This is a genomic window from Microbulbifer okhotskensis, from assembly GCF_023895975.1.
Lineage (GTDB): Bacteria > Pseudomonadota > Gammaproteobacteria > Pseudomonadales > Cellvibrionaceae > Microbulbifer > Microbulbifer okhotskensis.
In genome coordinates this window covers 57,097-113,033 of sequence record NZ_JALBWM010000001.1, presented here as the reverse complement: position 1 = coordinate 113,033, position 55,937 = coordinate 57,097, and the positions used below count along the sequence as shown (strand labels likewise).

Sequence of the window (55,937 nt, the reverse complement as noted above, 5' to 3'; positions counted from 1 at the left end):
GGTCATCTCTTTTTTGCTAATAGTAAAGAAATGACACAGAATTCTGAACACTACCTCGGGAGACGCTCTACAGTCTCAGCACCCGTTCAATCAGATAGAGCTGCGTGGAGATCTCTACTTGAAATATCTGGTGCCCAAGGTAAAGCCCTGTATAGATAACAATCTCGCTGTTAGCAATGTAGCTAATAACACCTTTATTGCTGGTGCCAGTATGGGTGGCCTTATACCTCTGTATGCAGTCACTGAATATCCGGAAGCATTCTTCACAGTTGCCGCCATATCCACTCACTGGCCGGGGATAAATCCCGATGACAAACTGCCAATATCCTGGGCTCTTTGCACCTTTCTACGGGAAAATCTACCTGAACCAGGAAATTATCGCTTCTATTATGATCATGATATAGAGATGCTCTATGCCTACTATCCACCACTTCAATAACTGTGCATAACATTTTGCGACAGAAGGGCTAGGCCTCAGCAGGTTGCAAACATGGGTAATTGAAGGACGTGCGCACAATGAGAAATCCTGGAATTCTCGCCTTGATCAAATATAGATATTTCTGCTCGGCAGCCAGCAAACTGGCCTCTTATACAATAGGTGCCGGCCCCTGAACCTTGACAAGTTTTCTGGCCGGCACACCCTACAATCTCCATTGTTTCTGTCGAAACGATCCACGAAAATATCCGGCAGCCTTCTTGCAACTACACTTCTCTATCAGCACTCTATTAACGCCTCACGCTGTAAAAGCATGGCGTCAAAGAGTATTTATGACATCTAATCCTTTCAAGCAAAAAATGAGATGCAAGAGTCGAACCGTCTTACTGATTCCTGGAATTTTTGACCGGGGAACCTCCCTTTTGAGAATGCAACACGAGCTTATTGCCGCCGGTTTTGACGTGCACTATATCCATTTGCGCTATAACTCAGGCTGGCATGGAATGGAACATCTATCGTCTCAATTATTTTCAAAAATTGAACATATTGTGGAAAAAGACACCACATGTACCATCGTGGGATTCAGCATGGGTGGCATTATTGCGCGGCATTATTTACAGGCATTGCGGGGTGTAGATCGAGTACATAAATTTATTTCCATATCATCCCCTCACCATGGCAGCTATTGGGCAAATTTTCTGCCATACAAAGGTGGGAAGCAACTGCGTATTGGTAGCGATTTTTTACGTAATCTGAATCAAGGGGTAAATAAACTGGAGAGCACCAGACCAGTTTTTATTTGGACCCGTTACGACGTCACAATTATGCCTCATAGTAGCGCCAAGTTATCCCTGGGGACTGGCTATGAAGTACCCGTAATACTCCACCGAATGATGCCGATGAGCAGTAAAGTAATATCTATCTTAAAAAAAGAACTTGAGTCTGGTTTGGAATAATCAGGCTATGGGAAAACAATTCTGGCCATTAATATCAACGCAAAAATATTGTGCGCAGGAAATTTAAAATATGGATGGCCCAAAGAAACAACCTTCAATTTCTGATTACAAAATTCACAATTATTATCGTAAATTCGAAAGTCTTATTGCGTTAACACTCACGTTTATCATTATAATAATCGTAATCGTGGCCACGGGCCGTCTTGGCTATTCCGTGTACAATCTACTTATTGTCAGGATGCAGGATCCATTAGAGCATAAAGTTTTCCAGGTCATTTTTGGCGAAATCATCACTCTCTTAATTGCCTTGGAGTTTAGTCACACTCTACAATATGTCGTTACGCGGCAACAAAGTATTATCCAAACTAAGGTCGTTGTACTTATCGCCATTCTGGCCTTATCCAGAAAATTTATTATTCTGGATTTAGACAAAATAAGTTCTGGCGAGCTTTTGGGGTTGTCGGCAGCCACATTAGCGTTAGGCCTAACTTACTTAGTCTTAAAGTTAAAAAATACCGAGTGAAAATACTAAGCAGTTCACCGATGGTGACCACGATATAAATTTATGGGGCGGAGTATATTTCCGCCCCACGGTCCTTATCTATCTCCACGCAAAGCATGATGTAACTTTACCGGCTCCATTTTACTCGTCTTCTTGCTACGCAAACGTAAGTTGAGGAATTCAACGGCCATAGAGAAAGCCATGGCAAAATAGATATATCCCTTGGGCACATGTACGTCAAAACCTTCAACCAACAGTGTCAATCCCACCATAATTAAGAATGCCAGTGCAAGCATTTTTACCGTGGGATGACGATCAACAAAGTCTCCGATAGGCTTGGCAGCAAATAACATAACAATCACCGCTAAAACAATAGCGACTGCCATTATTGATATTTCATCAACCAAACCCACGGCGGTTATTACTGAGTCGAGAGAGAATACAACATCCAATAAGGCAATTTGTAGTAATACCATCCAGAAACCAGCACTACCTAGTGAAGCCACGCGTTCTTCTTCACCTTCCAGACTATTGTGAATCTCATGGGTTGCCTTACCAATGAGAAATAGCCCTCCCACAACAAGAATAATATCCCGGCCGGAAATTCCCATCCCATAGAAACTGAATATTGGATCAATCAGACCCATTATCCATACAATTGAGAAAAGCAGAGCCAGCCGGGTTACCATCGCCAAGGCTAAACCAATAAAGCGAGCGGTCTCTCTCTGTTTGGGTGGTAATCTTCCCACTAAAATTGAAATGAAAATAATGTTATCGATACCCAGTACAATTTCTAGCGCCGCCAAGGTAGCCAGTGCTACCCAGGCCTCGGGGCTGGTTAGCCACTCGAACATTCAGAAAATCCTTATATAATTTATTATGCCTGACTTAGTACCTAAACAGTATCGGTACCTTTAATTGAGTTTCAATCCCAAACTTACCGACAGGAGAAAACCTCCCCTGCCGAGAGTTTGGCCCGGATTGAGAAAACCCCGAAAATTGATTCAGCAACTTATCAGAATATCCATTCTAATCTTCTTCAGCCAGCCAAGCCAGGGCCGTAGATTTTGTATCAAAAGTTCGGTAGTCGCCGCCTATAAACCAGCTACCGACTTTACCGGCCACTTTCATCCAGCGCTTATCGGAAAGCACGGCAATCTTATTAAACTGTCGACCATGCTCAAGCCCTAATTTGAAGTCATCCCAAGCTGCCCTGGGCTCCCAGCCTTGCAGTTCCTGCGCATCCATCAATACATCAATTTTGGGGTGGTCTACTTTCGCAATAGCGGAGGTCAACATTGGCACCATGGTCTCTTAGTCTTCATGGGTCAATTTACCGCTCGCCTTTAGAGTAAGAAAAAAGTGGTCCCCCTTTTGTTCAAGGCCAATAGAAACTCCGTGAGGTGTGATAGTCATAAGTTACCTGCCTATTTTGAGGGGATTATTTTAGATTGTCTCGCTTATAATCTAGTGCGCGATACCCTGTTACAGAAGGCGTTCACGCCCTTTACCAAGCGCTTGAAAGCTACTTACTGGTACACGATTGACTCTAATCCGTTAAGATCTCCACAGTGAGGGCACCGGCGGAGCACTCTGACGCTTTTGTGTGGCCCTGAAATAATCCACTACCACGCTGCAAACTCTGCCACTAATACATCGTCGCCTGATCTAACGATAATATGGGATCTATCAATAGAGAGATCATGGTTCCCAATTCAGCGAGCAATGATGCAATTTTGTTTACAACCCGCTTGGCAGACCACCGGGGAAGGGAGCACTTTGCAAGAGCATTCTAGTAAAAGCATCTTTGTGGAGCCAAATACCAGATGAAAAATAAGTAGTTTACGATCCGTCAGATCAATTGCATCGGAACTGATACCCTAATGTTATATCGAAACATCCATAGAAATAAATTCAATGTCATATTGCCGCCCAGTATTTATATTACATAGTTTTCCAAACTAAGGCCCTAATGAAGGCTCAAACATCGCGATAAAAAATTACCACTCGGTTAAAATAGCCTACATCAATATTAGTTCTTATCTGCATAATGGTACTGATCCACGATTTTGGTCGATTTACCCAAACTATTAGCCCTCCTGACTATTCACCGGCAAATAAAATAGCTTAAGTTTCTTCTAGATCATTCTCATACGCAAAATACTGATATTGATTTTTGTGTCCACTGGTTCCCCATGTAGTCACGCGATTAATCAGTAGAGGGTCTCGGTTTGCCACACTGCCAACAATAATCAAACGCAGCACCATTGTCTTCGCCACAGCTAGAGCACAGCCAATTGCTTTGTTCTGCTTCTGCATCGGCGAGAACTTGTCGGGCACGGTCAAAATCGCGGTCGCGTTCCAACCACAACTCGGGCCAGACTTGATTTGGTGCCAATTCTCCAGAGCCCCCCTGGGCGAACTCATTTTTAAAACGGGTTTTTATGCCCGCAACTTCAAGCCGACTTTTAGCCAGCTCCACCAATAATCGATTTTCATGGGAATAAATTAGCTTCATAATTAATCGGCACCATTGAGATGGTACTCAGATTACCTGCCTACCCACCTGTGGACAACTTTTAGCTGAGAACTTTCACGGTAATTTCGTCATCGAAGTGAGCACTTTTATCGATTTCCTGTAAGTACACAGTTTTCATACTCACAATACTTCTCTTCCTCAACAGTAAGTATTTCCAGGATCGATTCCACCGAGTCAATTGCGGACCGGCTGTTTAATAAAATTCTCCCAGATCGGTTGGCAATATATTCAAGGACCACTTTACCTTTAATATTTCGATGCTCAGCAATTATCTGGCCTTTTCGTACCTGATCACCGCGATTGACAAACAGCCTTATCCACTCTCTTGCACGGTTCTGTGAGGTATAAGTACGACCGCTATTCGTATAAATTTGCTCGGCACTGAGTAATCCCGCGATTTCTCCCCATAATGGGGACTCAGCCGCCTGAACAGCGCTCCACCCACTGGCACATAAAACTACGAAAAGCAGGGAAATCTTGCTCAACTCAGTACTCCCACACGCCGTTAACTTCGTGATCTGGGATCTCCGTTTCTGGAGGTGACGCCCCAGACTTTTCCCGAGGCGATAAATTAGGTATAGCTGACTAGATAATTCACGCCAAGGAATCCCATCGGCGCCGGGGACTGGCTACTGAAATAGCAGCAGATTCGCGTTGTGGTCTCAATCATTCTTTGCTGGGGAAAAAAGGCGAGGGGCCGGGAAAGCAGCCCCTGCGGTGTCAGGTTTAGCTCAAGTCGATCCAGGTGGACTTCAGTTCACAGTACTTATCCAGAGCGTGTAGGGACTTATCCCGGCCGTTGCCCGACTGTTTGAAGCCTCCAAAGGGTACGGTGATATCACCACCAAAGTAGTTGTTGATCCATACTGAGCCGGCATAAATATCGCGTGCCATACGGTGTGCCCGACCAAGGTTATTGGTCCAAATACCGGCGGCTAGGCCATAAATGGAGTCGTTGGCGATCGCGAGCGCTTCCGCTTCGCCGTCGAACTCAATCACTGACAGCACTGGACCAAAGATTTCTTCACGCGCGATGGTCATATCGCTGGTCACATTCCGAAATACCGTCGGCTCGTAGTAATAGCCACCTGCGACTTCCTCCACCGGGCTACCACCACACACCAATTGCGCGCCCTGTTCCAGACCTTTGGCAACATAGAACTCCACAGTGTCAAACTGACTGCGATCGATCAGGGCGCCCATTGCGGTATTCGGGTCCTGGGGATGACCGGGCTTGAAACGCGTCGCAGCTTTTCTGACTTTTTGGATAAAATCGCCGGCAATGGATTTTTCTACCAACAAGCGCGACCCCGCAGTACAAGTCTCTCCTTGGTTGTAGAAAATCGCTAGAGCCGCAGCTTCGGCAGCCTTATCCAGGTCGGCATCGGCAAATACGATATTGGGGCTTTTACCACCCAACTCCAGGAAGGTACGCTTCAGGTTGGACTGACCTGAGTATTCGGTCAGGGTCTTGCCCACTTCGGTAGAACCAGTAAACGTCAGGCAGTCGATATCCATATGCAGGCCCAGAGCCTTGCCCAAACTGCTACCCGGCCCCGGCAGAACATTCAATACCCCATCAGGAAGTCCCGCTTGTTTGGCCAGGCCAGCCAATTTAATCGCGGTCAATGGCGTGTTAGAAGCGGGTTTGAGAATAATGCTGTTACCGGTAGCCAGTGCCGGCCCCAACTTCCAGGCGGTGGTGGACAAAGGGAAATTCCAGGGAACAATAGCCGCCACCACCCCCAAGGGCATCCGTGTGACCAACCCCAACTCACCGGGGCCTGTGGGTGCCACTTCATCATAGATTTTGTCGATCGCTTCACCGCTCCAGCGGATAGTGGTGGCCGCGCCGGGCACATCCACCGCCATGGTATCACCAATGGGTTTACCCGCGTCCAGGCTTTCCAGTAGAGCTATTTCCACCTGGTTTTCTTCAATCAGCTCAGCAAAGCGCACCATGATTTTCTTGCGTTGCATGGGCGGCATTTTTGACCAAACACCGGCCTCAAATGTTTCCCGGGCTACTTGCACGGCTAAATCTGCATCCTTGGGACCACAACTGGCAATTTGTGCTAGCTGCTCGCCATTAGCGGGGTTGTGGGTGGCGCGGGTTTCACCGGAAAGGGCATCGACATAGCTGCCGTTAATAAAGGCGCGGCCCTCAATCTTCAGTGAGGCCGCCAGAGCCTGCCATTCCTGCAGGTTTTGGGGGATATTATTTTGCGCTGACATGGCACACCTCGTTTGGTTTGGGAATATAGTTTTCCCGGTTATATCGAAAATGTGATCACAAATCAAAGGTTAGCCCGTTGACATAATCGGGCCGATACAGAAAACGCCCGCAAAACACGGGGCGCCAGTTAAAGTTACTTGACCGATGCCACATCAGATTTAAGCTACGTGGGTTTCCACCTGCAGCCAGTCGCCCTGCAACTGCAGGGCAATTTTATCCCCGTGATGCAACTCCCCCACCCCTGCAGGAGTGCCGGTTATTACCACGTCACCGGGTTCCAACGTAAAATAGCTGCTGATATAAGCCACCAGGTCGAGAATCGGTGTGAGCATATGTTCGGTTTTTCCGCGCTGGCGCAAAACATCGTTCAGCGATAACGAGTAACTGAGATTGTCCCAATCCGGCAGCCAATCCAGTTTTACAAAGGGAGACAGGGGGCAGGATTTATCGAAGCCTTTAGCCTTCTCCCAGGGGTGCCCTGATTTTTTCAGCTTTGTTTGCAGGTCGCGCAGAGTCAGATCCAGGGAGAGCCCCAGCCCGACAATCGCTGCGGGCACCTCTGCGGCATTGGCACCGCTCAACCGGTGCCCTATCAACAACGCTAACTCCCCTTCAAAGTGACAGCTACCGCGCCCCACGGGAAGATGAATGGTCTCAGCCATTGAAACCGCAGCAGTGGCTGGTTTGATAAATAACAATGGTTCTTCTGGAATCGGGTTATTGAGCTCTGCCGCATGATCGGCATAATTTCGCCCGACACAGACTATTTTGCCCAAGTTGAAAGGAACCTCATTGCCACAAGTATATTGATGTTGGTACATAGATAAACACGATAGTTAGGATAGAAATTTCGAATAAAGCCTTGAAGGCAGCATGTGCTATGATCGCGCCTTCGCCAAACTCCCGGCACCTCCAGAGAAGTGATCCAAGCACTTTGCATCTGTTATTCGCACTCAGTGAAGAGATAGTTTATGGCTGCGCACAGTTCCGATCAAAAAAAGTCCCTGCAAAAAGACAAGATCCGCATTCTACTGCTGGAAGGCGTACACCAGTCCGCCGTCGACCTGCTAGCCTCCCGCGGTTACACCAATGTGGAGTACCTCAAGACCTCCCTGCCCGAAGATCAATTGATCGAAAAAATTGCCAATGCGCATTTTATCGGTATTCGCTCTCGTACCCAGTTAACCCGTAAAGTGCTGGAAAATGCCTCCAAGCTGATTGCTGTTGGCTGTTTCTGTATCGGCACTAATCAAGTGGATTTACAGGCGGCGACAGAACTGGGCATTGCCGTATTTAACGCACCTTATTCCAACACCCGCAGCGTAGCCGAGCTTATTATTGCCGAGACTATTTTTATGCTGCGCGGTATCCCGGAAAAAAATGCGGTGTGCCATCGCGGCGGCTGGCAAAAAACGGCCGCAGGCTCCTACGAGGCCCGAGGCAAGACCTTGGGTATCATCGGCTACGGCGCCATCGGCTCTCAAGTATCGGTTATGGCCGAAGCGATCGGCATGAGGGTTAGGTTCTACGATGTGGTCACCAAGTTGCCACTGGGCAATGCCACCCAAGTGAATTCCCTGCAGCAGTTGCTCTCGGAATCCGATGTGGTCTCACTGCATGTGCCGGAACTGCCTTCCACTAAGATGATGATGGGCGCCGAGCAAATTTCCCAGATGAAACCCGGCGGTATTCTGCTAAATGCCTCTCGCGGTACCGTGGTAGATATTGAAGCGCTGGCTGAAGCGCTAAAGAGCGATCATCTGGCCGGGGCGGCGATCGATGTATTCCCGCTAGAGCCCCGTGGTAACACCGATGAGTTTGTTAGCCCGCTGCGCGGTATCGACAATGCCCTGCTCACGCCCCATGTAGGCGGGTCCACCATGGAGGCCCAGGAAAATATCGGTACAGAAGTTTCAGAAAAGCTGGCGCACTATTCCGACAATGGCACCACCACCAGTTCGGTCAACTTCCCTGAAGTAGCACTTCCAGGTCACCTGGAGACGCATCGCCTACTACATATTCACAAGAACGTACCCGGCGTACTGAGTGCCATAAACCAGGTATTTTCCGAGAATGCCATCAATATCATGGCCCAGTTCCTGCAGACCAATGAGTCCGTCGGCTATGTGGTTATCGATGTGGACGCCGAGTACTCCGACCTGGCACTGGAAAAGCTTAAGAATATTCCCGGAACCCTGCGCTGCCGCGTACTGTTTTAACTTCCCCCCCCTTTTTGCGGGTACAAATCCGTACCCGCATTCTGTCTCCCCCACGGCGCGTCAGTCGGAAGCTTCAACTCGATAAAAAAGATTGATCCCAGCTGGCGGCCACTTCTACAATGACGCTCCTACTCTGTTGGTTCAGACTCAGGTGCTCACATCCGCGTGCCCACCACTGGGCCAAGGCCCCAGTTTCCCACAGCAGGTGTTCCCTTGCGCAGTAACGATTCCGCCTCAACCGGCCTTCTCGCCGGTATTGCCGCCTTCCTCATCTGGGGGCTGGCGCCACTGTATTTCAATCAACTGCAGGATATCCCCGCAGCGGAAATCCTCGCCCACCGCAGTATCTGGTCACTGATATTGGCCCTTGGAATTTTGTTGCTGGTAGGCAAGTTGCCGGACTTTGCTGCGACACTGCGCGATGGCAAAAAAATGCGCATGCTGGCCCTGACCACGGTTCTTATCGGCGGCAACTGGCTGGTCTTTATCTGGGCGATCAATAACGGGCACCTGCTGGATGGCAGTCTTGGCTACTACATCAATCCGCTATTCAATGTTGTTCTAGGCGTGCTGTTTCTGGGAGAGAAGCTGCGGCGCCTGCAATGGCTAGCCGTAGTGCTGGCCTCCACCGGTATTGCCTACGAGTTGTGGCAGTTTGGCCGTGTGCCCATCATTGCCCTATTCGTCGCCAGCTCCTTTGCCCTCTATGGCTTGGCACGCAAACAGGCCCCGGTGGAAAGCCTGACCGGCCTCGCTGTAGAAACACTATTTATGTTGCCTGTGGCCCTGCTCTACCTGTTTTGGAGCCAGAGCCCCACCAGCAATCTGCTGAACAACAGCCTGGAGTTTAACGGCCTGCTACTTTTAGCCGGTCCGATAAGCTTGGTGCCCCTGTTACTGTTCACCATCGCTGCCCGCCGGCTCAACCTCTCCACATTGGGGTTTCTGCAGTACATCGGCCCAACGCTCATGCTGGTGGTGGCCACCCAGGTTTTCGGTGAAACCTTTAGTGAGGAAAAGCTCACCACCTTTATCTTTGTGTGGCTGGGACTGGCTCTCTATTCGGCCGATGCACTGGCACAACGGAGAAAGCTCCACCTTCAAGGTAAGGCGGCTCTATAACGAGCCGCTAAAACCTGTGTAAGAATGGCCGCAACCAAATTTTCATCTGGGCGGCCGCCATGAACGACTCGTCGACAACCCATCCAGCTCAAATACGACTGCTGCTAAACGGGCAGCAGTCGCTTACCGTCCTGTTGGCCATTCTAGTTTGGACCTTGCCACTCAGCTTCACCTGGTAGCGCACCTATCCAGAACTCCTACTGCGTACCAACACCGCAGCTATATCCGCACTTTTGCGGCGTACGCGAGCAGGCGCAACTTTTTGAACGGCAACGCGGAGCCCTGGAGCACCAGGCCCTAAACGCACGTCTGCGCCTTCTTCGATCCCAGGTAATGCCACACTTCCTGTTTAATTTCCTTGCCAATGTGCGCGAGTTGGTGGAATCCGCCGACCCTCAGGCACCGATTTTTCTGGACAACCTGATCGCTTACCTACGCGCTGCGGTGCCGAAACTTGGTTCTGAAGAGAATACGGTAGGGCAAGAACTCACCCTGGCGCAGGCTTACTTGAACTTGATACAAATGCATATGCCGGATCACCTGGCGTTTTCCATCAGCGCAAACGCTGAGGTACGTAAACAGCCCTGCCTGCCCATCGCTTTACAGTCACTGGGGTAGAGCGACCCCTGTGAGACAGGGGGGCGGATGTCAAGTTGGAGGGCAGCGTCTGCACTGCTCCGGTCAGCGATACCGGTGTCCAAGGTAACTCCAGCAGACTTGGCACAAGACTGGCAACCTTGCGCGAGCGGCTGCGCCTCACTTATGGAGATAGTCACGGCTTGCGCCGGGTCAGCCAACAGCCAATGGGATTGCGCACCGAAATTGTATTCCCCACTAAGGAGCAGTCATGAGTGCCACGACCGCAACAGCCTTGGTAGCCGAAGATGAACCGCGGCTGCGCCAGTCCCTGATTCGCAAACCCAATGAGGTATGGCCAGTACGAACCATTGTTGCATAAGCTCTGAATGGCCGTGAGGCTGTAGAGTTATTCGAAGCAAAACAGCCCGACACCTGTTTTCTGGATGCACATATGCCGGGTAGATCCAGTGTCGAAGCAGCCCAAATGATTAGGCGACGGGCACTTTTGGTTTTTGTCACCACCTACGACAACTATGCCGTGGCAGCTTTTAGGCCGGGAGCCCTGGATTATCTAGTAAAACCCGTAGAAATTGAGCGACTCACCGATACGGTAGCGCGACTCCAGGAACGGCTCAACAGCTGTGAACCCACTAACCACCAACGAGAATTACTCAAACAATTGGCTGAGCAGCTCGACCCTGAATTCGTTGCCCAGTTACACCGTTCAGTTGTAGTTAACCAAAAGCCATCCGACATGGGGTGAGAGACGGGGATACTGCCCAAATCACCTTGCTGTACCGCAAGGCAGTACTGCCTGTCAGCCGGCGTTACAGCACCTTTTCCGACAGCTGTAAGTGTGCGCACTCACCCAATTGGGTAGATAACGCCCAGATACAGATATTCCGGATGGCGCAGGTTTTCCAACAATACTTCACGAAACAATAAAAGTTTTACAAGGTCATCACATCTCTTTACAAAAAATCTATTAGGCGACGATAAAGCTAACCTTATCCCTGCATGGGTTCGGAAATATTTTTCTTCAAATTATTGGACATCGTTAGCTCTTCAACAAGAATGTCCATGGGCCTTTATTAGTCTTCCTGAGGAAATACAATGAACCACCGTCTACTTTTTTTGCCGGTTTTAGTTATTACATTTTTTTCGACTGCTTTATTTGGTCAGGAAAAGACCAACGACGTCAGTTTTGAAACGTTGGTATCTTCCACAAAAGACTGGGAGGGGCACGTTCTACCAAAAATGAAACCTGGGCAACCAGAGCTAACCGTGGTTAGTGTCACTATTCCGGCGGGGAAACAGATGCCAGTACACAAGCATCCTGTATTAAATGGCGTCTATGTGGCAGAGGGCACTTTAACGATCGTACTTCCCGGGCAAAAGGAAACTCTCACCCTGGGTGAAGGAAAAGCATTTATTGAAGTCACAGACAAATGGCATTATGGGCGCAACGATGGGGAGACACCGGTAACAATTATTCTCTTTTACTCCGGCCTGGAGGGACAACCTACCACTATCTATAAAAACCCTGATGACGCACTCAATTGAAAGCGTTTTAGACCGCCATTTTCTCTAACGATTGAAATTAAGCGGAAGTACATATTTAGCCCACGATTTTCATCCTTTATTGGCACTCCTAAAGATAGCGGAATATCCTTGGTGAGTATTTTCCGCATTGACTGGAAACGATAAGACCATGCGCCCGAGACTTGATATTGTTGCCACAATCACCTTCGGAATTTTTTTGGCTATTTCAAGTGTGGCTGAGCAGCCAGAATCCTTGAAGCGTTACCCACCCTACGTGGAAGATGATGGCAAAATGCACATCTATTTTTGTGGGACCGGCACTCCCGACCCCGCATACCAATATTTACGCCACCCCGCCTGTATCGCAGTACGCAGCAGTGGAAAACTTTTCCTGGTCGATGCCGGTGAAGGGGCCACAGCAAGAATTGGTCAGCTCGGCCTTAATCTTGCACAACTAGACCCTATTTTTATAACTCACTGGCATTCCGATCACTTTGGTGGTCTGGCTATGGTGATCAATGAATCCTGGTTTGTGGGTGCGGATTCTCCCATTAATGTCTACGGTCCCTACGGTATCCATCGTATTCTGGATGGTATCAATAAAAGCTTCGGGCCGGATATTCTTTTCCGATCGGCCAATAGACAGGGCATTCTCGACCCGGTATTGGCCGTCGCAACCCCTCACTTGGTTAACATTGCCGGCGACCAAAATGAAGTGGTACAAAATGTTTGGCACCACAGGGACACCTACGTTTCCGTATTTGCTGTACACCACGAGCCGGTCTTTCCAGCATTTGGTTACGAGATACGCTTTGGGCCCTGTAAAGTCATCATTACCGGCGATACCCACGTTTTTGATGCCTTGGAGCCTATTGAACGAGAGGCTGATTTACTAATCTCCGAGGCTTTAAGCTACGCACAGTACATCAGTAAATTAAAACAAACCGGGGATAACCGACGCGCTCGCCTTCGTTATGAGAAGGCAAAGCAAATTATTCACTATCATTCCAATACACTGGACATTGCCAAAATGGCAACCAAAGCGGGGGTCAAATCTGTTGCCTTAACACACTTGATTCCACCCCCGGTCAGCGCAGAGGACAAAACTGGTTTTATTCAAGGAATGCACAAGTTCTATTCGGGCCCGATCCGGGTAATGGATGATCTGGATGAAATTGTACTTTCAGACAATGGGCAGGGTTCCTGCAAGGTCGAATACCCAACCAATAGAATCCCCACAAACGTCAAGGGAAAATCGGAGAAAAGTGATAAACCGCAAAAAGCAACCTCCGCTAAAGCAAAGTCCACTGGGGCTAGCAAAAGTACTCAGTTCGATAAAGGCGATCAACAATCGGATTAATTCTAAAGTACCCTGAAACACACAACATTTACAGATCGCAAAAGCCCTCACGTGTAATAATAGCGCAACTTACTTATCTCACTATTTCTCACTTAAAGCGATATTTTCCGCACTTCTTGCCTCAAGCCGTAGAGCACAATTCAGCTTTCCAATAGGTTTCTTCAAATTATCGGAAATTGGAGAAATCACCATGAACCCCACCACTCATGCGATTGAAATACCGCCAAGAGATTGGCCGCAGTTATTCAGAAAGCTGTTGAATGGCAGTACCACCACTTGGTTTATCGCCGCCGTGGCTGGTTAATTTATGATGGCTAAGTATTGGGCTACTATATCGGCGCCATATTTGACGATGGCTGACCTCGCTGGAGCCGTTTACCCATCGGTATAGTCGATGACAATACCGTCAGAAATCTAATTTAGGATTTGCTTGACTATTTGGGTCTTATTGAACCAGGGACCAGTTGGCTTCGATCCCAAAACCATCACAGGACCTTTTATGAGCTTTATGAGCTTTATGAGCTTCGCAATGCTCGCTGCCCCTTTAGCGGTAATGGAACTTTATTTCTATGCGCAACAAAATAACACCACAGGGACACGCCTGACGACCATATTCTGTTTATGGGGCTCTACCATGATTACTGCGGTTGGTAGCTTCGCCGCAGCAACCGTTATGGGGTTGTCGCGACTGGGGGCTATCTGACTTGAGGGGATAAGTTACTGTTATTCCTGATTCAACCACTCATCCATTGCCGCCAAGATCTGATGGCGATAGGGCTGGGTTTCGTTAATCATCTGGTGCCGAGCACCACGAATCAATACCCGGTGACAATTGGGAAAGCGGCTGCGGACAGCATAGAGGCCGTAACGCCAATCGACAGTCTTATCATCCGTTCCCTGTACCAGAAGAATCGGGCGCTGATTGTGCGCCGTATTGGGGAACTTCTGCAGCCAGTCCACCATAGCTCTAAGCCAGCTCATGGAAATGGATTGCGCCTGCAGCGGATCTCTCAATGCCTGCCTTCTGGAGAACTCAACATCGTGGGTATTGATAGTAAAAGCTCGGCCGGGCTCGCGGATAAACAGCCGGCCCACATAGTACTTCCAGCGATTAACCAAGGCCCAGTTGGAGGGGCGTATCAACGGTGCCAGCAAAAAAACCTTGTCCAGGGGTTGCCAGCGACTGTATTGCAAGTGCGCAAGCAGTGCCGCACCCCCAGTGCTCTGCCCCAGACCGTGCCAGGGTTCTGGTAACTTATCCCTTGCCACCTCCAAAATCCCATCAAAGGCCTGGCGGTACTGTAGAAAAGTATGGATCGCTACCCGCTCACCACTGGACAGCCCATGGCCGGGAAAATCGAAAATCACTACATTCAGGTTTCGCTCCAGGCCAAAGCGAATCGCCGGACCATAGATCCCCGTGTGATCAAAATAACCATGGCAAATAAATAGGGTGCCCCTTGGTTTTTCGACCATCCAATATTGCGATACCAGCTCGAATCCAGCGACTTTAAAAGTCCCGACACCCGTTTTTTTGGCACGGGGAAAATGCAAATCGTAAAAATTCCGATAGTCCTGCAGTTCTTTACACAGAGGCGCTTGATCCGCGTCAAAGTCCAGCTCAGGCAGTTTTTGACGCAATGCAGAGTAGTCCGGGCGCTTTATCACCGGGCTGCTATCGAATGTGCTGAGATCTTGCAAAGTATCCATTAGTGCAATGGTACTGCATTTTGGCGGGAGGGGTAGTGATGGAGTAGCTAGAAGAGCCGCCAGCGCAGGAAAAGGTGGACACTGGGCCCACCTGCCCTAAAGGCCAAAACCCCTTTTACTTGATTTGCGGCTCCAGCTCACCGGCAACGTAACGCTGACTCATGGCGTCGAGACTGATGGGACGAATCTTGCTGGCATTTCCAGCAGTACCGAAGGCTTCATAACGCGCAATGCAGATTTCCTTCATTGCCTGGGTAGCAGCTTTGTAGAACTTGCGCGGATCAAACTCAGACGGATTCTCAGCCAGGAAGCGACGAGTGGCGCCGGTAGAAGCCAAGCGTAGATCGGTATCGATATTCACCTTGCGCACACCGTGCTTGATACCTTCACAGATCTGCTCTACAGGAACACCGTAGGTCTCGGGGATCTCACCGCCAAACTCGTTGATAACCGCCAGCCATTCCTGAGGCACGGAAGAAGAGCCATGCATAACCAGGTGTGTACCGGGAATTCGCCTGTGGATTTCCTTGATGCGATCGATAGCGAGGATGTCACCAGTGGGCGGACGGGTAAACTTATAGGCACCGTGGCTGGTACCACAGGCGATTGCCAAGGCGTCCACTTTCGTTTTTTGCACAAAATCAGCGGCTTCTTCCGGATCGGTCAGCAGCTGCTCTTGGGACAGTTTTCCCTCAGCGCCTACGCCATCTTCCTCACCCGCCATACCGGTTTCCAGCGAACCCAGACAACCCAGCTCCCCTTCTACGGAGACACCACCGGCGTGTGCCATTTCCACAGCACGCTGGGTCACATTGACGTTGTACTCGTAAGAGGCCGGGGTCTTGCCATCTTCTTCCAAGGAACCGTCCATCATCACTGAGCTGAAGCCCAGCTGGATAGATTGCTGGCAAACGGCGGGGCTGGTGCCGTGATCCTGATGCATCACCACCGGAATTCCAGGGAACTCCTCAATCGCGGCTAGGATCAGGTGGCGCAGGAAAGGCGCACCCGCATATTTACGGGCACCGGCAGAGGCCTGAACGATCACCGGAGAGTCGGTTTCCTGGGCCGCTTCCATAATCGCACGCATCTGCTCCAGATTGTTCACGTTAAATGCGGGCACACCGTAGCCATACTCCGCGGCGTGGTCCAACATTTGGCGCAGGCTGATAAGAGCCATAATTAATTCCTTTCTCGTCTACTCGTAATATTTGTATTTTTGCTTTTGTGGCCTGCCTGCAAGCTGCGGCAGGCCTTATTTTTCGTTATTCAGTCTCGTGCGCGGGTTTCCAGCATTGCCACTGCGGGCAATGTCTTGCCTTCAACATATTCAAGGAAAGCACCACCGCCAGTGGAGATATAAGAAACCTTGTCAGCAATTCCGTATTTATCCACAGCAGCCAGGGTGTCGCCGCCTCCTGCAATAGAAAATGCATCGCTCGCTGCAATCGCCTTGGAGAGGTGCTCCGTGCCTCCACCAAACTGGTCAAACTCAAAGACACCGACAGGACCATTCCAGATAATTGTTTTAGCGCCTTTGAGAATATCCTCCAACATTTCAGAGGACTTGGGACCAATATCAAAAATCATGTCGTCTTCAGCAACCGTCTCGGCACCTTTGGTTTCCGCAGCGGCAGATTCACTGAACGCTTTGCCAGTAACAACATCAGTCGGCAAAGGAATATCACACTTGTGCATCAGCGCCTTGGCAATATCCACCAGGTCGTGTTCGCACAGGGATTTACCGACCGGCTTGCCACTCGCCGCCAGGAAGGTGTTGGCGATCCCACCGCCAACGATCAACTGATCGACCTTATCGGAAAGGCTTTCGAGCACGGTCAATTTTGTCGAGACCTTGGAGCCGCCAACAATCGCTACCAAAGGACGTGCGGGCTCAGCCAACGCTTTCTGGAGCGCATCCAATTCGGTCGCCAACAGCGGTCCCGCACAGGCAACCGGGGCATATTTGGCTACACCGTGAGTGGAAGCCTGAGCGCGGTGAGCCGTGCCAAAGGCATCCATTACAAAGATATCGCACAACTGCGCATACGCCTTTGCCAGCGCTTCACCGTCTTTCTTCTCCCCAGTGTTGAAGCGCACGTTTTCCAGAAGAGCCACTTCGCTATCGGCGAGCTCAACCCCATCGCGCCACTCCTTCACCAAGGCAACATCGCGACCCAGCAATTCACTCAAGTGCGCAGCCACGGGAGCCAGGGAAAACTCCTCGGCGTACTCCCCTTCAGTGGGACGCCCCAAATGGGACATCAACAGTACTTTGGCCCCGGCATTAATGGCGGCTTCAATCGTGGGTAGCGCCGCGCGTATACGCGCGTCAGAAGTTACCCGACCGTCTTTCACCGGTACATTCAAGTCTTCACGGATAAGTAAGCGCTTACCAGCAAGATCGAGATCTGCCATCAGTTTGACCGCCATTTGCCAACCCCCTTCTACTTCGATTAACTGAAAAATTTGGGCGGCGATTATATCAACTGGAACCTGCCGGTGCCGACAGTAAAAACAAGGGAAAGCGTTGTTATATCGGTTAATCGGCGCATTTTTAGCGCAGTTATTGCTGTCTTGCGAGTCAGATCCCCTTTGGCTGAACCACTCCCTCTCCCAACTACCTGTGTCGTTAGCAAGTAATCACCCCGCGCGCAAAGGTACCTAAAGCCAATTTTGGTTAAATCCTGGGAGCCTTCGCCGGGCTATCAACACAAAGCAAACCGAGAAAGTTTGAGAGCCTTCTGAATAATTCCGCAATACCTTTGTCGATCAGAGACGCACAGTATCAAGGCATGACTTAGCAGGGCGTCATAGTCTCGTGACGCAAAGTATGAATCGCTCTGAAAGCCCCGCCAGGCGGGTATTATAGGTCACATCCGCTGCATTTCAGTCTTGCACAGGGCTGAGGCCATTCGCGCTGAGCTCCGCATGGCATCAGCAGCCTATACATCCCGCTCCGACAATACAAAATTACCCAGAGACTCCCAGTATTCAGTACTAATCCAGTGAAGTGCCACAAGCTTTATTCACACGACAGGGACGCAGCTGCATTCGAATAAAAGCCAGGCTTTGAATGGAGATAAAAAATCATGAAATCAAAATTACATTGATGATTCTGTCAGACGATTACATCCACTTACATCAACGTACAGGAGAGATTCCACTTTTCGCTTTAAACTTGTGCCGCTAGAATCGCCGCCCCCCTCCAACATGCATGTTAATCACACTACCGCCCGGCAATTAAAACCTAGGGCGGTAAACTATAGAGGTAAGTAAACGATGCAACGATCGGATAGCGATATCGTTTTCCAAAGTTACGGACGCTGCTGTAATACAGAACAGTTTTTTGTAGACTTTTATGATCGCTTTATGGGTAGTTCTAAAGATATTCGCGCACTGTTTGCCAATACTGATATGAAAGCCCAACGCCACTTGTTACGCAACGGCATTATGCAACTGGTACTTCACGCCCGCGGCATGCCAGATACCAAACTGCGTGCTCTGGGCAAGAGCCACGATCGCAACGGCTACAATATCCACCCCGAGTGGTACCGCCTCTGGTTCGATGCATTACTCGCCACGCTTCGACAGCATGACAAAGAGTTCACTCCCGAAATCGAAGCCGCCTGGAATCGCGCAATTTTGCCGGGCATTGAAATTATAAGTCAGGCTTACTAAGTCCTAGTCGCTTACCCTCCCCCTATAAATTTGCTAAATTCAAAGCCGGCCCTTTATGATCGGGATTCCCAGCAGCTTTTGTTTGCATTGAATTCAATACAAATCTAGCGGCCGGCGCGGAGCCCAGGCTCTGCCATTGTCAAAATAAGTAAAAACTTCAATTTAATGCTTTTTATACAAAGACAAGAATAAAGCTCAAAACGCCAGCTATATTTCCAGGATCATTTGACAAGGACACCAGAATGAAGAAAGTGCGAAAGTACAGCATCCCTTTAGCGCTCGTTATCGCAGCCGCCTCCTGTGGCGAAGCTCCACAGAATGCGACCAACCCTCAATCCACAACTGACCCCTCTGCTGCGATAGTCCCCGCGCCCAGAATTAACTCCCTGGAAATCAGCTACGAGAAATTTACTTTACCCAATGGGCTTAGAGTCATCGTTCATGAAGACCGCAAAGCACCCATTGTATCGGTTGGGGTCTGGTATCACGTCGGTTCCAAAGATGAGAAGCCGGGCCGGACTGGCTTTGCCCACTTGTTTGAGCACCTGATGTTCAACGGCTCAGAAAATTACAACGACGAATTCTTCAAGCCTTTCGAGCTGGCCGGTGCGACAGGCATGAATGGCACCACCTGGCTGGACCGCACCAACTATTTCGAAACAGTGCCCTCTAATGCGCTGGATATGGCGCTGTGGATGGAATCTGACCGGATGGGCCACCTGCTGGGTGCCATTACTCAAAAAAAACTCGATGAACAGCGCGGGGTTGTGCAGAACGAAAAGCGTCAAGGTCAGAACCAGCCCTATGGCAAAGTGTGGGAACGCATGCAAAAAGCGATCTATCCCACCGGCCACCCCTACTCCTGGACGACTATCGGCTCGATGGAAGACCTGAATTCGGCCTCACTCGACGATGTCCACCAGTGGTTTAAACAGTATTACGGCTCAGCGAATACGGTGCTGGTACTCGCCGGCGATATTGACGCTAAAACGGCAAAAGAAAAAGTCGAAAAATATTTCGCCGATATTCCCGCCGGCCCCCCCTTGATCAAGAAAAAAGCCTGGATCGCCAAGCGTGAGCAGTCCCGTCGCGAGCAGATGTTTGATCGGGTCGCGCAATCACGACTGTACAAGGTTTGGAACACGCCCAACCTTGACCATGAAGATGCCGGTGCTATTGCTTTAGCCGCTTCAGTGCTCGGTGATGGCAAGAACTCCCGCCTGTATAAGCGTCTTGTGTATAAAGACCAGATTGCTACCAGCATCAATGTGGGCCTGCATGAGTTAGAGCTTTCTTCGATCTTCCCCATTGTTGCCAATGTAAAACCTGGGGTGGCGCTAGCCACCGTCGAGGCCGCTATTGAAGAAGAGTTGCAGCGTTTTCTGGCAGAAGGACCCAGCGAAGAAGAGCTGGCCAGAGTTAATATGAGTCAGTACGCATCCTACGCGCGCAATTTGGAACAGGTAGGCGGTTGGAGCGGCAAAGGGGTAATCCTTGCCCGTGGCGAACTGTATCTCGGCAACCCTAATGCCTACCTGGAAGCAATGGATAAAAAACAGTCCATCAGCCCACAACTAGTAAGAGCCGCCGCTCAAAAATGGCTCTCCAGTGGTGATTACAACCTGGAAGTGCACCCCTTCCCGGAATATTCTGTCAGCGAAGCCACTGCAAACCGCTCCAAGCTACCGGACACTGGTGAATTTCCCAGTGTGCCCTTCCCCGAACTCCAGACTGCCGAACTTTCCAACGGCCTGAAAGTCGTACTGGCCGAGCGGAACTCGGTGCCTGTAGTTGATATGCACCTGCAGTTTGATGCCGGCTATGCCGCCGATCAGGGAAAAAAGCTCGGAACCTCAAGCTACGCCATGTCCATGCTAAAAGAGGGGACTGCGAAACTGAGTGCCCTCGAAATCAGTGCCAAAGAAGAGATTCTCGGGGCCCGCATCAGTGCGGGAGCAAGTATCGATAGCGCATCCGTACGACTCAATGCACTAAAGAGCAACCTCGATAACTCAATGTCCCTGTTTGCCGATATCGTAATGCAACCGGCCTTTTCCAACGAGGAGATTGAGCGCAAACGGGCTCGCTGGATTGCCGGTATCCAACAGGAGAAAACCCAGCCGGTACAGATGGCACTGCGCAACCTGCCCCCCCTTCTGTACGGTAGTGATCATGCCTATGGGGTTCCCCTGACGGGTTCTGGAACTGAGGATTCTATCCAGTCACTGACCCGGGATGATCTGGTCAGTTATCACAAAACCTGGATGCGTCCGGACAATGCCACCTTGGTGGTCGTCGGTGACATCAATCTAAAAGAACTGACTCAGAAACTGGAGCAACATTTTGCGGATTGGCAGGCACCTAAAAAATCCCTGCCGGTGAAAAATCTCGCTCAGGTCTCTCACCCGGGAAAAACCCGTGTGTACCTTATCGACAAACCTGGAGCAGAACAGAGCATCATTATTGGCGGTCTGCTGGCACCCTCTGAAAAAATCCCGCAGCGCGAAGCCCTGCATATGATGAATGACATCTTTGGAGGCACTTTCACCGCAAGAATCAATATGAATTTGCGCGAGGACAAGCACTGGGCTTATGGCGCTTACTCTTTCCTAACCGGGGCCAAAGGGCAACAGCCTCTATTGGTCTATGCACCGGTACAAACCGATAAAACCAGTGAATCTCTGCAAGAGTTATATAAAGAGCTGCAGGCCTACATTGGCGATTCCCCGGCGAGCGAAGAGGAGCTGCAAAAAATTAAAGATAACCGTATTAACGAGCTTCCTGGCCGCTTTGAAACAATCGCTTCAGTCTCCGGAGCTATCTCCGCTATGGTGACTAATGAGCGCCCCCTCAACTATATGCAGGGCTATGCCGAGCAAATCCGCGACGTTAACTTGGACTCCATTCATGCCCTGGCTCGCGATACCATGAAGGTCAATAAATTTACCTGGGTTATTGTGGGTGATAAAAGCAGAATAGAACAGAAAATTCGCGATCTCGATATAGGCTCTGTAACAGAGATCGAGATTAACGAACCTTCCAACACAGCAATTTCAACTACTGAGCGCTAACGTCTGACCCCGGCATTCAGCCAAAATTTTTTGGCTGAATGCCGTATGCTGCAGGTAAAGAGGAAAAAAGCAAATAGGTTCCACAAGTTGCGAACCCTCTACTATTGCCACCAAACCTTCCTTTCATTAATCACGCAGTATCATTTTAAGAAACCATCTGCAATATCATCCAGCTTGGCGATCCCTTCCAAGTCATAATTTCCAAGCAATACCTTTAAAACTTCCCCCCCCAAAAAACAGCTTCGCCCACTTTAAAAGCCTAGCCTAGCCATTCCTCCAATTTATTAAGTTAACCATAGCGTTCATGTTTCGCTCGTATCTAAGCACTTACCTGTCCAAGCTTCTCACCCGCAGCATAAAAAAATAGGTAGCAGCCATAACCCCATTCACAGCGGAAAAAATCCTACGCAAAAAAAACGTCAAAAAATCAACAAACAAGAAATGAAACCGCTAACAAAGCATGAATTATAAACATCCGTACCAAACATTTACAAAAAATGACAAAATTAAATAACTCAAAAAAAACCCCAATAACCACCAAATTCCAAATGATTATTTATACGACATCAAAAGCCTGATAGCTTTCATAGGTCGACACCTAAAAACCCCACTATCAAAATAATTTTGAAAGCATGGCTGTCGATAAAAGGAATAATAAGTAAATAAACTATCAGGAGCCTCCAATGAAAAAATCCTTTCCTCTGTTTGCCGCTAGCCTGCTGACTTTAGCTGTAGCCGGTCATGCCACGGCTGAAGATAAGCGTTATATCGTCACTTTTAAACACGGAAAGAGTGAGTCAGTTAATTCATTTATGAATAAAAGGGGCGGCCGCAGGGCACTTGAAATACGTAGGCATAACGCGATGGCTGCGCACCTCTCCGCAGAAGCACTGAAGGAGATGCGCTCCAATCCGGATATCGCTTTTATTGAAGAAGACGTAAAACGCTATCCCATGTCCCAAGATATTCCCTACGGAATCCCCATGGTGCAAGCAGATCAACTGGGAGATAGCCAAGCTGGCAATCGCACCATTTGTATTATTGATTCCGGCTACGATATCGTACACGAAGACTTGTCTGGCAATGCCGTAACTGGCAGCAGCGACCCCGACGGTGCAGGCAATTGGTATGAAGACCAGAGCGGTCACGGCACCCACGTAGCCGGCACCATCGCTGCCATGAATAACGACACTGGCGTCGCGGGGATTATGCCCAGCAGCAATATTAATCTGCACATCGTTAAAGTCTTCGGCGGCGACGGCTGGGCCTATTCTTCCTCCTTGATGGAAGCCGCAGAAGTCTGTGCCGAAAATGGTGCGAATGTTATCAATATGAGCTTGGGAGGTGAAAGCCCCAACGCCTTTGAAAGAAGAGCATTCAGCAGTCTGAATCGCCGCGGCATCCTGTCCATTGCTGCCGCTGGTAACGACGGCAACACAGCACATTCTTACCCCGCCTCCTACTCGTCGGTGCTCTCTGTAGGTGCTATCGACAGCAGCAAAGAAATTTGGTCTTCATCACAGCAAACCAATCAAGTCGAGCTATCTGCACCCGGTGTGCAGGTACTTTCTTCTGTGCCCACCAACACCGGCCGTATTTCCTCTCTTACCCTCAATGGAACTGAAGTTGAAGCCGCCCCAATCTCCGGCACTCCAGCTGGAGAAATTACTGGCTATCTTGAGGACTGCGGTACCGCCGAATCTGCCTGTATCAGTGCGGCAGGCAAACTTTGCCTGATTGAACGGGGTAATATCAGCTTTGCGGAAAAAGTATTGAATTGTGAATCTGGCGGAGGTGTCGGCGCAATTGTTTACAATAACGAAGACGGCCTGCTCTCCAGTGCAACTCTCGGTGACACCGCCACAAACATTCCCTCCGTAGGTATCTCTGATATCGATGGCGCCGCTCTGCTGTTGCAGCTGAGTGCCAACGTGCACTTGGTGAATGAAGCCACCAGCTACGAGTATTTCAATGGCACGTCTATGGCAACGCCTCATGTAGCCGGCGTTACAGCACTGGTATGGAGCCACTTTCCCAATTGCAGCAATACGGAAATCCGCAATGCCCTCACTGCCACCGCTGAAGACCTCGGTGACGCTGGGCGGGACAACGCCTATGGTTATGGCCTGGTGCAAGCCAAGGCAGCCTATGACTACCTCAGCCTCAATGGCTGTTCCGGCTTAATCTAACACTGTAAAGTATTAGCCGGGTCTGACAATGGAGGGGGAGCGAAAGCTCCCTCCCTTTTATCCACGACCTGAACCGCTCATTTTTATCTGTTCAGTGGCGGTCATTTCTTCTACTTCAGCCCATAAACCCTGCGTATAAATTATTGCCCCGCTCACTCCAGCATCTCTAAATCCTGTTGCGCAAGTATCCCACTATCCACTAATTGCTTTAGGACCTCAGCGCATCGATTTCTCAGTGTATCGCGCACCAACCGCACGGTCGGCGTTATCGACTGCCGGCCGGGGGACACCAGCCAGAGCTCTGTCGACTTGGGCTTATACTCCTGCATAACCGCAAGAACCTTTCCCGAAAGTAAATCCGTAGACATATCCAGGCAGGACTTTATTGCCAGCCCATAGCCAGAGGTACACCAACGCCGTACCAGATCGCCATCGTTCGAAGATCGATTTCCAGACATGCGCACCTTGTATATATCTCCGCCTCGGTGAAACTCCCAACTGCTGTGGACGATTTCGTGTAGCTGATAAAAAAGACCATTGTGCGAGGAGAGGTCATCTGGTGTTAGGGGAGCATCTATTTCTTGCAGATATGCCGGTGCCGCACACAATAAACGTGGCACCGGGCAAATTTTAAAACCGTAAAGATTAGCATCAGCCGGGGGCCCATAGCGCAGTGCAATATCCACCGGGTCCCGATAGAAGTCGACATGGCTATCGCTGATATTCACTTTAAGGCTCAGGCCCGGATGACACAGTAACAACTCATCCAACCAAGGCGTTACAAGATTGCGCCCCAGGTCAGAGGAGGCCCCAATGCGCAGCTCCCCATCAATTTGCCCGCCCTCCTCTTTCAAATCCTGCCTTGCCAGCTCCAGCGTCAGCAGCGCCTCCTCACACTTGGGAATAAACCGCTCCCCTGCGCTGGATAGGCGCAACTGCCTGGTCGTGCGGATAAACAAATCGACACCCAGGGCGCTTTCCACCCGCTTGATCGCAGCACTCGCCGTTGCAGTACGCAGATCGAGGCTAGCTGCAGCGGCCGTAATACTGCGGAACTCAGCTACTTTCAAGATGACCTGCAAGTCTTCAAGTTGCATATTGTCAATTTATTTTTGATAAAGATTCAAAGATTATAGTGTTTTTAGCAGGTCAATCTATAGCTAGAATACGTAGATCAGCTCAATACCCAAGCAGTTTTCGGGAAGAGAAACAGCCAAACCAAGTGGTTTGATGCTTCTTCTAAGGCTCCCCTGTGGGCTATTGAAAAGCTGTGTTTGATCTCAAATTCATTTAATACATACCGGAACAGAGAGGTGTTTACATGGGTAAACTTACTATTGTCGCCCACATCAAAGCCAAGGCCGATAAAATTGACCTGGTGAAATCTGAACTCTTAAAGCTTATTAATACCACCCGGGCTGAATCGGGCTGTATTAATTACAACTTGCATCAGGACAATAGCAACCCGGCCCACTTTTTATTCTATGAGAATTGGGAGAGCCGCAGCCTCTGGCAAACTCATATGAACAACAAGCACCTGGAAGACTATATGAAAGCGACCGAGGGCGCCGTGGATGAGTTTGTATTGAATGAAATGGCCGAGATTGATAGCTAATCAAACTCAACAGCCTATTCAGGCAATCGCCTGGATAGGCTTGAATAAAAGCTACTCGTCATTGTATTTTTTGCAAAGACTACAGCTTATCGTTCAGTTCGATAACCCTATCATTATCCAAATATAAGCTGGCATGGGCCTTTAGCGTCGCCTCTCCGATTAGAGGTTCAGCTTCTCTCCTTAGCAGCAGTCTGGCTTGGTGAACACCCCCCAACAATCCACTCTGATACTCTGATACTCTGATACTCTGATGCTCTGATGCTCTGATGCTCTGATGCTCTGATGCTCTGATGCTCTGATGATATAGTGTTAAATGCAGAAGTTGCGGATGCCACAGTGGGATTACAATTCAGCCTCCAGAATCAAGCACGTCCTAAAAAGGATCAAAATATTCTGCTTCACTGTTGGAGGCAATGTAATAACCGGCTTCGGCCAATCCCTTGGCTTCAAGTATCCCCCTAGAGAAACGACGAATACCGGCACCGGGATTAGTGCTTTTAATACGTCACACCAGAGGTGTCAGCACTTCGGGTTTGGCAAATTGGAAACAGCAAAAACTACCCTTGGGCACATTGACCGCCTCCCCCTGATACAAAGAGGCTCATAAACCCCCGTTAGCTTGCGAATTCAATTTTTATTCTCGCTAAATATTTCTGATGGCTGGCAGGTAACCAGGCGGACACCAAAAGGTCCACCTGGTTATTACCCAGAATTTTGAACATGTCTCCATAAGGGCGGTGCAACACTCAATAACATGCCCCAAATTATCGAGAGATATCTTAAGCTCCCCGGCACTGGCATCATGAAATGATAAATCTATATGACCTATCCGAAAAGGGCGAACTTTGTCACCAGTACCTCCTTACAGCTCTGACAAACAACTACTCAGCATAGTTCAGCCATCTTAACAGTCCCGAAAAAAAACCTTCCTCATTTTTTACAGCAAGCTAAACCACGGATCAAGGTGAAATTCTAACGCTTACTTTTCATCCTGAATCACCTGTTGTTACTTGATCATTAAATTAAACATGTTACAAATCCATAGTGGCCAATCTTTCTACAGGCAGAGAAATTTCATTATTGGATTCAGTCATTTTTTCCAGAAGCTCCATCGCGCGGTAGGAAAGATACTTATCCGTAATTGAATTAGTCAGGATATCGCTGATTTCCTTCTGACCTAACAGGCTGTTGAAATGCATATACAAATCTACCTCTCTAATAATAAATATTCACCCCAAAACCAAGGAGAATATTCAGACCCATCAACATACCTAAAATATGATAATCTTTGCAGTAAATTTGACTTTCCAGATAAATCAACGCACTGTTAACTGATACAAAAACTACAATTACACGGCAGAACATATGGAACTAGAATTTTTAACGGCAACGCTCTTTAACCTCGGTATTAATCTGATTTATACATTAATGGCTTTGTTTGTTGGTATCGCCGCATTAATTACAATCGATAAAAAATTACTGCGCACTGTTGACATTGAAGGTGAACTCAAAAATGGTAATATTGCTGTGTCAATTTTTGCCTCAACCATCTTGATTTTCGTAGCCATCATTATCTCCTTTGGGCTAAAAGGATAGTCCTGTGCGCAAGTGGTTTCCCGCAATACTAATACTGTCTCTGGCACTAATAGCTCCCGAGCTTATCCGGCGTGCGTGCAATCTAGAGCCCCGGGCTGAGAACCCGTTAGCAGGTCCACTTTCAGATAACTTACGAACGTTTGATGGCAGCAGCACGGCTTCAGTCAAGGACTCCCAGGGTGGTATCGTCCGTGTGGTGGGCACTCAACACCCGCTGGCAGAAGAGACTATTCAGAAAGTGGTTGATCGACGTTCACTGGAGGAGAGTGCGCATATATCTGTCTGGAATTGGCAAGGCATTGAATCGGTGACCGCTTCAGCCCGCGGGCTGGATCAGCAGCACCACTTTGCCAGCAGCTATCTGGTGGGGTTTAAGCCATTTAAAACCCGTCAGCTGTGGGTGCCGCTATACACACTGGCAATAAATAAGGAATATCAATACGATCACCTGCAATACGCCGGGTTGGCAGATATTTGGCAGACATCCCGCCAGGCCTATTATCAAAAGCGCGGTGACTGCGAAGATCACGCTATCTTATTGGCGGACTGGCTAATTGAGCTGGGTGTGGATGCGAGAGTGGCACTGGGCACTCACAAAGGCCAGGGTCACGCTTGGGTAGTGGCTATCCTGAATAATCAGGAATACCTATTGGAGGCCACGAGCAAGCGGCGCAAAACCAGCTGGCAGGCAATGCCATTGGCAGCACTGGCGGAAGGCTACGATGCGGAGTTTCAATTTAACCGGCACTTTTTCTGGGCCAAAAGCAATCCCGCTCCCACCCGGCAATATCGCGGTAATCACTGGATAAAGAAATCCCAGTTTATCCGCGGCTAAGCCTGATCCGGCAGGTCCAGCCAGCTGTCCCGCTGGGCGCAGCTGGACGCAACCAGACTGAATCAGATTGGTGAGCCCGGAGGCATGGGTTTAACCGCATCGGGGATCACTTCAAGCTCGCCCCGCTTAAAAGCATCTATGCGTTGCGCCTCATAGTAATAGTGAGCACTGTAGCCCTCAGGATCGTCACCAAATAATTTTTTGGAGCCCATCGCCTGCAGGAATTTCGCCAGCTCCAGATGCGCCTTAGCGCGCACCGATTCATCTGCGTCTTTATTACTGGCGAGCAACATCAGCCGCTCGATATAAACATGGTTCACTCGCTGGTGAATACTCGCCTGCAGTCCTGTATAACGATCACTATCGAGAGACAATGCTGTGAGCTTATGCAGAAGACTACCAAAACCCGGTATCTCACTACTGCGCGCACTCTGCTGATTCATTCGCGCAGCGCGCTGGGAATCCATCAGGATAGACAGCGTATGCCCTGCGGCAGCCTCCGCTAACGCCACCCCATCAAAAGCCACACCGGTATAGGACGGGAAGCTTTCAATAGTGCGCTCGTAACCGTATGACTTGGGTGGGATTAATTGTAAAACCTGTTCCGGCAGAGTGAGAAATTCCGGAGAGAGAGTGCCCATCAATACCTCTATCGCCCGCTGCTGCCTCTCGGCGGGCACTAGGGTATAGCTGTTTCGTTCAGTGTCGTTATAAACATAATCGTAATCCAGGCCACCGACTAATTTACCCACAGCCTCAGCCTGATATCGAAGTCCGTAATAAACCGGCACCAGGGTTTCTTCCAGATCTGAACGAGGGGCGGAATCCGGGATTGCCGCCGTAGAGAAACTATTTAGTGCGTGGCGCCTCAGTTCCACCATACGCTGGAATTCAGCCAGGGGGTCAGTACCGTTATCCCACAAGTGAGAAACCGCATGGGCATTGTTGATGGCACGAGAGTCTGGATCAGAGATAAAGCGCAGTTTTTCTGCCTTAGCCTCGGCGATTATCCCTTCCAGGTAAGCCGCTTCACCGTCACCCCCACCGTAACCATACCGAATTGCCAACTTGTCCCAGACGCCAATACCGGTGGCATAAGCCCTCGCAAGGTCCAGCTTATTACCCGCCAGAGAGGCCAACGGCGCTGGGTAGTCCATCACCGATGCACGCTCCTCGGCACTGGCAGCAAAGTTATGGGCCAAGCCCAATGTATGCCCCACCTCATGGGCCGACAGCTGGCGAATTCGCGCCAAAGCCATGGCTTTTAACTGCTCGGTACCGATTGAATCACCGCTATAGGGCTGTAAAAGCCCCTGCGCAATCAGGAAATCCTGGCGCACCCGCAGGGAGCCCAAGGTCACATTCCCTTTGAGGATTTCTCCTGTGCGCGGATCGTAGACTGAGTAGCCGTAAGACCAGCCCCGGGTCGAGCGGTGAACCCAGTTGATCACGTTGTAGCGCACATCCAGGGGATCGACATCTTCCGGTAGAATCTCCACGCGGAAAGCCTTTTTAAAGCCGGCAGCGGCAAAAGCCTGGTCCCACCAGCTGGCCCCCTCGATCAGAGCACTGCGTACCGGCTCTGGCACGCCTGGGTCGACGTAGTAAACAATCGGCTCCACAGCTTCATCCGTTCCCGCCTTTTTTTCCAGACGATGGCGATAGATATAGCGCTGGTCCAAGGGTTTTTCAATCGCTGTGGCGTAGTCCCGGTAGGCAAACGGAAAATAGCCACTGCGGCTGTGGAAACGGCGCGGCACATAATCGTTATCGGGCAATTCGACTAGGGAGATATGCTGGCGCAGTGAGACCAGGGATGCCGTCGGCACCACTTCCCGTAAATATTTTCCCGGCACTGAGCCAAAAAAGGTCAACTGGGCCTCAAATTCACTATTCTTGGGGAAGTTTTTGGTCCGCGACAGATAAATAGCCGACTTGGCTTTATCCACACTGTAACTGCCTTGCTCTGCGCCCTTTAAGCGCGCCGCAATACCGTGCTGATCACTCAACAGGAAGGGGGTAAAGTCAACCAGGACAGTACCTTCGTCCTGAACCAGGACGGTGAAACCCCAAAGTACTGATGAGGCAAAAGCCTCTTCGACCGCGCGGCGCTCTGCAGCATTTTCAGACTGGGCGCGGTACTTAAGATTAACTTGATGCAATAACACCTTGTTACCCGAGCGCTGGAATTTCACCAGGCGGCTCTCTCCAGCCTGATTGCGGTCCAATCCCACCGGATTGGACCCCAGTCCTTGGGCGAGGCCGGTCAGAAGGAGCAGCTCTCGGTCAAACTCACTGACCTCCAACAGCACCCGACCACTGCTACCATCCCAATAAAAATCATGAAAACCGCTGTGCCTTTGCATACCCGCAGTGTACTCGGCGATACTTTCAGCATTCACTGTTGCGCTGAAAACCAGAAAACACAGTGCGGCAAGGTGCCTGCAAATAGACATTGATTCCCCTCAATTGAATGTGTGTTATCCACTAAAAATACAGAATACTTGCGGCAACATCCACGTCGAACAAGTATCTCCTCCCGGAAAAAACCGGCAACACTCATGGGTTGGTCAAAAAACAGCCATAAATATTTTTACCGAACTGCATCTGTGTAGCAACGTCACTGCGTCACACTGGAAAGAGACCCAACAGGAAACCGGCACATGTGGAAGCCACTCGCACTCTCAGCACTGATTGGACTTAGCTACACTGGCCAGGCTATGGCCCACGACTCCATCCATATCGATTCGGGAGATTGCAGCGTATCCATGGACCACCCCGTTCAGGTGGGCACAGACTTCTTTACCGTAAGCGGTGATGATCGGGAACGGCAACTGGTGACCTTTCATTCTCCCGCTCAACTGCGCATTGATGGCGATTCAGTGCCACTCGACAACCAACAACAGCAGCTGTTGCAGGAATACCGTCAACAGTTACACATTGTCGGTCGAGAGACCCTGGTGATCACCCTGGAAGCCGTAGATATCGCCATGAACGGGCTGTCTATTGCCATCAGCGCCCTCGCGGGTCCAGACCATCCAGACATTCTGGAACTCCAGCAGTTTTCTGCCGATCTGATCCAGCGTACTGAAGACCGCCTCAATCGCGACGGTGAGATTTACCAGCTGGGAGATTAGGAAATAGGCAACTACATAGAAAACACCATCGCCGAAGAGTTTGAGCCACGCATTGAACGCTTGGCTTTGGAGTCTGCAGGAACTATTGCCTGGCACGCTTTTAAAGCAACCTTTACTGGAGGCCAGGATATACAGGAACGAGCGACTGAGGAAGCCGAGCGAATGGTCGAGCACCGTTCGGAGCAAATAGAGTACGCCACCAACCAATTATGTAATCGATTGAAGTCAATCAATCAGCTGGAAATGGACTTACATCAGCAAGTGCCGGAACTCGCTAGCTATGACTTGGTCGAACTAGACTAGTTTTCATCCCCCCAACTCGGCCGCTTTGCGGCCTTTTTTTCTTAGTAAGGCAGCCTGCCCCAAAAAAACAAGGGCCACAATATTAAGTGCGCTACTCCAACCCTTCGCGATGAAGAAATTGCATTGCATCAGTGGCACTTTGCGCCGCATTTTCCACTTGAGGCAGATGGCCTATTTTCTGATACACAACTAACTCCCCACGCGGTAATTTTTCGCAGAAGTATTGCCCTATCTGCAATGGAACAATCTGATCTTCAGCCCCCCAGATTAACAGCACGGGAAGCTTGATATTCTCCAGGCCGGAAAGTGGCTGAAAGTTAAGGGTGGCATTAGCAACCAGGTTAATGACTGTACCGCGATTTTTTTCGTAACGGGATAGTAAATATATTCTCTCCAGCATTTCCTCCGGTAGTGCCTGAGGGTCATAGACAAACTTGGAGCGCAGCATTTTTCGCAAGATACCACGGCTACCCAGGTGCGAAACCAGCCACCGCCCCCAGTGGTTTGTAACAAAACGAGCCGTCGTTCTCGACATTTCCAAGCCTTTACCACATTTATATCCACAGGGTGATATAAGAATCGCCGCCTTGGGAATCTCTGGGTGCTCGGTTAGATAACGCAAGACTCCATTACCGCCAAACGAATGGCCGACAATAACAAAATCCTCAAGCTGCAAAGCCTCGACAAATTCAGCTATAAAATTAGCGAAATGCTTTGGCGTATAGGTGCCTTCTGCTAGCGGGTCTGTTAGCCCATGTCCCGGCATATCCACCAATATCAAATGGTACTTTTGTCCCATTTTGACATTCCAGGCATTCCAGGTACTCAGAGAATCACCACCACCGTGTAGACACAAAATCTTACGGCCATTCTCTGACCCAACTTCACGGTAATTTACTGAGAAGCCATTGCGTAGAGTCAGCTGATTAAATGAAAATCGTGACAATTCATTACGATCTAAACCGGGGCTGCAAAGGACCATCCATAAAAGCCAGAATAAGATCAGCAGAAGAATAAGAATCAACCAAAAAGTCATTTTCTTGTACGAGCCTCCTCTGCTCCTTTTACTTACATTCGATGATTGGCAGTGAAATATTCATATCAATCTATGGCAGGCGGCACACCTTGTTGCCACACTAATCCTTTTGTTCGTTATTTACCAATTTATGGGGCAGTTCAATAATATGTATTAATAGAAATCTATTAATTTTAAGGAAATAGTGATACTCCCTGGATGACATTGGAAACAACAGCCACATAAAAGTGCATCAACAAAATCACAAAAAGGCTCCCCACTAATAATAAGCATAATTTCCCCATACCCTGTCGGCTCATTGCCCAGAGCCATGCAACGAGATTGAGCAACTGTAATAACACGGATAAACCTGCCAATAACAGTGCCTCGGCATAAACCAGCCAAGTCAGATTAAATGCAAGGGTTGGCGCCTTTATAATAATTACTGCAGCACCGAGTAGAGCCGCGGCAAGCCCCACATTCCTCACCGCATCAAAAGTAATTTCCAAGGCCCGCGGGTAATCATTCATCATTACCAGATCCATACTTATCTCATCAAGGATAGACTGCCTCGACCGCTGAAATAGACGGGATCAAATTTAAAAGGAAAATGACAAACAGGTATATCATAGGCCAATACACCTACAGCAGTGACGCTTGTCATATAGAGAGTCAGCTAACTATGATTTTCTCAGTTGCACGGCGGATAGACGCCAGGGTGAGAGCAATATCCTCACCTGTTGTGGCCCAGCAGGAAACACTGAGACGCACGGCGGTTTTACCCTGCCAAACCGTAGTTCCGAACCAACAAACCCCCTCTTCTTGAATCGCACTGACAATTTTTTGTACATCATCCTCACAGCCGATAGTGGCCACCACCTGGTTTAATACCACGTCGTTAAGAATATCATAACCCAGCTCTGCCAAACCCTCACAGAGATGTTGAGCATGGGTACAGCATCGATCAATCATAGCCGCAATGCCCGCCGGCCCCATTTCCTGGATAGCAGCCCAGACCTCTACCCCCCTGGCACGCCGGGAAAATTCCGGCACCATATCTTTGGGTGGCACCTGCACACCCGCCTGTAAATAGGGAGCCTGGGTGGTCATCACAGTGTGTACCGCATGCCCATCGCGACAAATAGCCAGGCCGCAATCGTAAGGCGTGTTCAACCACTTGTGCGCATCCACCGCCCAGGAATCCGCCTGTTGTACTCCGCAGGTTAAAGAAAACTTGGCAGGAGAGGCCGCTGCCCACAAGCCAAAAGCGCCATCCACATGTACCCAGGCGCCCACGGCCCTCGCCAGAGGGATGATTTCCTCATAGGGATCGAAGCTGCCGGAATTCACGTTACCCGCTTGCAAGCAGATAATGGTGGTCTCATCAATTGTGGGAAACCGGTCTGCACGTACCCTCCCCTGATCATCACAGGGCGCTTTTACCAATTGCTGCGTACCGATCCCCAAAATAGACAGCGCTTTATACACGGTAACGTGAGACTGCTCCGAAACAATAATACGCAATGCTGGCGCTCCGGACAGGCCGGTCTCAGCAAGATTGATGCCCAGTTTTTGATATTGTGAATTTCGTGCAGCTGCCAAGCAGACCATATTCGCCATCGAAGATCCGGTAGTAAAACCGACACTGCTTTTTAACGGCAGCGCCAACAATTCCAATACCCAATTCGCAGCGATACGCTCCAGATGAATTGCCGAAGGCGCCGACGCCTCCAAAACCGCTACCTGATCCCAGGCCGCATTCAGAACCGCCGCTCCCATCGAGGCAGGCGTTGCTCCCCCCACCACCAAACCAAAATAACGCCCGCCCGTACTCGCTACCGTCGCCGGAGAACCATAGTGGTGCAGACTGTCGATTACGTCTTCAGCGCTCTGCCCCGCCTGGGACAATTCCGCGTTGAATTGCTTCAGCTGGTCTAAATCAACACGGGATGGACTCACCCGGCGATCACGAATATCAGCGACATATTCCTCGGCATATCGCGCAGCCAGGGATAGAGCGTTCATGGAAACAGAATTTTTCGAGCTATTTTTATTGTGCATATCACTGTCCATCAAACCCTTTCTTGCAATAGGAAAATATAATAGATCTACAATTAATATTCACCCTGAATTCGTGTGCAAAGCGCGAGAAGCAGGTACAGAAGTACCTATTTCCAGCAAAGAAAAATGTGTAATATTGATTGGCGTTTCAACTTATATGTGACAACCGTTAGAAGACAGAGAATTGAACACTCCAAATACTGGTGATACTCTCCACAGTAATGTACTCAGCGGTCCACAGAAAAATGCTTGATTATTTTGGAATAATTTTTTTCCTGGATAGTAATTGGTATAGCTATAACCGGATTTAAATACACCGGCTATAGCCATTCAACGCAATTCTGTAGCGAATTGGGCGCAAGCGGGAGCCCTACCGAAAAGCTATCTCCCATCATCAACAACTATCCTTTGGGAGTCTTCTTCTGTGTATTTGGCCTGTATATAATCCAAGTCGCCGACACTGCCATCGCACTGAAAATTATTGGATTTTTAATTATCGTACACGGTATTGGAACCTGGATAGCAGGTTACTTCCCCATGGACGCCGACCCTTATACAAAAAATCCGAGTTTTAGCTGCAAAGTGCACTCCTGGGCGGGGATGTTCATGATGCTGTCTCTATTAATTGCTCCACTCGTGAGCCTATCTAGCAGCCACTTTACCATAGGCTTCAGGTTGTTTAGCGCAAATCTGTCTAATTGCAACAATTTATTTCACTTACACTTTAAAAAAAGCCTACCAACAAAAAAGTAATCCGGACATTCATCAACGCCTCAGCTATGGGGCACAATTGGTATGGTTATCCGGGCTATCCATTAGTTTAATTTTGAACTGAAAACTGGTCTAGAGAAAGCTGCCAGGCTCAATTTGATAACATCGGGTAAATTGTGACACCCCCCTTTTTGAGAAGGTAATCACCCTTGAATCCAGCCGCCGACTCGCCCACTGCTTTGCCAGTGCATCTTCAAGTATCCATTGCCCCAAACTACCAGCCAGATGACTTTTGCGCTCACTCCAATCCAGGCAAGATTTACAAATTGGGCGCTTACCTTTTTTTAATTCATCTACGGCTACACCTTTTTTCTGAAAGAACAATTCACCCCGCTCAGTTAAAGTTATATTTTGTGAATTCTCAGAAATCATTTCTTGGCCAAGTAGCGCATCGTAAAGTGCCACACCGGTAACGCCCGCCAAGTGATCATAGCAGATACGGGATTTCTTCAAATCGGGGTCCGCTGGGCCGGTAGTAATCTTCTGTGACCCCAGAGTGCTGCTCAGGTTGAGTAGCATCTCCAAAGTTTCAGCAACTTGATGGTTCGCCAACTGGAAGTACTTGTGCCGGCCCTGCTTGCGCACCACCAATAAATTACTACCCACCAACTTGGACAGGTGATTACTGGCCGTTTGAGCACTGATCTCTGCCTCACAAGCTAACTCAGTTGCAGTCAACGCCTTCCCGCTCATCAGCGCCATTAATATTCTTGATCGCGCCCTATCCCCGATAAGGCTGGATATCACTGAGATATCAGGTTCCATATGTACTATCCAAACAGTTCGTTGCCCATCGAAGTATAGGAAACTGAAAGCACTAGAATGCCAGTACATCATGAATTGAGGCAAATAGAATGACGATCACCTGCTTTATTGAATACAAAATAGATGCGCTAAAGATTGATGCTTTCAGGCAGTATGCCGAAAATTGGAGCAAGATAATTCCCGACTGCGGAGGACAGCTGCTTGGGTACTTCTTACCCCATGAGGGCACTAACTATCAGGCTTTTGGTATTATCACCTTTGATAGTTTGACCCACTATGAGCAGTATCGAAAGACACTAAAAGCGTCATCGGCAGGCCGTAAAAACTTCCAATTCGCTCAATGGGAAAAATTTATTCTCGAAGAGCGACGCACCTTTTTGACTGCCGTGCCTGCTACCTACCTGAAAATGACCCCGGAGAAACACTGTGCTCGCAGTGATATTTGAAATCGTACCAAAATCTTCGGGGAGAGAAAAATACCTCTCTAAAGCTGCAGAATTGAAAGAATACCTAAATCAATTCGACGGTTTTATTTCCATCGAAAGGTTTCAAAGCCTTAAGCAACCAGACAAAATTCTGTCTCTATCTTTTTGGCGAGATGCAGCATCAATAAAAGCCTGGAAGAACCAACCGCAGCATCTCGAGGCACAAGAGTTGGGAAAAAATCGGCTATTTGCCGATTATAGAATTCGTATTGGGGAAATTATGCGGGACTACAGTATGTAGTAAAGGGCTGTAGTATCAGTTTACAGCCCGGGAAAACCTTACTATCACTTCATATTCTGCTCTTTATCGATGCGGCTTTATTTTTTAGAGCCGCATCGACCAGAACAAGCGAATAACATTGGCAGAAAAGCTATAGGCAGGTTCAGCGCCAGGGTTGATAGAGGTGCTACCCCCATGTACGGTCACATCGAGAAAATCCTCATAATCAAACAGGATATGATCCCAATAGAGGTTGATTGTATTCCTGCGATTTAACAGAGACCAACGCTGCGGCAACTCATAGGATACGCCTATTCCCAAAGCCAGAGTAGTGTAATTACTCAACTCCTTATCTCTGGCACGGAAGCTGGTGGCATTCAGATAGGGAAATAAATCACTGTAAAAATCAGCATTATTCTGCTGGTAATAACGTATCTTCCCCTCCAAAATCCACTCATCCTGTTCCTTCAGGGGATGGGTATAGCGAAACTCCATATTATCCGCAGCGATACCCCAGCTGTCCGCATAGCGGCGATATTCAGCCTTGATCGCTGCGCGGTAGGGCAATCGATATTTAGCCCGAACAGAGATTGCATCGCTGTTGCGGGTGGTGGGATAAAATTCCGCCTGATAGCTAAATCCGGTCCCTGAAGCGGCGTCAAGATACCTTACACTGCGATAGGGATTATTGAGAAAACCCTCATCGGCTACGGTTTCAACGCTTAACTCAGCAATCAGCTTTTGCGTCAGAATCTGGTTCCAACTGAGGGAATAGCGGCGGTGCTGCGCTTCCGCTGCAAAGTTATCATCACCGTTACGGAATACATCGTCACTGCCGTAGCTCACTCGCAAGCCAATAGTACTGAGATCTCCGAAGAACCCCTGACTGATACCGAAGGCGAGGGTCTGCGCCTCATAATCATTTTCAGAGCTGTTGGTATAGCCAATGCTGATAGACGTTTTATCTACTAGATAATCAGCGCCGAGGGAAAATTCATCTCGCTGTTCAGAGTATTCACTCGCGGTAGCCTCTACATCAATGGAGGCACCGGAGATCATATCGACATAATAATTCGCAGACAGGGAGAGACTGTTGCCTAAATTTTTACGCACCAATACCGAGGGCCCGTCAATAGTCACCCCTCCGCCGCTGTAGCCGTGGTACATGACATCCGCGCGCTCCTCGGGCAGCACTGCAGCAACAGCAACCAGTGGGCCCAGAAGTAATAGCCCGGCACTGCGTGCTATCAGCCTAGTTACAGCCACATCCACCTCCACTCCCCCCTTCGGCACCACGGGCCGCTTCACGCGCTTCGTAGACGTGATTCATATAACGAGCAGCTACCGGGTCTTGTTCAAACCCCATAATAGGATCCGCAAGATACTGTCGCTCATAGGGAGCTACCCAGGGGGTAATTGTGCAACCGGTGGTTAACACCAGAGTGCAAACAAGCATTAGGGCACGCATTACACCTACTCCCGAATCAATTCCTTAATCATTTTTTTATAGGCGGCTTCATCGCCGTCCCGATACCCTTTATGGATATATCGGACATTGCCATCCCTATCGATAAAAACGGTACTGGGCATAGCGGCAACACCATACAGCTTGCTCACTTCACCCTTGCTATCGAAGAGGATGGGAAAATCCACCGGAATTTTAGCCAATAGCGTGTCCGCATCTTTGCGCAGGGCGTCTACATTGACTCCCCAGACCTGGAAACCCGCAGCAGAGTAGCGCGCATGAAGCTGGTCCAAAAGTGGCATTTCCTGGCGGCAGGGGCCGCACCAGGACGCCCAAAAATTAAGCATTATGACATCGCCGCGCTGCTCTGCTAGGCGCAGGTTTGCACCTTGATTTGATGCTAGGGTAAAGTCTTTGGATGGCTCAGCCGCATGTACATACGACATCGATAAAAACAGACTTAACAAAACAACCAAGCGCTTCATGGAAAATCCTTGCTATTTATTAGTTATGATTTAGAAAAATATGGTCAGGCCCAATTGGGTCGATAAGTTATTGGTCATTTGTGCTTCGCCAAACAACTCATGCTCAAAAACATGGTCGCGTACATCCAGGTGCACTGCGAGCCAGTCATTCGCAAGTATGCGTACCCCCGCACCGAAGTTGTAGGTGAAGTGCTCTTCATCGGCAAAAGAGGTATTTCCCACTCCACCAATCAAGTAAAAATTGCTGTTGAAGGCCCAGTCCTCAAAAACAAAGTGTTCCCCCTGAAAGAGGTTCCAACCCACTGAAGCGTTGTAATAGCTCAAATCGCGCTGATCATCAGTCAATAGCGGCGCGACACCACTCAAGCGCTCAAAGCTAGATTCACCCAGTTCGGTCTGGGCATAGGTGGCCTCGATAAAAAAATCTTCGCTAATATGATAAGCGGCCGAAGTTCCATAGAGTGTGTTGGAACCAAAGTCCTCAACATTGATCACACCGGCAAACAGGCCCAATTCAATATTTTCACTGTCGATCAGGGCATCGCGTATTTCCGGGCGCTCCAGCTCCGGCGCAACAATATCGGCCAGTACCCCATCATCCTGTTGAGCCGTACACGCCTGCGCTCCCACCAGGGCGGACAGAGCCGCGGAACTTACAGATATACGTCGAAACCAAGTTTCCACTCGACTATCTCCTGATTGTTTTCCCGCGTGGTAAGCAGGTAGTGATTGGTATATTCGGCTCGCACCGCAAAGCGGCGCGATAGATAAGTCCGCAGCCCCAGGCCCGTCAGCATAACAGTATCCTGACGATCTTCAGTCGCAACAATGGTGGCATTTGGCGAGGTGATATTTACCCCAGCACCCAGTACAAAGTAGGGAGATACTTTCCAACGGGGAAACGGCTGGTGGACCAGGGCTACCTGGTAGACCTGGCTGTCTGAAAACTCCCCCACCGCTTGGGTTGCGCGCAGCTCTGTGGATAAATTGGCCGTAAACTGATAGCCAAGATTGACTCCAAGGGAATTGGCCCCGGCAAAATCACCGTAGTGCAAACCGAGATAAAAATAGCCATCGTCGACACCGTTGAAATCCGGCAACGGCACTCTGACCAGCTCACCATTTTCCCCGTAAATTTCTCGTAGCTCATCGACTCTGACCCAGCCGGTTTTATTGCGGGAAGTCAGCACCTTTACCCAATCTGTACGCCGCTTTAACAGCCAAATTTTTTCTCCGTACTCGGCGACATAAAAGATCGGGTAACCGCGACCGGGGCCGCGATAAATATTGATAAATGTATTGCCAAGGGTCACTAGCTCGGCATCTGCTGGATCCGGATTTTCACTGTAATTCGTTATATCCGAATCGGTCTCGGGTTCAACCGGTACACTCTCCTCTACAGACCCTTGTCCTGCAGTGTCTTCTGCCACAACCTCGCCAGCAGCGCACAGAAACAGAGTGGCCGCGAAAAAACTAGAGTGTAAAAAACGGTGTAACTTCAACATGAATCAATCAACCGGTGCCGCAAAGGGATCGTTGTAATACTGGGCGCCAATATCCAACCACTCAGCGATCAGACGCAACTCTGCATCCTGTAAATACCCCTGGTGCGCACCGCCATTTTGAAAAAGGGTGAAAAAAGCACTTTCGATAGCGGAGTCCGTCATCGCCGAGGCAATATTCACGGTAATCATTACCGGTACTGGATCACCATTGATATCGAGTACCGGATTACCCTCCTCATCTACCTCAAAAACCGGGTTGCCATTATCGTCGTATTCCTGCACCAGGCGCGGGGACAATATGCCATTGACCAATTCCAGCTCGGGGCTATCGACAAGCAGTTCGGCATAGGACGTAAACCAGGCATCATTAACCGTGGAGGCAGAGGCCGAGAGGTCCAATTGCGCATCGGGTATACGGGTGGCTCCAGCAGCATCGACTGGTGAATGACAGACGGTACAGGTGTTATCGGCAATAACAGCACCAGTGCCATCAAGCACCTCGCGGGATAACTCCCATATCGGCTGGATATGTTGCTCGTAGTGAATCACGGAGCGACAGTTGCTGCTCCAGTCCGCCAGACAAGTGGTAGCCACTGGAGCCAGGGTAGTCAGTTCGGAGTAAGACAGTAGAATATCGACATCTTTGCCACGTACTGCCGGGTCGGTCCACAAGTCGGTATAACTGAGATCCCCTTCCAGGTCCGCCTCTCCCACGAGACGCGCCAATAACTGGGCCATAGTTTCACCCATTTCCGCCAACAGCGCAGGCTCGGTATTGACGAAAGGCGCCGCCGAAGTCGGCGCGCCAGCCCAGGCGGGTACCACTTGCATATCGGTGCGTCCATGAGGCACTTCGCTGTCGCTGGTATGACAGCCGTTACAACTGCGCACCTCCCCGGCTCGCAACTGCAACCAGTTATAGTGCCGATCAAAAATACGTTTACCGTCCGCATCTACAACAGAAATTGCCAGAGGCATATCCGCCGGTATTTTTACTCTGACGGAACCGTCTGGTTGAATCGGGGTATACCCCAAAATTTCACGCATCCCCTCGCTGCGGTTACGACCGAAGGCACTGCGATCGAAATCGAGAATATCGTCATCGGGAATTCCAACCGCCTTTGCCACCCGTAAAAATCGTGCGGGACGTAGATCGGCACTGGTCTGTGCCGGATCCGCCAGGACTTCTATTCCGGCAACATCCTCACCACCAAAATCGTACACGCTGCGAATATCCAGAATGCCCACAGACTCCTGCACCAGGTCAGCATCGACATCCACTCCAGGTACCGGGTCGGAAATATAGGCGGGCTCTGTGCGCGGCTCCAGGATAACGCCGTCGGAAATCATCTCACCTTCTTCCGCCACCACGATAGGCAATTGAGTACCGGCAATATAATCGTAAATCCACAAACCGTAGAGGGGGTCGGCCAACTGCACCTCTTCATCTTCCGCAAGCGTCTCCGGGCAAGTCCGCAGCTGCTCAGTTTCCGCTTCTACGATACGACATTCACTCCAGGTAACCAGCAAACGGCTGGTGCCATCATAGAATGGCCAGGCCGAAGCAAAAGTACCGTGTGCCGAGATGGTATCGTTAGTGCTGACTTCGCCCACAGTAAGGGAAGCCTGCCCTACCAGCTCGCCACTTTGCTCGGGTTCACTGTAAGCTTCGCTATAGATAATCCCATCGATAGTGGCAAGGTCACCGCCAAAAGTGATCCCCGAAGGTGAGCGTAAAGTCACTAACAGGCGGCCATCGGGCATTTCCTGCGGGCGATTGAAAATTGCTTGAGTCTCTTCCGTGCCAGTATTTTGGCTGTGGTAACCGTAGTAAATCGCGAGATCAGAACCATCCGGGTTAACCGTATACAAACTTAATTTGTCCACACCACCGGCATTATCCCAACGGTTAAACAGGACTCGTCCATCACTCAGTACTGTTGGGTTTAAATCGTGACTCTGGTTAAAGGATATCTGGGTGATATCGCTACCATCGGCCTCCATAACATGAAGCACAAAGGCCGGGTCCTGCTGACTGTCGATAAGCGCGGAGAATTGAGGTTTGTTGTCATCCAGTAGTAACGCCCGCGATCGACGCTGACGGCTGGAGGAAAAGACAATGCGCCCGTCCGGCAGAAATGCCGGGGCTATATCCTGCCCCTCCTCTGCAGTGAGGTCCGATTCAATAACACGGCTTAAAGTTGCGGTATCGGTATCGTACAGCCAGATATTCCAAGTGGGTTGTTCGTCGTCATCCGCATCTTCAATTTCCGGCGCACGCATGGCGAATATAAGCCGCGTGCCATCGGCAGAGGTATTCAGATCCTTAACATCGTACTCGCCGTCAAAAATATCAGCAGTAATTATTGTCTCTGTGGCACTAGCGGTAGCACGGTCCTTTAATATTAACTCCGCACCCGCAAAAAATTCGTAAGGCTCGTAGATGTCATCTTGTAACAAAATACCGTCTTCATCGATACTCAATTGACGGCGTACAAAGGCAATGGGGTAATCTTCCACTACCGGATCTTTCGCCTGATTCCCGCCACTACCGGAACTGCCACCACCACTACACGCCGCCACCAGAAGCAAAAGCGGCACCGCACGCAAAAATTTCATTTTTGTTATCCATCCGGGTTCAGCACGAGCCGCGCTCGCCTTTTGTGCTCTTCGCCTGAGAATTTTTAAACGGTTTCTACCGCTGAGTGTAATTCTCGCAAGTTGCGCACAAAAAGTTTGCCAACTGGGACGCAAATATTAAAAGTGACTCTGACATTATTGAAATCTGCTTTTAGACTGCTTTGCCACACCCCAGTGATCTCACCGACAAAATAATAGTCCCATGAAAAATAATTCGTCTCGAGCGCGTGTATTCCGGCTCACAGCGGTAAGCGCATTGCTCGGAGTAGGTCTGTGGAGCAATCCTGTCCTATCCGCATCCCAGGATCAGGCCCTGCAAATTCACAACCGCCTCACGGGCACTATCCCCAGTGAAAGCGTGCTACTGGATATGGCTGAAGATATAGACGATGGCGATCCTGCTGCCGCGGCCTATACAGCAATGCAGAATGATGCTTTTTACAATGTCACCTTAAAAAATCTCGCCACCCCCTGGACTAACGAAGAACAGGACGTATTCGCACCGCTCAACGATTACAGTGCAACGGTCATCGGTATGGTGCGCGACGATATGGATTTCCGTCAGCTACTGACGAGCAATATTCTCTATAGCGGCGATGTTTCCGGTCTGCCCTCGTACAATACTGGCAACAATGATCACTATGAGGCTCTAGAAGCCGGTGGCTACTCTCTGCAGGACAATCTGGTGCAGCAGAACCAGTCATCCTTGAACGGATTACCCGCAGATGCCACCGCAGGTGTTCTCACCAGCCGCGCTGCTGCCAAAGCTTTTTTCAGCGCAGGCACCAATCGCGCCATGTTCCGTTTTACCATGCTTAATCACCTGTGCAGGGATATGGAACAAGTTCAGGACACCAGCCGCTCACCGGATCGAATTCGTCGCGACGTGAGCCGCAGCCCTGGAGGAGACAGCCGCGTCTTCCAAAATAACTGCATCGGCTGCCACAGCGGCATGGACCCCATGGCCCAGGCCTTCGCCTACTACGATTACGTTTACGATGCGGACAATGACCCCACGGGTGAAACTGGCTCACTGGACTATAACACCGCCGGTGATCTGGATCCCGAAACCAGTAGCCGCGTTAAAGCCAAAAATCTGATCAACGGTGCTAACTTTCCCCACGGTTTTATTATTCCCGACGACAGCTGGGCTAATTACTGGCGCGAAGGGCCCAATATGCACCTGGGCTGGAGCGCCTCTCTGCCCGGCAGTGGCAATGGTACCAAGTCCCTGGGCGAAGAGCTTTCGAACAGCCGCGCCTTTGCAGTGTGCCAAGTCACCAAAGTATTTCGCCAGGTGTGCCTGCGCGAACCCGAGGATGCCACCGACCGCGCCCGCATAGAAACGATCACTGATGATTTCAGCAACACCGGCTACCAGTTAAAGCAGGTTTACGCAGACTCTGCCGTTTACTGTGCTGGAGACTAAAAAATGAAACTTAATAAAGCTCTCCCTCGGGTGGAAAACATATTTACAACGCGCAGATTACGTATCTCTGCATTGTTTTGCGCCACTATTTTTCTTTCTGCCTGTAGCGGCGGTAGTGGACAGGACACAGAGACACAGCCAGATACCACAGAGAACAATGGCGGTGCCACTTATTCCGGGCCGGGACCTGAGACTGACGACGTCAATCAATACAAGCGCTATATCTGGGATAACCTAGCCGCACAAAACCGCTGTGGCAGCTGCCATATAGAAAATAATCAGAGCCCGCACTTTGTGCGCGGCGATGATATCAATGCGGCCTATGATGCGGGTCGAGACCTGGTAAATCTGTCAGCCCCGGATGAATCCCGCCTGGTGACCAAAGTCGGCGGTGGGCACAATTGTTGGCTGTCCAGCGCTGATGCCTGCTCAGAAATTATTACCAATTACATTGAAGAGTGGGCTCGAGCCAGCGGCAGCCTGAGCAACACCATTTCTCTCACCGCCCCCATTGAACGCGATGTCGGTGCCAGTAAAAGCTTCCCGGAAAACAGCGGTAGCTTTGGCAGCACGGTATACCCGCTATTGCGCAATTACTGCGCCGACTGCCACAGTGAGGACGCCGCGACCGCTCAACAGCCATTTTTCGCCAGCGCCGATGTCGACCTGGCCTACGAACTTGCGGTAAGCAAAATAAACCTGGACTCACCTGCCGACTCACGTTTCTCAGTTCGCCTGGGTAATGAATTCCATAACTGCTGGGATGATTGCTCCAGTAATGAAGACGACATGACCACGGCGATTCAGGCATTTGCCGATACAATCAGCCTCACTCAGGTAGATTCAGACTGGGTGATCAGTAAAGCGCTACGTCTGACCGATGGGATTGTGGCCAGTAGTGGCGGTCGTATCGAAAATAATGCGATTGCTCTTTATGAATTCAAAACCGGAAGCGGTACCACCGCATTCGATACTTCCGGAGTCAACCCGGCGGTGGACCTGGCTCTGTCTGGCGATGTGGAGTGGATCGACTCTTGGGGACTGCAACTGAAAGGTGGCAAAGCCCAGGGCGCAACCGCCACCAGTCGCAAGCTTTACGACACCCTGACCGCGACCGGCGAATACTCCATCGAAATCTGGGCAGCACCGGCCAACGTCTCACAGGATGGGCCCGCACGGATCGTCACCTACTCCGGCGGCGATGATATCCGTAACCTCACCCTCGGCCAGGACCAGTACAGCTACACCTTCCAGAACCGCAGTGACAGCACCGACGCAGACGGCATGCCGGTCCTGGCCACGGATGATGCGGATCAGGTAGTGCAGGCCAGCCTGCAACATGTGATTGCCACCTACGATCCCATCAACGGGCGCAAACTCTATGTAAATGGCGCCGACACCGGTGAAATGGACCCCGCTGAAGCAGGCCTACTCAACACCTGGGACGATACTTTCGCCCTGGCAGTTGGCAGCGAAGTCAGTAATGGCAACAGCTGGGAAGGCTCCATTCGCTTGCTGGCCATTCACTCCCGCGCACTGTCGGCAGAGGATGTTGCCACTAATTACGACGTGGGTGTGGGTGAAAAATACCTGCTGTTATTTAACGTCGAAGAGCACACAGGCATTGCTGAAAGCTACGTGATGCTTACGGTGCAACAGTTCGACAACTATGCCTACCTGTTTAGCGAACCCACTTTCATCAATCTTGATGACAGCGTTGATCCCTCCGGCATCGCTATTGAAGGCATGCGTATTGGCATCAATGGCCGCGAGGCCGAAGTGGGCCAAGCCTGGGCCAAGTTATCCACCGCGGTAGACGATAGTTACCTGGCCGGAGAGGGGCAGCAGTTCTCCAGGCTCGGCACGATTATCACCTTGGAGAATGGACCTACTCACGCGCAGGCTCCCGATGAATTCTTCCTGACCTTTGAGCGGATAGGCAATGCGAGCTACGCCCGTATGGAGGAAACGCCAGCCGCCCCGGCAGAAGCTTCAGACCTGGAACCACAATCGCGTATCGGTTTGCGTCGCTTCGAACAGATCAACGCAAGCCTCTCCCAGGCCACTGGAATTTCCATAGCTCACCCAGACATTTGGGAAACCTGGGATACGGTTAAACGCCAGCTGCCAGTGTCTAGTGATATAGAAGGATTCCTGGCCGCACAGCAAATGGGTATCACCCAGTTAGCGGTTAAATACTGCAGCACGCTAGTGGACTCCAATGAGCGCAACAGCTTCTTCAACGGATTTGATTTTACCGCTTCTGCTGATAGTGCCTTCGATAGCGCCAGTAAACGCTCACTGATTATCGATCCACTGATGGAGAGCTTAGTGGGCCACGAAATGACCTGGCACGATGGCAGCGTCTCGCAGCTTGCCAGCGCGCCAGAGCTTAGCACGGTAGAAACTGAACTGGATTTATTGATAGATACCATGACGGCTTGTGGTGGCAGCTGTGCTGCCGATCGCACCGAGACCACTGTGAAAGCAGTGTGTGCTGCGGCGATGGGCAGTGCCATGATTCTGATTCACTAACTGCGCGATCAAACAATAAATGGCTTTTCCGGGTGGGGCGCCGCGTCCCGCCAGCTAAAGCCGTTAACAATAAATAACCGGCATTCCAAATACTTCATCCGGGAATACTATGAGCAAGAAAAAACACTTTGACCTGGACCAGCCCCTAAGACACCCGGACCACCACCGTCCGAGGACACGCCGCGATTTTCTCGCCCAGGGTTTTCGTGCGGGTATGGGCACAGTACTGGGCGGCTCTGTCTTCAGTTTGTTTGCCAACCCCCGCAACGCGCACGCTGCCCTATCTTCAGATCTGGAAGCTCTGCGTAAAAGCAACGGCGGACCCTGCGATGTAAGCGCCTTTGGCGCCGGTAAAATTCCATTTATTTGCTTCGACCTGGCCGGCGGGGCCAATATTGCCGGCTCCAATGTGCTGGTGGGCAAAGAGGGCGGCCAACTGGATTTCCTCGGTACTGCCGGATACAACAAACAGGGACTGCCCGGCGATATGGTGCCCTCCCTTGGCGGCGATGCCGGCACTAGTTTTATCAATTCCGACCTGGGGCTCGCCTTCCACAGCGACAGCGGCATGCTGCGCGGTATTCTGGAAAAAGTGAGCAGCGGCACCGCTTCCGCGACCAACGGTGCGGTTATCCCTGCGCGTTCGGAAAATGATACCGGCAACAATCCACACAACCCCATGTACGGCATCAATCAGGCTGGTGCCAATGGCTCGCTGCTGGCTCTGGTCGGCTCGCGCTCCAGTGATTCCGGCGGCAACTCCATGGCTCCCGCCGCCATGATTAATCCCGAAGTGCGCCCCACCAAAGTGGACCGCCCGTCAGATGTTACCGGGCTTGTCGACGTGGGTGACCTGGTTGGCCTTCTCAGCCAGGACGACACTGTAGCGGTGATGGAATCCATGTACCGTATCTCCGATGCCAAACTCGGCAGCGTCAATACCAAAATCAGCACCGATGCGGTCATTAAAGATATGGTGCGCTGTGGATATATGAAGAGCGCCGATCTGGCCGACCGGTTCGGCAACCCGGCAGATTTAAATCCGGAAGCGGATCCAGATATTGTCGGCCCCTCCGGTATTTTTACCAGCTCAGAATTGAGTAGTGACAACGAATTCAGTAAAACCGCCTCGGTGATGAAGCTTGTGGTGAACGGCTATGCCGGTGCGGGTACTGTGACCATGGGCGGTTACGATTACCACACCGGCGATCGTGCCACCGGCGAGATGCGTGACCTGCGCGCCGGCCGCTGTATTGGCGCCTGCCTGGAATATGCAGCGCGCCGCAACCAGCCACTAATGATCTACGTCTACAGCGATGGCTCGGTTTTCTCCAATGGCATGCTGGATAACTCGGTCGAAGGTCGCGGCAAAGGCGTCTGGACTGGTGATGACCAGCAGACCGCCGCTTCGTTTTTCCTGGTATACAACCCAGCAGGACGCCCACAGTTGCTGGGCGGCTCCGTTGACGAACAGGCTCGTCACCAACAACTGGGTTATATGCGCAGCTCCGGCGATGTGGAAACTGCATCCAGCCCCGCCGCCAATAACGTTAACTTACTGGTGGAATCCGTAGTGCTCAATTACCTGGCCCTGCATGGGGAGCAAAGCAACTTCGCTACGCTTTTCCCCAATCACGGCCTGGGTAACAGCACCCTGATGGACAGCATGACGGCATTTGCCCCAATCGCTTAGCCTGGACCCATGATGTTGCGTTTTATCAAAACCCTGTTGCTGTGCGCCGCCTTGAATACGGCACCGTCCATGGCCGAGTGGCACTATGCCGAGCGCGCCATTATGGGCACCCAGGTTCGCCTGCAACTGTGGCATGAGGACAGCGCTGAGGCCGAACACTTGATTGAAGCCGTGATGGCTGAATTCCGCCGTTTGGATAATCAGCTGTCGCCCTACAAGGAAAACAGCGAGCTGTCGCTGGTCAATCGACAGGCGGGACAGGGTAACGTCAATATTTCTGACGAACTCACCCGCTTGATCGATAAATCTCTCTGGTTTAGTCAAATAACCAATGGCGCTTTTGATATCAGCTACGCCACGCTGGGTAAGCATTATGATTTCCGCAACAAAAAGCGGGCTCATGGCGATCTGACCGATTCACTGCTCGAAGCTTTAAATTACCGCCATCTGAAACTCAATAGAAAATCCAATTCCCTACGCTTTAGTCACAGCCAGACCAAAATAGATCTGGGCGGTATCGCCAAGGGCTATGCGGTCGATAGGGCCATCGCCATACTTGAACAGGCGGAGATCTGTTGTGCCAGTGTCAGTGCCGGCGGCGATGCGCGAATGCTCGGCGATAAGCGTGGCCAGCCCTGGCTGGTGGGTATTCGCCATCCGCGCGAAAAAAGTAAAAATGCCGCAGTGATCCCCCTGCGTGATATCGCCATCTCCACTTCCGGTGATTACGAGCGTTACTTTATCGATGAACAGCAGGAGCGCGTGCATCACATCTTTAATCCATCCACCGGGAAACCGTCTGAAACCACTGAGGGGGATACCGATAAACTGATCAGTGTCAGCATTATCGGCCCGCATGGTTTTGATACCGACCCGCTCTCTACCAGTGTCTTTGTCCTCGGCAAAGAAAAAGGCCTCGCACTCATTAATCGACTGCCTCAATTTGAGGCGGTGGTCATCGACAGTAACCGCCACTTGTTTTTCAGTCGCGGTTTAGAGAATCTTTGACTAATCCGTTTCATCTTCATAGAAAATTTGCCAACGGGATCACATCAGATCGTTGAACCCCTGACATAATTTGCGCCGGCCAAAAAATAATACCAAACCCTATCGAAAGGTCTGTCATGGGACGCTTCTTCCAGTTTTTAATTTTCTCTATCAGCCTTTTTGCCAACAGTTGGCTGTCGGCTCAAGAGGGCAATTTTTCCGCAGAAAAACTGGAAGAATTGAAACGTGATGTGCTCAAACTCAACAGGGACTTATTAATCCTTGAGGAAGACCTGCTCTACCCAGCACAAAGCCAGATCGCTTTCTATGTCTCGATGGATGTCGGCCATTACTTTGCCCTGGATGCGGTCAAGCTGCATATCGACAACAAGCTCAGTGCGAGCCACCTCTATACCGAACACCAGCGCGAAGCACTGATACGCGGCGGTATTCAACCGCTATTTAAAGGCAACCTGAAGTCCGGTGATTACACTGTTTCTGCTTTTGTCACAGGCCTCGGTCCACAGGGACGCGAATACAAACGAGCGGCCAAACTTGAGTTAAGTAAAACCGACGAACCCGCCGTAATTGAACTGCGAATCTCAGATAAATCCGGAAAACAACAACCGGAATTTGAGTTAGTGCAGTGGCCAACCCCCTGACCCGCCATGCGCTACCCATTTCTTACCCGCACCTTGTCCCTGGCGCTGGCTCTCTTAGCTGGCAATCTGCACGCGCAGACTGAGGAACTTGTAACAGCGACTGCTGAGCCAGAATTACTGAATAAAAGCAGCGCACAAGAAACAGCCAAAACCTATCAACGGGCCCAGGACCTCGCCTATGGCGCCACGCTATATAAATACTTCCAGGGGGATTATTTCTCTGCACTGAGTACATTGTTGGTCGCCCAGAAAAAGGATTCGATCCAAGTACACTGGGATAATGCTGCAATGATTGAAGGCGGAATCAGTCTTGGTTTTGGCCTACACCGGCGCGCCGGCGAACTTTTTCAGCAGCAGCTCGATACCCCTGCAGCAGACACAGTGCCTAAGTATCACCAGGCAGCCTGGCTAAAACTGGCAGAGCTCAATTATCTCAATGGTGACTTTGCAACCGCCGCTGCACAGCTGGAGAAATCTGGCGCTGCGCAGAAATCTTCGCTACCACTCAACTTGGCGCTGCGCAATAACGATTTCAGCACGGCGCAAAAACTGTTGGAAGGCACAGAGATTACAGCGGAAGAGCAACTACTTGGGCATATCAACTTCGGCGCAGCCCTGGCCAGGACCGGGCAATTCCCAGCCGCGGTCAGCGAATATCAAAGGGCCGTCGAACTGGCCGGGGATATCGGCGAGCCATCTGTACAGATCCCAGTATTGGCAGACAAAGCCCATATCGGTGCGGGCTACGCCCTCGCACTGGCACAACAGCATACCGAGGCCAAACAGGCTTTTGCGCGAGTCCGACTCAATACGCCATGGGCGACCCGTGCGCTACTGGGTATGGCCTGGTCCTCTATCAACAATGAAGATTACCAGGCGGGCATTGATGCCCTGCAGTTTTTACTGAATCAACACGGCCGGAGTCCCGCGGCTCGTGAAGCCATGGTCGCGCTGCCCTATGGCTACGAGAAACTGGGAAAGCGCAATATTGCTCTCAGCGCCTATCAACAGTCAGAAACTTTTTATCAGCAAACGCTCGGGCAACTGCAGCAATTACAAAAGGCACTGGCCACTGAACCTCTGGCCTATGATCCGAAGGTACGGGAAGTCAGGCGCTATGGCTGGTTGCAATTGGCCCAGGCCAACCCCCTGCTGCGAGATAACCAGCATTTTTTACAGCCCATCTTACAAAGTGATCACTTTCAATTACGTCTGACTGAGTTACGCGACCTGCAGCAGATGTCACAGGTTCTGCAGGATTGGGAAAACAAGTTACCGCAACTCGCCGAATTAATTGAAGAGCGGCACCGGCGCCGCACTGCCATTATTGAGCGTTATAATAGCGCCCAGTTTGATCAACAGCTGCAAATGGCAACCCAGCAGTATGAACAATTAAATACCGCTCTTGCACAGATTGAAACAGAACACGATGCCCTCGGCCTGTTGGCCACCACTGTAGATCCAGAACAGCCCAATGAAACCCTGGAGTTGCTGGATATCCTGTTGTCGGCAGAGCAACGCCATCAGAAACTGAAACAACAGGGTAAAGACACCCCTTTGCAGGCAAATACTCTGAGCAAGTCCCGAGGGGTATTGCTTTGGCAGGCCAATGAGCAGTACCACGGTAAACTATGGCAACAGCGCAAATCGCTGGAGCAACTTGCCGAGCAATTACTTCGAAGCAAAGAGCAACGCAAAGATACTGATTCTGAAGCCCAACGAGCCCCACAGCTACGGCAATTGGCCTATCGCATTGCCACTGTCAGCGAAATAGTACCTGTGCAGCAGCACGCAATTGATCGCGCCAGCGCACAGGTAGAAGCTGCACTTCGTCGCGAAGTCATTGCACAGTTGGACAGAGAGCAGCAACAAATCCTCGGCTATATGGCCCACACTCGCTTGGCCATTGCGCGACTGCAAGATGCAGAAATGCAACAGAGCGCACAACCACCTATCAGCGAGGCTGCTGACGTCGACTCCGATGCGCTTTCTGGAGCCGCTGCCAATGAATAGTATCTCGCGCCCGGCAAAACTATTTGCCGCACGCACCCTGTACGCCGCTATTTGCTGTGCCCTCGCTGCCTGTGGCAATCAACCGGTCCAAACCCTCGCCGACCTACCCCGCGCTGCAGAGCCGACAGCGCAAAATGGCGAAGCTCAGAGTGTCAATACACCGCCGGCGATAGAAGTACAAAAGCTGGTGCAGAGCTACCAGACGGCACTGGAGAGTCAAACCGACCCCCAAACACGCCAGCAAATCCACCTGCGTTTGGCCGACCTGGAAATGGAGCGCCTGGAACAGGTCCAGTCTGACAACCCCGAAACAGTTGTAGACTACTCCCGCGCGGTTCACTACTACCAAAGCCTCTCCACAGAACGCCCCCAGGACGATTACATTCTCTACCGGCTCGCCCGCGCCAGGGCACTGGATGGCGAGATGCCAGCGGCACTAAAGGCACTCGAACAAATCGCTGACAGTACGCCGGAATCGCCCTATATTGGCGAGGTATTATTCCGCCGCGGCGAAGCCGCGTTTAATCGCAAAGATTATCGCAATGCTGCACAGGATTTTCGTGAACTGCTGAAACAGGAACAGAGTGCATTTACTGATAATGCCCGCTATATGTTTGCCTGGTCAGAATTTAAATCGAGTAATTATCGAAACTCCGCAGAGATATTTTTACAGTCACTGGATATTTTGCACGAGCGAGCACAGGACGAAGAACTCTCACTGGGGCAACAGCGCTTGCGCGAGGACAGCCTGCGTGGGCTAGCGCTGAATTTCAGTTATCTGGGTGGCGCAGAGGCAATTGAATCGTTTAATTCCGAAGCAGAACCCCGTCCCTATCAACACCATCTGTACCGTGCACTCGGCAGCTGGTATCGGGAAAAAGAGCTGTTTCGCAACAGTGCGGATACTTTTTTACAGTTTGTTAAACACTACCCGCGTAGCCAGCAGGCGCCGCAACTGCATTTGCTCGCCGTAGAGACTCTAGAAGTCGGAAGACTGCATCAAGCAGTGCTCCCGGCAAAAAGGGAATTTGTGCTCCGCTACGGTATTCACAGTGACTACTGGCAGTCTGCCGAAGAGCCGCAACAACAGGCACTAGTTGAAACACTGCGCCCATGGTTGCATGAGCTGGCGCAGTTCGACCACGCCAGCGCCCAAGCACTGGGCCAACAGGAGGTAAAACTCTCGGCAAATAAAACCACGCAGCGGCGCAAGCTCGCCGCTCAATCCCTGCAGGCCTACCTCAGCGCTGCAGCACTGTATCAACAATATGCACTGACCTTCCCGCAGGACCCGCGCACCCCCGCCATAGTATTTCTGATGGCAGAATGCCTGGAACAGGCCGGGGACTACCCCGCCGCCTGGCGTGCTTACAGCCAGGTTGCCTGGGAATATCAAGATCCGAAGCACGGGGCTGAAGCGGGCTACGGCGCTATCCTCACTTCGGCAAAAGTGTACGCCGGGATGTCCAGTGAAGAGCAGGAACAAAAAACTCTGTGGCTCGACCGAAATATCGAGGCGAGCCTGAAGTTCGCGAACAATTGGCCGCGAGACTCAAGGGCACTGCCGGTACAGCTCGTCGCTGCCGATAAATTACTGCAACAGTCACGATTTCCTGAAGCCATCGCAGCCGCCCAGCAGGCGGACAATTGGCAGCCTCCGGCGAACCCTCAGCAACAATTAAAGATTGCCTTAGTACTCGCCCACAGCCACTTCTCCCTGCAACAGTACCCAGAAGCCGAGGTGGCCTATGGGCGCGCACTCAACTATCAGCCAGGCGAAACCCTACGCAGAGATGCACAGCGGCAGTTACAGCTGTCAGTTTACCGTCAGGCAGAGCTGGCACTGGCCCAGCGCGATGGAGAAGATAGCGCACCCAGTGAAGAGGCCCTGGGGCACCTGCTGCGTATTCGCGATAGTGGCCGCACAGATGTCGCCGCCACTGCACAGTACGACGCGATCAATTATTTGATTCAGCTTGGCCAGTGGCAACGCGCCAGTAGGGAGGTAGCAGATTTTCGCCAGTTCTATGCCGCCCACACGCTGGCCCCAACTCTGGCGGCCAAAGCTATTGTGATTTTTGAGGCATTGGAAATGCCAGCGGCAGCCGCTACAGAATTATTGCAGTTGGCCAGTACCGATCCCGACCGCGAAGTACGTCGCCAATCCCTGTTTATGGCTGCAGAAAACCTGCAAAAAGCTGGCGAGCACAGCAAAGCCATAGAAAGCTACCGCAGCTATAGCAAACTGTGGCCAGAACCCGCCGAGCAACGACTGGAAGCCCAATATCAATTGGTGCAACTTTACGCCCAGTTAAAACAGACCAATAAACGCAACTACTGGTTACAGCAGCTCGCGCAAAACTCCGTGAAATCACCCCGCGGTCGCTATCTAGCTGCCTATTCACAAGCTGAACTGGCAGAACAGAGTTACGAGAAATTTGCCGGCTTGTCCCTTCGATTGCCACTAAAAACCAGTCTCGCCAATAAAAAACGCGCGATGCAAACCACCGTAGCTGATTACCGCAAAATATTGGAATTTGGCATTGCAGACTTTACCCCCCAAGCCAATTACCGCTTGGCAGAGGTCTATCGACAATTGAGCCAGGACCTGATGGATTCCCAGCGTCCAAAAAACCTGAACGAATTGGAGTTGGAACAATACGAAATTCTACTTGAAGAACAAGCCTACCCATTTGAAGAAAAGTCGATAGAACTCCATGAAGCCAATATTAAGCGCACGGTAGAAGGCATCTACGACGACTGGGTTAAACGCAGCTTCCACTCGCTCGGCCAATTGCTACCGGCCCGCTATAAAAAAACAGAAACAACTCTGGAGTGGAGCGATGCACTGCACTGATCCTCGTAGGTTTAACCTTTTAGTAACGGCGCGCTTGCTACTTGCTTCCCTAGCAGCTATCACCCTGTGTGCTTGCAGCGGTTTTCAATCCTCGGCACCAGCAGTAGACGGTGACAGGCAACTGCTGACAGAAAATCCCTATCTGCACGATGCGCAGCGAATACCGCAGCAGGCGCAGGCAGCAATGGCGCTTGCCCATCAGAGTTATATGCAAAAAGATTTCGCGGCTGCAGAATCACAGTTAGTACAAATCACCGATACCTGGCCCAAGCTGTCTGGAGCCTGGCTGAACCTGGGCATAGTGCAGCAGTCTGACGAAAAATATGCAGACGCCGAACAAAGTCTGCGCCAGGCGATCACCGCTAATGACAACAATATCTTTGCCTGGAATCGCCTGGCGGCAATGCTGCGAGATCGGGGGCGCTTTGAAGATGCAGAAGCGTGCTACAACGCCGCTATCAAACGATGGCCAGACTACAGGGACGCTCACCGCAACCTGGGAATTCTCTACGACCTGTATCTGCAACAACCGGAACGGGCTCTACAGCACTATCAGGCCGCCCAAGATGCCGACCCCGAGCAGGATAAATTACTGAATGCCTGGATAGTTGAGTTAGGGCGGAGACTCTGATGAAAAAAATAATTGTCCGCTTATTAATGGCGTTATCACTATGTATCCACAGTGTAACTGCCGAAGAAATCACCACTCTGGAATCGACAG

Annotated in this window: 51 protein-coding genes and 1 pseudogene (1 of these 52 running past the window's edge); 30 read left to right on the top strand and 22 right to left on the bottom strand. The window is 50.5% G+C overall.

Annotation, left to right across the window (positions count from 1 at the left end; genetic code table 11):
• Positions 1–118 precede the first annotated feature (118 nt).
• The 3 genes from MO867_RS00540 to MO867_RS00530 all read left to right on the top strand — a co-directional run bounded on the left by MO867_RS00540 (position 119) and on the right by MO867_RS00530 (position 1,915).
• A complete protein-coding gene (locus MO867_RS00540) occupies positions 119–439 on the top strand; it encodes an alpha/beta hydrolase-fold protein (protein ID WP_252463981.1) in 321 nt (106 codons plus the stop codon).
• Between the two features lie 329 nt (positions 440–768).
• Positions 769–1,392, top strand: coding sequence for a lipase family alpha/beta hydrolase (locus MO867_RS00535; RefSeq protein WP_252463980.1), 624 nt, complete (start codon positions 769–771; stop codon positions 1,390–1,392).
• Between the two features lie 70 nt (positions 1,393–1,462).
• Positions 1,463–1,915: a phosphate-starvation-inducible PsiE family protein gene (locus MO867_RS00530; protein ID WP_252463979.1), complete on the top strand. Its 453-nt coding sequence runs from the start codon at positions 1,463–1,465 to the stop codon at positions 1,913–1,915.
• 74 nt (positions 1,916–1,989) lie between these two features.
• Here the strand turns inward: MO867_RS00530 and MO867_RS00525 are convergent, their stop codons facing one another.
• The 6 genes from MO867_RS00525 to MO867_RS00500 all read right to left on the bottom strand — a co-directional run bounded on the left by MO867_RS00525 (position 1,990) and on the right by MO867_RS00500 (position 7,490).
• Positions 1,990–2,748, bottom strand: a complete 759-nt coding sequence (locus MO867_RS00525) for a TerC family protein (RefSeq protein WP_252463978.1) — start codon at positions 2,746–2,748, stop codon at positions 1,990–1,992.
• A 175-nt stretch (positions 2,749–2,923) separates the two neighbouring features.
• The gene (locus MO867_RS00520) at positions 2,924–3,193 is read right to left on the bottom strand and encodes a SpoIIAA family protein (protein ID WP_252463977.1); all 270 of its coding nucleotides are present in this window, start codon (positions 3,191–3,193) and stop codon (positions 2,924–2,926) included.
• 910 nt (positions 3,194–4,103) lie between these two features.
• On the bottom strand, positions 4,104–4,412 hold the full coding sequence (locus tag MO867_RS00515) for a putative signal transducing protein (RefSeq protein WP_252463976.1): 309 nt from the start codon (positions 4,410–4,412) through the stop codon (positions 4,104–4,106).
• A 107-nt stretch (positions 4,413–4,519) separates the two neighbouring features.
• The gene (locus MO867_RS00510) at positions 4,520–4,918 is read right to left on the bottom strand and encodes a hypothetical protein (RefSeq protein WP_252463975.1); all 399 of its coding nucleotides are present in this window, start codon (positions 4,916–4,918) and stop codon (positions 4,520–4,522) included.
• A gap of 241 nt (positions 4,919–5,159) precedes the next feature.
• Positions 5,160–6,668, bottom strand: a complete 1,509-nt coding sequence (locus MO867_RS00505) for an aldehyde dehydrogenase (protein ID WP_252463974.1) — start codon at positions 6,666–6,668, stop codon at positions 5,160–5,162.
• Between the two features lie 159 nt (positions 6,669–6,827).
• Positions 6,828–7,490: a fumarylacetoacetate hydrolase family protein gene (locus tag MO867_RS00500; RefSeq protein ID WP_252463973.1), complete on the bottom strand. Its 663-nt coding sequence runs from the start codon at positions 7,488–7,490 to the stop codon at positions 6,828–6,830.
• Between the two features lie 150 nt (positions 7,491–7,640).
• On the opposite strand from MO867_RS00500, the gene serA reads away from it, so the two are divergent.
• The 8 genes from serA to MO867_RS00460 all read left to right on the top strand — a co-directional run bounded on the left by serA (position 7,641) and on the right by MO867_RS00460 (position 14,194).
• Positions 7,641–8,888, top strand: a complete 1,248-nt coding sequence (gene serA / locus MO867_RS00495) for a phosphoglycerate dehydrogenase (protein ID WP_252463972.1) — start codon at positions 7,641–7,643, stop codon at positions 8,886–8,888.
• A gap of 213 nt (positions 8,889–9,101) precedes the next feature.
• Positions 9,102–10,010: an EamA family transporter RarD gene (gene rarD, locus MO867_RS00490; protein ID WP_252463971.1), complete on the top strand. Its 909-nt coding sequence runs from the start codon at positions 9,102–9,104 to the stop codon at positions 10,008–10,010.
• A 186-nt stretch (positions 10,011–10,196) separates the two neighbouring features.
• A complete protein-coding gene (locus tag MO867_RS00485) occupies positions 10,197–10,628 on the top strand; it encodes a histidine kinase (protein ID WP_309143291.1) in 432 nt (143 codons plus the stop codon).
• 35 nt (positions 10,629–10,663) lie between these two features.
• Positions 10,664–10,861: a hypothetical protein gene (locus MO867_RS00480; RefSeq protein ID WP_252463969.1), complete on the top strand. Its 198-nt coding sequence runs from the start codon at positions 10,664–10,666 to the stop codon at positions 10,859–10,861.
• 110 nt (positions 10,862–10,971) lie between these two features.
• On the top strand, positions 10,972–11,352 hold the full coding sequence (locus MO867_RS00475) for a LytR/AlgR family response regulator transcription factor (RefSeq protein WP_256473642.1): 381 nt from the start codon (positions 10,972–10,974) through the stop codon (positions 11,350–11,352).
• Between the two features lie 350 nt (positions 11,353–11,702).
• Positions 11,703–12,152, top strand: coding sequence for a cupin domain-containing protein (locus tag MO867_RS00470; RefSeq protein WP_252463968.1), 450 nt, complete (start codon positions 11,703–11,705; stop codon positions 12,150–12,152).
• A 148-nt stretch (positions 12,153–12,300) separates the two neighbouring features.
• Positions 12,301–13,491 carry an MBL fold metallo-hydrolase gene (locus tag MO867_RS00465; protein WP_252463967.1) on the top strand — a complete coding sequence of 397 codons (1,191 nt, stop codon included), beginning with the start codon at positions 12,301–12,303 and terminating at the stop codon, positions 13,489–13,491.
• Between the two features lie 499 nt (positions 13,492–13,990).
• Positions 13,991–14,194, top strand: coding sequence for a hypothetical protein (locus MO867_RS00460; protein WP_252463966.1), 204 nt, complete (start codon positions 13,991–13,993; stop codon positions 14,192–14,194).
• A 20-nt stretch (positions 14,195–14,214) separates the two neighbouring features.
• Here MO867_RS00460 and MO867_RS00455 read toward each other — a convergent pair whose 3' ends face one another.
• From MO867_RS00455 to MO867_RS00445, 3 genes are all read right to left on the bottom strand, one after another.
• The gene (locus tag MO867_RS00455; protein ID WP_252463965.1) at positions 14,215–15,201 is read right to left on the bottom strand and encodes an alpha/beta hydrolase; all 987 of its coding nucleotides are present in this window, start codon (positions 15,199–15,201) and stop codon (positions 14,215–14,217) included.
• Positions 15,202–15,316: 115 nt separating this feature from the next.
• Positions 15,317–16,381, bottom strand: coding sequence for a class II fructose-bisphosphate aldolase (gene fba, locus MO867_RS00450; RefSeq protein ID WP_252463964.1), 1,065 nt, complete (start codon positions 16,379–16,381; stop codon positions 15,317–15,319).
• An 89-nt stretch (positions 16,382–16,470) separates the two neighbouring features.
• Positions 16,471–17,634, bottom strand: a complete 1,164-nt coding sequence (locus MO867_RS00445) for a phosphoglycerate kinase (protein ID WP_252463963.1) — start codon at positions 17,632–17,634, stop codon at positions 16,471–16,473.
• 849 nt (positions 17,635–18,483) lie between these two features.
• Here MO867_RS00445 and MO867_RS00440 point away from each other — a divergent pair.
• From MO867_RS00440 to MO867_RS00430, 3 genes are all read left to right on the top strand, one after another.
• Positions 18,484–18,882 carry a globin gene (locus MO867_RS00440; protein WP_252463962.1) on the top strand — a complete coding sequence of 133 codons (399 nt, stop codon included), beginning with the start codon at positions 18,484–18,486 and terminating at the stop codon, positions 18,880–18,882.
• 242 nt (positions 18,883–19,124) lie between these two features.
• Positions 19,125–21,953 (top strand): M16 family metallopeptidase, encoded by a 2,829-nt coding sequence (locus MO867_RS00435; protein ID WP_252463961.1) that lies wholly within the window; start codon positions 19,125–19,127, stop codon positions 21,951–21,953.
• A gap of 683 nt (positions 21,954–22,636) precedes the next feature.
• Positions 22,637–24,142, top strand: a complete 1,506-nt coding sequence (locus MO867_RS00430; protein ID WP_252463960.1) for a S8 family serine peptidase — start codon at positions 22,637–22,639, stop codon at positions 24,140–24,142.
• A 152-nt stretch (positions 24,143–24,294) separates the two neighbouring features.
• On the opposite strand, the gene MO867_RS00425 is transcribed toward MO867_RS00430, so the two are convergent.
• Positions 24,295–25,239, bottom strand: a complete 945-nt coding sequence (locus MO867_RS00425; RefSeq protein ID WP_252463959.1) for a LysR family transcriptional regulator — start codon at positions 25,237–25,239, stop codon at positions 24,295–24,297.
• Positions 25,240–25,463: 224 nt separating this feature from the next.
• On the opposite strand from MO867_RS00425, the gene MO867_RS00420 reads away from it, so the two are divergent.
• Entirely contained in the window at positions 25,464–25,757 is a 294-nt protein-coding gene (locus tag MO867_RS00420) for a putative quinol monooxygenase (RefSeq protein ID WP_252463958.1), read from the top strand.
• Between the two features lie 1,031 nt (positions 25,758–26,788).
• On the opposite strand, the gene MO867_RS00415 is transcribed toward MO867_RS00420, so the two are convergent.
• Positions 26,789–26,956 (bottom strand): hypothetical protein, encoded by a 168-nt coding sequence (locus MO867_RS00415; RefSeq protein WP_252463957.1) that lies wholly within the window; start codon positions 26,954–26,956, stop codon positions 26,789–26,791.
• 166 nt (positions 26,957–27,122) lie between these two features.
• On the opposite strand from MO867_RS00415, the gene MO867_RS00410 reads away from it, so the two are divergent.
• Positions 27,123–27,353, top strand: a complete 231-nt coding sequence (locus MO867_RS00410; protein ID WP_252463956.1) for a DUF350 domain-containing protein — start codon at positions 27,123–27,125, stop codon at positions 27,351–27,353.
• A 4-nt stretch (positions 27,354–27,357) separates the two neighbouring features.
• Positions 27,358–28,188, top strand: coding sequence for a transglutaminase domain-containing protein (locus MO867_RS00405; protein WP_252463955.1), 831 nt, complete (start codon positions 27,358–27,360; stop codon positions 28,186–28,188).
• A 62-nt stretch (positions 28,189–28,250) separates the two neighbouring features.
• Here the strand turns inward: MO867_RS00405 and MO867_RS00400 are convergent, their stop codons facing one another.
• A complete protein-coding gene (locus MO867_RS00400; RefSeq protein WP_252463954.1) occupies positions 28,251–30,644 on the bottom strand; it encodes a zinc-dependent metalloprotease in 2,394 nt (797 codons plus the stop codon).
• Positions 30,645–30,851: 207 nt separating this feature from the next.
• Here MO867_RS00400 and MO867_RS00395 point away from each other — a divergent pair.
• Positions 30,852–31,628: pseudogene (locus tag MO867_RS00395) on the top strand (DUF2884 family protein).
• 91 nt (positions 31,629–31,719) lie between these two features.
• On the opposite strand, the gene MO867_RS00390 reads toward MO867_RS00395, so the two are convergent.
• The 3 genes from MO867_RS00390 to MO867_RS00380 form a co-directional block, all read right to left on the bottom strand.
• Positions 31,720–32,664, bottom strand: a complete 945-nt coding sequence (locus MO867_RS00390) for an alpha/beta fold hydrolase (protein ID WP_252463953.1) — start codon at positions 32,662–32,664, stop codon at positions 31,720–31,722.
• 173 nt (positions 32,665–32,837) lie between these two features.
• A complete protein-coding gene (locus MO867_RS00385) occupies positions 32,838–33,188 on the bottom strand; it encodes a hypothetical protein (protein WP_252463952.1) in 351 nt (116 codons plus the stop codon).
• A gap of 127 nt (positions 33,189–33,315) precedes the next feature.
• Positions 33,316–34,704, bottom strand: coding sequence for a pyridoxal phosphate-dependent decarboxylase family protein (locus MO867_RS00380; protein ID WP_252463951.1), 1,389 nt, complete (start codon positions 34,702–34,704; stop codon positions 33,316–33,318).
• A gap of 279 nt (positions 34,705–34,983) precedes the next feature.
• Here MO867_RS00380 and MO867_RS00375 point away from each other — a divergent pair, with 279 nt between their 5' ends.
• Positions 34,984–35,457: a DUF998 domain-containing protein gene (locus MO867_RS00375; protein ID WP_309143290.1), complete on the top strand. Its 474-nt coding sequence runs from the start codon at positions 34,984–34,986 to the stop codon at positions 35,455–35,457.
• 90 nt (positions 35,458–35,547) lie between these two features.
• Here MO867_RS00375 and MO867_RS00370 read toward each other — a convergent pair whose 3' ends face one another.
• The gene (locus tag MO867_RS00370; protein WP_252463950.1) at positions 35,548–36,240 is read right to left on the bottom strand and encodes an ArsR/SmtB family transcription factor; all 693 of its coding nucleotides are present in this window, start codon (positions 36,238–36,240) and stop codon (positions 35,548–35,550) included.
• A gap of 89 nt (positions 36,241–36,329) precedes the next feature.
• Between MO867_RS00370 and MO867_RS00365 the strand changes: the two genes are divergently transcribed.
• Both MO867_RS00365 and MO867_RS00360 read left to right on the top strand, forming a co-directional pair.
• On the top strand, positions 36,330–36,686 hold the full coding sequence (locus MO867_RS00365; protein WP_252463949.1) for an NIPSNAP family protein: 357 nt from the start codon (positions 36,330–36,332) through the stop codon (positions 36,684–36,686).
• On the top strand, positions 36,667–36,966 hold the full coding sequence (locus MO867_RS00360; RefSeq protein ID WP_252463948.1) for an antibiotic biosynthesis monooxygenase family protein: 300 nt from the start codon (positions 36,667–36,669) through the stop codon (positions 36,964–36,966). Before MO867_RS00365 ends, MO867_RS00360 begins: the two co-directional genes overlap by 20 nt.
• Positions 36,967–37,050: 84 nt before the next feature.
• Here MO867_RS00360 and MO867_RS00355 read toward each other — a convergent pair whose 3' ends face one another.
• The 6 genes from MO867_RS00355 to MO867_RS00330 are packed head-to-tail and all read right to left on the bottom strand — an operon-like array spanning position 37,051 to position 43,019.
• A complete protein-coding gene (locus MO867_RS00355) occupies positions 37,051–38,211 on the bottom strand; it encodes a DUF3570 domain-containing protein (protein WP_252463947.1) in 1,161 nt (386 codons plus the stop codon).
• A complete protein-coding gene (locus MO867_RS00350) occupies positions 38,198–38,413 on the bottom strand; it encodes a DUF4266 domain-containing protein (RefSeq protein ID WP_252463946.1) in 216 nt (71 codons plus the stop codon). Before MO867_RS00350 ends, MO867_RS00355 begins: the two co-directional genes overlap by 14 nt.
• A gap of 5 nt (positions 38,414–38,418) precedes the next feature.
• A complete protein-coding gene (locus MO867_RS00345; RefSeq protein WP_252463945.1) occupies positions 38,419–38,895 on the bottom strand; it encodes a TlpA disulfide reductase family protein in 477 nt (158 codons plus the stop codon).
• Positions 38,896–38,925: 30 nt separating this feature from the next.
• A complete protein-coding gene (locus tag MO867_RS00340; protein WP_252463944.1) occupies positions 38,926–39,579 on the bottom strand; it encodes an outer membrane beta-barrel domain-containing protein in 654 nt (217 codons plus the stop codon).
• Positions 39,549–40,400 (bottom strand): outer membrane beta-barrel protein, encoded by an 852-nt coding sequence (locus tag MO867_RS00335; RefSeq protein ID WP_252463943.1) that lies wholly within the window; start codon positions 40,398–40,400, stop codon positions 39,549–39,551. The genes MO867_RS00340 and MO867_RS00335 overlap by 31 nt, the downstream gene beginning before the upstream one ends.
• A gap of 3 nt (positions 40,401–40,403) precedes the next feature.
• Positions 40,404–43,019: an HzsA-related protein gene (locus MO867_RS00330; RefSeq protein ID WP_252463942.1), complete on the bottom strand. Its 2,616-nt coding sequence runs from the start codon at positions 43,017–43,019 to the stop codon at positions 40,404–40,406.
• Positions 43,020–43,242: 223 nt separating this feature from the next.
• Between MO867_RS00330 and MO867_RS00325 the strand changes: the two genes are divergently transcribed.
• The 9 genes from MO867_RS00325 to MO867_RS00285 all read left to right on the top strand — a co-directional run.
• Complete coding sequence (locus MO867_RS00325) at positions 43,243–44,469, top strand: hypothetical protein (protein ID WP_252463941.1); 1,227 nt, start codon at positions 43,243–43,245, stop codon at positions 44,467–44,469.
• Positions 44,470–44,472: 3 nt separating this feature from the next.
• Entirely contained in the window at positions 44,473–47,004 is a 2,532-nt protein-coding gene (locus MO867_RS00320) for a LamG domain-containing protein (RefSeq protein WP_252463940.1), read from the top strand.
• Between the two features lie 109 nt (positions 47,005–47,113).
• Positions 47,114–48,697 carry a general secretion pathway protein GspF gene (locus MO867_RS00315; RefSeq protein ID WP_252463939.1) on the top strand — a complete coding sequence of 528 codons (1,584 nt, stop codon included), beginning with the start codon at positions 47,114–47,116 and terminating at the stop codon, positions 48,695–48,697.
• Between the two features lie 12 nt (positions 48,698–48,709).
• A complete protein-coding gene (locus MO867_RS00310) occupies positions 48,710–49,705 on the top strand; it encodes an FAD:protein FMN transferase (protein ID WP_252463938.1) in 996 nt (331 codons plus the stop codon).
• 116 nt (positions 49,706–49,821) lie between these two features.
• On the top strand, positions 49,822–50,346 hold the full coding sequence (locus tag MO867_RS00305; protein WP_252463937.1) for an AraC family transcriptional regulator: 525 nt from the start codon (positions 49,822–49,824) through the stop codon (positions 50,344–50,346).
• A gap of 6 nt (positions 50,347–50,352) precedes the next feature.
• On the top strand, positions 50,353–52,359 hold the full coding sequence (locus MO867_RS00300) for a hypothetical protein (protein ID WP_252463936.1): 2,007 nt from the start codon (positions 50,353–50,355) through the stop codon (positions 52,357–52,359).
• Positions 52,352–55,216, top strand: coding sequence for a tetratricopeptide repeat protein (locus MO867_RS00295; RefSeq protein WP_252463935.1), 2,865 nt, complete (start codon positions 52,352–52,354; stop codon positions 55,214–55,216). The genes MO867_RS00300 and MO867_RS00295 overlap by 8 nt, the downstream gene beginning before the upstream one ends.
• Positions 55,203–55,847: a tetratricopeptide repeat protein gene (locus MO867_RS00290; protein ID WP_252463934.1), complete on the top strand. Its 645-nt coding sequence runs from the start codon at positions 55,203–55,205 to the stop codon at positions 55,845–55,847. The genes MO867_RS00295 and MO867_RS00290 overlap by 14 nt, the downstream gene beginning before the upstream one ends.
• Positions 55,847–55,937, top strand: the 5' end (the start) of a protein-coding gene (locus MO867_RS00285; RefSeq protein ID WP_252463933.1) for a hypothetical protein. It continues 182 nt past the right edge of the window; only the first 91 of its 273 coding nucleotides appear in the window; its start codon is at positions 55,847–55,849; its stop codon lies beyond the right edge, outside the window. Before MO867_RS00290 ends, MO867_RS00285 begins: the two co-directional genes overlap by 1 nt.

What these genes read in the sequence shown, in the direction of transcription:
- MO867_RS00535 (WP_252463980.1), top strand. Translation starts at nt 769, where the DNA reads ATGACATCTAATCCTTTCAAGCAAAAAATGAGATGCAAGAGTCGAACC.
- MO867_RS00530 (WP_252463979.1), top strand. Translation starts at nt 1,463, where the DNA reads ATGGATGGCCCAAAGAAACAACCTTCAATTTCTGATTACAAAATTCAC.
- MO867_RS00525 (WP_252463978.1), bottom strand. Translation starts at nt 2,748, where the DNA reads ATGTTCGAGTGGCTAACCAGCCCCGAGGCCTGGGTAGCACTGGCTACC.
- MO867_RS00520 (WP_252463977.1), bottom strand. Translation starts at nt 3,193, where the DNA reads ATGTTGACCTCCGCTATTGCGAAAGTAGACCACCCCAAAATTGATGTA.
- MO867_RS00515 (WP_252463976.1), bottom strand. Translation starts at nt 4,412, where the DNA reads ATGAAGCTAATTTATTCCCATGAAAATCGATTATTGGTGGAGCTGGCT.
- MO867_RS00505 (WP_252463974.1), bottom strand. Translation starts at nt 6,668, where the DNA reads ATGTCAGCGCAAAATAATATCCCCCAAAACCTGCAGGAATGGCAGGCT.
- MO867_RS00500 (WP_252463973.1), bottom strand. Translation starts at nt 7,490, where the DNA reads ATGTACCAACATCAATATACTTGTGGCAATGAGGTTCCTTTCAACTTG.
- serA (WP_252463972.1), top strand. Translation starts at nt 7,641, where the DNA reads ATGGCTGCGCACAGTTCCGATCAAAAAAAGTCCCTGCAAAAAGACAAG.
- MO867_RS00470 (WP_252463968.1), top strand. Translation starts at nt 11,703, where the DNA reads ATGAACCACCGTCTACTTTTTTTGCCGGTTTTAGTTATTACATTTTTT.
- MO867_RS00465 (WP_252463967.1), top strand. Translation starts at nt 12,301, where the DNA reads ATGCGCCCGAGACTTGATATTGTTGCCACAATCACCTTCGGAATTTTT.
- MO867_RS00460 (WP_252463966.1), top strand. Translation starts at nt 13,991, where the DNA reads ATGAGCTTTATGAGCTTTATGAGCTTCGCAATGCTCGCTGCCCCTTTA.
- MO867_RS00455 (WP_252463965.1), bottom strand. Translation starts at nt 15,201, where the DNA reads ATGGATACTTTGCAAGATCTCAGCACATTCGATAGCAGCCCGGTGATA.
- fba (WP_252463964.1), bottom strand. Translation starts at nt 16,381, where the DNA reads ATGGCTCTTATCAGCCTGCGCCAAATGTTGGACCACGCCGCGGAGTAT.
- MO867_RS00445 (WP_252463963.1), bottom strand. Translation starts at nt 17,634, where the DNA reads ATGGCGGTCAAACTGATGGCAGATCTCGATCTTGCTGGTAAGCGCTTA.
- MO867_RS00440 (WP_252463962.1), top strand. Translation starts at nt 18,484, where the DNA reads ATGCAACGATCGGATAGCGATATCGTTTTCCAAAGTTACGGACGCTGC.
- MO867_RS00435 (WP_252463961.1), top strand. Translation starts at nt 19,125, where the DNA reads ATGAAGAAAGTGCGAAAGTACAGCATCCCTTTAGCGCTCGTTATCGCA.
- MO867_RS00430 (WP_252463960.1), top strand. Translation starts at nt 22,637, where the DNA reads ATGAAAAAATCCTTTCCTCTGTTTGCCGCTAGCCTGCTGACTTTAGCT.
- MO867_RS00425 (WP_252463959.1), bottom strand. Translation starts at nt 25,239, where the DNA reads ATGCAACTTGAAGACTTGCAGGTCATCTTGAAAGTAGCTGAGTTCCGC.
- MO867_RS00420 (WP_252463958.1), top strand. Translation starts at nt 25,464, where the DNA reads ATGGGTAAACTTACTATTGTCGCCCACATCAAAGCCAAGGCCGATAAA.
- MO867_RS00415 (WP_252463957.1), bottom strand. Translation starts at nt 26,956, where the DNA reads ATGCATTTCAACAGCCTGTTAGGTCAGAAGGAAATCAGCGATATCCTG.
- MO867_RS00410 (WP_252463956.1), top strand. Translation starts at nt 27,123, where the DNA reads ATGGAACTAGAATTTTTAACGGCAACGCTCTTTAACCTCGGTATTAAT.
- MO867_RS00400 (WP_252463954.1), bottom strand. Translation starts at nt 30,644, where the DNA reads ATGTCTATTTGCAGGCACCTTGCCGCACTGTGTTTTCTGGTTTTCAGC.
- MO867_RS00390 (WP_252463953.1), bottom strand. Translation starts at nt 32,664, where the DNA reads ATGACTTTTTGGTTGATTCTTATTCTTCTGCTGATCTTATTCTGGCTT.
- MO867_RS00385 (WP_252463952.1), bottom strand. Translation starts at nt 33,188, where the DNA reads ATGGATCTGGTAATGATGAATGATTACCCGCGGGCCTTGGAAATTACT.
- MO867_RS00380 (WP_252463951.1), bottom strand. Translation starts at nt 34,704, where the DNA reads ATGCACAATAAAAATAGCTCGAAAAATTCTGTTTCCATGAACGCTCTA.
- MO867_RS00370 (WP_252463950.1), bottom strand. Translation starts at nt 36,240, where the DNA reads ATGGAACCTGATATCTCAGTGATATCCAGCCTTATCGGGGATAGGGCG.
- MO867_RS00365 (WP_252463949.1), top strand. Translation starts at nt 36,330, where the DNA reads ATGACGATCACCTGCTTTATTGAATACAAAATAGATGCGCTAAAGATT.
- MO867_RS00350 (WP_252463946.1), bottom strand. Translation starts at nt 38,413, where the DNA reads ATGCGTGCCCTAATGCTTGTTTGCACTCTGGTGTTAACCACCGGTTGC.
- MO867_RS00345 (WP_252463945.1), bottom strand. Translation starts at nt 38,895, where the DNA reads ATGAAGCGCTTGGTTGTTTTGTTAAGTCTGTTTTTATCGATGTCGTAT.
- MO867_RS00335 (WP_252463943.1), bottom strand. Translation starts at nt 40,400, where the DNA reads ATGTTGAAGTTACACCGTTTTTTACACTCTAGTTTTTTCGCGGCCACT.
- MO867_RS00330 (WP_252463942.1), bottom strand. Translation starts at nt 43,019, where the DNA reads ATGAAATTTTTGCGTGCGGTGCCGCTTTTGCTTCTGGTGGCGGCGTGT.
- MO867_RS00325 (WP_252463941.1), top strand. Translation starts at nt 43,243, where the DNA reads ATGAAAAATAATTCGTCTCGAGCGCGTGTATTCCGGCTCACAGCGGTA.
- MO867_RS00320 (WP_252463940.1), top strand. Translation starts at nt 44,473, where the DNA reads ATGAAACTTAATAAAGCTCTCCCTCGGGTGGAAAACATATTTACAACG.
- MO867_RS00315 (WP_252463939.1), top strand. Translation starts at nt 47,114, where the DNA reads ATGAGCAAGAAAAAACACTTTGACCTGGACCAGCCCCTAAGACACCCG.
- MO867_RS00310 (WP_252463938.1), top strand. Translation starts at nt 48,710, where the DNA reads ATGTTGCGTTTTATCAAAACCCTGTTGCTGTGCGCCGCCTTGAATACG.
- MO867_RS00305 (WP_252463937.1), top strand. Translation starts at nt 49,822, where the DNA reads ATGGGACGCTTCTTCCAGTTTTTAATTTTCTCTATCAGCCTTTTTGCC.
- MO867_RS00300 (WP_252463936.1), top strand. Translation starts at nt 50,353, where the DNA reads ATGCGCTACCCATTTCTTACCCGCACCTTGTCCCTGGCGCTGGCTCTC.
- MO867_RS00295 (WP_252463935.1), top strand. Translation starts at nt 52,352, where the DNA reads ATGAATAGTATCTCGCGCCCGGCAAAACTATTTGCCGCACGCACCCTG.
- MO867_RS00290 (WP_252463934.1), top strand. Translation starts at nt 55,203, where the DNA reads ATGCACTGCACTGATCCTCGTAGGTTTAACCTTTTAGTAACGGCGCGC.